At 67.3% G+C, this 56890-nt stretch carries 51 protein-coding genes (2 of these 51 only partly in view); 31 read left to right on the forward strand and 20 right to left on the reverse strand.

The genetic code is table 11. The annotated features are described in order from the left end of the window. Positions 1 to 114 carry the 3' end of a DUF192 domain-containing protein gene (locus tag ABNK63_RS15085; RefSeq protein ID WP_350016094.1) on the forward strand. It extends 339 nt beyond the left edge of the window, so the window shows 114 of its 453 coding nt (coding positions 340-453); the start codon falls outside the window, past its left edge; the stop codon is at positions 112 to 114. A gap of 217 nt (positions 115 to 331) precedes the next feature. Here the strand turns inward: ABNK63_RS15085 and ABNK63_RS15090 are convergent, their stop codons facing one another. Beyond that, complete coding sequence (locus ABNK63_RS15090) at positions 332 to 526, reverse strand: rubredoxin (RefSeq protein WP_040672978.1); 195 nt, start codon at positions 524 to 526, stop codon at positions 332 to 334. Positions 527 to 651: 125 nt separating this feature from the next. Between ABNK63_RS15090 and thiE the strand changes: the two genes are divergently transcribed. Together thiE and hemL are read left to right on the forward strand one after the other, a co-directional pair. Beyond that, on the forward strand, positions 652 to 1278 hold the full coding sequence (gene thiE / locus ABNK63_RS15095) for a thiamine phosphate synthase (RefSeq protein ID WP_350016095.1): 627 nt from the start codon (positions 652 to 654) through the stop codon (positions 1276 to 1278). Continuing rightward, positions 1275 to 2558 carry a glutamate-1-semialdehyde 2,1-aminomutase gene (gene hemL / locus ABNK63_RS15100; RefSeq protein ID WP_350016096.1) on the forward strand — a complete coding sequence of 428 codons (1284 nt, stop codon included), beginning with the start codon at positions 1275 to 1277 and terminating at the stop codon, positions 2556 to 2558. The genes thiE and hemL overlap by 4 nt, the downstream gene beginning before the upstream one ends. A gap of 1 nt (position 2559) precedes the next feature. Here the strand turns inward: hemL and ABNK63_RS15105 are convergent, their stop codons facing one another. From ABNK63_RS15105 to ABNK63_RS15130, 6 genes are all read right to left on the reverse strand, one after another. Beyond that, the gene (locus ABNK63_RS15105; protein ID WP_007806537.1) at positions 2560 to 2979 is read right to left on the reverse strand and encodes a lactoylglutathione lyase; all 420 of its coding nucleotides are present in this window, start codon (positions 2977 to 2979) and stop codon (positions 2560 to 2562) included. A 25-nt stretch (positions 2980 to 3004) separates the two neighbouring features. Beyond that, entirely contained in the window at positions 3005 to 4231 is a 1227-nt protein-coding gene (locus ABNK63_RS15110; RefSeq protein ID WP_350016097.1) for an acetylornithine/succinylornithine family transaminase, read from the reverse strand. 106 nt (positions 4232 to 4337) lie between these two features. Further along, a complete protein-coding gene (locus ABNK63_RS15115) occupies positions 4338 to 5156 on the reverse strand; it encodes an NAD(P)-dependent oxidoreductase (protein ID WP_007806540.1) in 819 nt (272 codons plus the stop codon). Positions 5157 to 5211: 55 nt separating this feature from the next. Continuing rightward, on the reverse strand, positions 5212 to 5820 hold the full coding sequence (locus ABNK63_RS15120; RefSeq protein WP_350016098.1) for an LON peptidase substrate-binding domain-containing protein: 609 nt from the start codon (positions 5818 to 5820) through the stop codon (positions 5212 to 5214). 45 nt (positions 5821 to 5865) lie between these two features. Further along, positions 5866 to 7311 (reverse strand): UDP-N-acetylmuramate:L-alanyl-gamma-D-glutamyl-meso-diaminopimelate ligase, encoded by a 1446-nt coding sequence (gene mpl / locus ABNK63_RS15125; RefSeq protein ID WP_350016099.1) that lies wholly within the window; start codon positions 7309 to 7311, stop codon positions 5866 to 5868. 38 nt (positions 7312 to 7349) lie between these two features. Further along, positions 7350 to 7934: an adenylate kinase gene (locus tag ABNK63_RS15130; RefSeq protein ID WP_040672980.1), complete on the reverse strand. Its 585-nt coding sequence runs from the start codon at positions 7932 to 7934 to the stop codon at positions 7350 to 7352. 192 nt (positions 7935 to 8126) lie between these two features. Between ABNK63_RS15130 and ABNK63_RS15135 the strand changes: the two genes are divergently transcribed. The 9 genes from ABNK63_RS15135 (at position 8127) to ppa (ending at position 22310) form a co-directional block, all read left to right on the forward strand. Beyond that, entirely contained in the window at positions 8127 to 9404 is a 1278-nt protein-coding gene (locus ABNK63_RS15135) for a 6-phosphofructokinase (RefSeq protein ID WP_350016100.1), read from the forward strand. Between the two features lie 154 nt (positions 9405 to 9558). Next, positions 9559 to 9969 carry an RcnB family protein gene (locus ABNK63_RS15140; RefSeq protein ID WP_007806549.1) on the forward strand — a complete coding sequence of 137 codons (411 nt, stop codon included), beginning with the start codon at positions 9559 to 9561 and terminating at the stop codon, positions 9967 to 9969. Positions 9970 to 10131: 162 nt separating this feature from the next. Continuing rightward, positions 10132 to 12183, forward strand: coding sequence for a sodium-translocating pyrophosphatase (locus tag ABNK63_RS15145; protein WP_007806551.1), 2052 nt, complete (start codon positions 10132 to 10134; stop codon positions 12181 to 12183). Between the two features lie 231 nt (positions 12184 to 12414). Next, the gene (locus ABNK63_RS15150) at positions 12415 to 14553 is read left to right on the forward strand and encodes a prolyl oligopeptidase family serine peptidase (protein ID WP_040672982.1); all 2139 of its coding nucleotides are present in this window, start codon (positions 12415 to 12417) and stop codon (positions 14551 to 14553) included. A 414-nt stretch (positions 14554 to 14967) separates the two neighbouring features. Continuing rightward, positions 14968 to 15678: a YdaS family helix-turn-helix protein gene (locus ABNK63_RS15155; protein ID WP_162098639.1), complete on the forward strand. Its 711-nt coding sequence runs from the start codon at positions 14968 to 14970 to the stop codon at positions 15676 to 15678. A 91-nt stretch (positions 15679 to 15769) separates the two neighbouring features. Beyond that, positions 15770 to 18916, forward strand: coding sequence for a TonB-dependent receptor (locus ABNK63_RS15160; protein WP_350016101.1), 3147 nt, complete (start codon positions 15770 to 15772; stop codon positions 18914 to 18916). Positions 18917 to 19245: 329 nt separating this feature from the next. Then, positions 19246 to 20718 carry a PLP-dependent aminotransferase family protein gene (locus ABNK63_RS15165; RefSeq protein WP_350016102.1) on the forward strand — a complete coding sequence of 491 codons (1473 nt, stop codon included), beginning with the start codon at positions 19246 to 19248 and terminating at the stop codon, positions 20716 to 20718. A 103-nt stretch (positions 20719 to 20821) separates the two neighbouring features. Continuing rightward, positions 20822 to 21676 (forward strand): 2OG-Fe(II) oxygenase, encoded by an 855-nt coding sequence (locus ABNK63_RS15170; RefSeq protein WP_007806560.1) that lies wholly within the window; start codon positions 20822 to 20824, stop codon positions 21674 to 21676. 97 nt (positions 21677 to 21773) lie between these two features. Beyond that, positions 21774 to 22310 carry an inorganic diphosphatase gene (gene ppa, locus ABNK63_RS15175; protein WP_007806561.1) on the forward strand — a complete coding sequence of 179 codons (537 nt, stop codon included), beginning with the start codon at positions 21774 to 21776 and terminating at the stop codon, positions 22308 to 22310. Between the two features lie 69 nt (positions 22311 to 22379). On the opposite strand, the gene ABNK63_RS15180 is transcribed toward ppa, so the two are convergent. Together ABNK63_RS15180 and ABNK63_RS15185 are read right to left on the reverse strand one after the other, a co-directional pair. Then, a complete protein-coding gene (locus ABNK63_RS15180; protein ID WP_007806563.1) occupies positions 22380 to 23402 on the reverse strand; it encodes a DUF2333 family protein in 1023 nt (340 codons plus the stop codon). 38 nt (positions 23403 to 23440) lie between these two features. Then, on the reverse strand, positions 23441 to 24349 hold the full coding sequence (locus tag ABNK63_RS15185; RefSeq protein WP_007806565.1) for a LysR family transcriptional regulator: 909 nt from the start codon (positions 24347 to 24349) through the stop codon (positions 23441 to 23443). Positions 24350 to 24448: 99 nt separating this feature from the next. Here ABNK63_RS15185 and ABNK63_RS15190 point away from each other — a divergent pair, with 99 nt between their 5' ends. Together ABNK63_RS15190 and ABNK63_RS15195 are read left to right on the forward strand one after the other, a co-directional pair. Beyond that, on the forward strand, positions 24449 to 25672 hold the full coding sequence (locus tag ABNK63_RS15190; RefSeq protein ID WP_350016103.1) for an MFS transporter: 1224 nt from the start codon (positions 24449 to 24451) through the stop codon (positions 25670 to 25672). Positions 25673 to 25731: 59 nt separating this feature from the next. Beyond that, positions 25732 to 26748 (forward strand): zinc-binding alcohol dehydrogenase family protein, encoded by a 1017-nt coding sequence (locus ABNK63_RS15195; protein WP_007806569.1) that lies wholly within the window; start codon positions 25732 to 25734, stop codon positions 26746 to 26748. An 85-nt stretch (positions 26749 to 26833) separates the two neighbouring features. Here ABNK63_RS15195 and ABNK63_RS15200 read toward each other — a convergent pair whose 3' ends face one another. Then, positions 26834 to 27418, reverse strand: a complete 585-nt coding sequence (locus ABNK63_RS15200) for a ferritin-like domain-containing protein (protein WP_007806572.1) — start codon at positions 27416 to 27418, stop codon at positions 26834 to 26836. An 88-nt stretch (positions 27419 to 27506) separates the two neighbouring features. Further along, a complete protein-coding gene (locus tag ABNK63_RS15205) occupies positions 27507 to 28172 on the reverse strand; it encodes a TetR/AcrR family transcriptional regulator (protein ID WP_007806573.1) in 666 nt (221 codons plus the stop codon). 261 nt (positions 28173 to 28433) lie between these two features. Here ABNK63_RS15205 and ABNK63_RS15210 point away from each other — a divergent pair, with 261 nt between their 5' ends. Then, complete coding sequence (locus ABNK63_RS15210) at positions 28434 to 29093, forward strand: protein-L-isoaspartate O-methyltransferase (protein ID WP_007806575.1); 660 nt, start codon at positions 28434 to 28436, stop codon at positions 29091 to 29093. 34 nt (positions 29094 to 29127) lie between these two features. Further along, positions 29128 to 30429, forward strand: a complete 1302-nt coding sequence (locus ABNK63_RS15215) for a TolC family outer membrane protein (protein WP_007806576.1) — start codon at positions 29128 to 29130, stop codon at positions 30427 to 30429. Between the two features lie 69 nt (positions 30430 to 30498). Here ABNK63_RS15215 and waaA read toward each other — a convergent pair whose 3' ends face one another. Further along, positions 30499 to 31764 (reverse strand): lipid IV(A) 3-deoxy-D-manno-octulosonic acid transferase, encoded by a 1266-nt coding sequence (gene waaA / locus ABNK63_RS15220; protein ID WP_007806578.1) that lies wholly within the window; start codon positions 31762 to 31764, stop codon positions 30499 to 30501. 100 nt (positions 31765 to 31864) lie between these two features. On the opposite strand from waaA, the gene lpxL reads away from it, so the two are divergent. Beyond that, the gene (gene lpxL / locus ABNK63_RS15225; RefSeq protein ID WP_083845947.1) at positions 31865 to 32782 is read left to right on the forward strand and encodes an LpxL/LpxP family Kdo(2)-lipid IV(A) lauroyl/palmitoleoyl acyltransferase; all 918 of its coding nucleotides are present in this window, start codon (positions 31865 to 31867) and stop codon (positions 32780 to 32782) included. Here the strand turns inward: lpxL and ABNK63_RS15230 are convergent. From ABNK63_RS15230 to ABNK63_RS15245, 4 genes are all read right to left on the reverse strand, one after another. Beyond that, positions 32776 to 33552: a glycosyltransferase family 2 protein gene (locus ABNK63_RS15230; protein WP_350016104.1), complete on the reverse strand. Its 777-nt coding sequence runs from the start codon at positions 33550 to 33552 to the stop codon at positions 32776 to 32778. The genes lpxL and ABNK63_RS15230 overlap by 7 nt on opposite strands. Then, positions 33542 to 34873: an O-antigen ligase family protein gene (locus ABNK63_RS15235; RefSeq protein ID WP_350016105.1), complete on the reverse strand. Its 1332-nt coding sequence runs from the start codon at positions 34871 to 34873 to the stop codon at positions 33542 to 33544. The genes ABNK63_RS15230 and ABNK63_RS15235 overlap by 11 nt, the downstream gene beginning before the upstream one ends. Positions 34874 to 34948: 75 nt before the next feature. After that, positions 34949 to 36076, reverse strand: a complete 1128-nt coding sequence (locus ABNK63_RS15240; protein WP_007806585.1) for a glycosyltransferase — start codon at positions 36074 to 36076, stop codon at positions 34949 to 34951. Between the two features lie 78 nt (positions 36077 to 36154). Further along, positions 36155 to 36364: a zinc-finger domain-containing protein gene (locus tag ABNK63_RS15245; RefSeq protein WP_040672985.1), complete on the reverse strand. Its 210-nt coding sequence runs from the start codon at positions 36362 to 36364 to the stop codon at positions 36155 to 36157. A 195-nt stretch (positions 36365 to 36559) separates the two neighbouring features. Between ABNK63_RS15245 and ABNK63_RS15250 the strand changes: the two genes are divergently transcribed. Continuing rightward, positions 36560 to 37825, forward strand: a complete 1266-nt coding sequence (locus tag ABNK63_RS15250) for a Yip1 family protein (RefSeq protein WP_350016106.1) — start codon at positions 36560 to 36562, stop codon at positions 37823 to 37825. A gap of 59 nt (positions 37826 to 37884) precedes the next feature. Here ABNK63_RS15250 and ABNK63_RS15255 read toward each other — a convergent pair whose 3' ends face one another. Next, complete coding sequence (locus ABNK63_RS15255; protein ID WP_007806591.1) at positions 37885 to 38469, reverse strand: YceI family protein; 585 nt, start codon at positions 38467 to 38469, stop codon at positions 37885 to 37887. A 253-nt stretch (positions 38470 to 38722) separates the two neighbouring features. On the opposite strand from ABNK63_RS15255, the gene ABNK63_RS15260 reads away from it, so the two are divergent. Continuing rightward, the gene (locus ABNK63_RS15260) at positions 38723 to 39697 is read left to right on the forward strand and encodes a mitochondrial fission ELM1 family protein (protein ID WP_350016107.1); all 975 of its coding nucleotides are present in this window, start codon (positions 38723 to 38725) and stop codon (positions 39695 to 39697) included. Positions 39698 to 39711: 14 nt separating this feature from the next. Here ABNK63_RS15260 and glnE read toward each other — a convergent pair whose 3' ends face one another. After that, positions 39712 to 42555: a bifunctional [glutamate--ammonia ligase]-adenylyl-L-tyrosine phosphorylase/[glutamate--ammonia-ligase] adenylyltransferase gene (glnE, locus tag ABNK63_RS15265; protein ID WP_350016108.1), complete on the reverse strand. Its 2844-nt coding sequence runs from the start codon at positions 42553 to 42555 to the stop codon at positions 39712 to 39714. A 158-nt stretch (positions 42556 to 42713) separates the two neighbouring features. Here glnE and ABNK63_RS15270 point away from each other — a divergent pair, with 158 nt between their 5' ends. Together ABNK63_RS15270 and ABNK63_RS15275 are read left to right on the forward strand one after the other, a co-directional pair. Continuing rightward, complete coding sequence (locus ABNK63_RS15270; RefSeq protein ID WP_350016109.1) at positions 42714 to 44600, forward strand: LTA synthase family protein; 1887 nt, start codon at positions 42714 to 42716, stop codon at positions 44598 to 44600. 171 nt (positions 44601 to 44771) lie between these two features. Beyond that, a complete protein-coding gene (locus ABNK63_RS15275) occupies positions 44772 to 45317 on the forward strand; it encodes a hypothetical protein (protein WP_350016110.1) in 546 nt (181 codons plus the stop codon). Positions 45318 to 45417: 100 nt separating this feature from the next. Here the strand turns inward: ABNK63_RS15275 and groL are convergent, their stop codons facing one another. Then, a complete protein-coding gene (groL, locus tag ABNK63_RS15280; protein WP_007806601.1) occupies positions 45418 to 47067 on the reverse strand; it encodes a chaperonin GroEL in 1650 nt (549 codons plus the stop codon). A gap of 120 nt (positions 47068 to 47187) precedes the next feature. Further along, on the reverse strand, positions 47188 to 47481 hold the full coding sequence (locus ABNK63_RS15285; RefSeq protein ID WP_007806603.1) for a co-chaperone GroES: 294 nt from the start codon (positions 47479 to 47481) through the stop codon (positions 47188 to 47190). Positions 47482 to 47702: 221 nt separating this feature from the next. Here ABNK63_RS15285 and cutA point away from each other — a divergent pair, with 221 nt between their 5' ends. The 10 genes from cutA to purH form a co-directional block, all read left to right on the forward strand. Next, the gene (gene cutA, locus ABNK63_RS15290) at positions 47703 to 48038 is read left to right on the forward strand and encodes a divalent-cation tolerance protein CutA (protein WP_350016113.1); all 336 of its coding nucleotides are present in this window, start codon (positions 47703 to 47705) and stop codon (positions 48036 to 48038) included. A 70-nt stretch (positions 48039 to 48108) separates the two neighbouring features. Further along, on the forward strand, positions 48109 to 50427 hold the full coding sequence (locus tag ABNK63_RS15295) for a protein-disulfide reductase DsbD (protein ID WP_350016114.1): 2319 nt from the start codon (positions 48109 to 48111) through the stop codon (positions 50425 to 50427). Then, complete coding sequence (locus tag ABNK63_RS15300) at positions 50427 to 50966, forward strand: TlpA disulfide reductase family protein (protein WP_350016115.1); 540 nt, start codon at positions 50427 to 50429, stop codon at positions 50964 to 50966. Before ABNK63_RS15295 ends, ABNK63_RS15300 begins: the two co-directional genes overlap by 1 nt. A gap of 159 nt (positions 50967 to 51125) precedes the next feature. Next, positions 51126 to 51578 carry a type II 3-dehydroquinate dehydratase gene (gene aroQ / locus ABNK63_RS15305; RefSeq protein WP_007806610.1) on the forward strand — a complete coding sequence of 151 codons (453 nt, stop codon included), beginning with the start codon at positions 51126 to 51128 and terminating at the stop codon, positions 51576 to 51578. A gap of 68 nt (positions 51579 to 51646) precedes the next feature. Continuing rightward, positions 51647 to 52111: an acetyl-CoA carboxylase biotin carboxyl carrier protein gene (gene accB, locus ABNK63_RS15310; protein WP_007806611.1), complete on the forward strand. Its 465-nt coding sequence runs from the start codon at positions 51647 to 51649 to the stop codon at positions 52109 to 52111. Between the two features lie 121 nt (positions 52112 to 52232). After that, positions 52233 to 53600: an acetyl-CoA carboxylase biotin carboxylase subunit gene (gene accC, locus ABNK63_RS15315; protein WP_007806616.1), complete on the forward strand. Its 1368-nt coding sequence runs from the start codon at positions 52233 to 52235 to the stop codon at positions 53598 to 53600. Between the two features lie 190 nt (positions 53601 to 53790). After that, the gene (prmA, locus tag ABNK63_RS15320; protein WP_007806617.1) at positions 53791 to 54690 is read left to right on the forward strand and encodes a 50S ribosomal protein L11 methyltransferase; all 900 of its coding nucleotides are present in this window, start codon (positions 53791 to 53793) and stop codon (positions 54688 to 54690) included. 70 nt (positions 54691 to 54760) lie between these two features. Then, positions 54761 to 55621 (forward strand): zinc-ribbon and DUF3426 domain-containing protein, encoded by an 861-nt coding sequence (locus ABNK63_RS15325; RefSeq protein ID WP_350016116.1) that lies wholly within the window; start codon positions 54761 to 54763, stop codon positions 55619 to 55621. 158 nt (positions 55622 to 55779) lie between these two features. Then, positions 55780 to 56103: a helix-turn-helix domain-containing protein gene (locus ABNK63_RS15330; RefSeq protein WP_050981427.1), complete on the forward strand. Its 324-nt coding sequence runs from the start codon at positions 55780 to 55782 to the stop codon at positions 56101 to 56103. A gap of 72 nt (positions 56104 to 56175) precedes the next feature. Beyond that, a protein-coding gene (purH, locus tag ABNK63_RS15335; RefSeq protein ID WP_007806620.1) for a bifunctional phosphoribosylaminoimidazolecarboxamide formyltransferase/IMP cyclohydrolase crosses the window boundary here: on the forward strand, positions 56176 to 56890 show its start. 896 nt of this gene lie beyond the right edge of the window; the window shows 715 of its 1611 coding nt (coding positions 1-715); it begins with the start codon at positions 56176 to 56178; its stop codon lies off the right edge, out of view.

Below are 56890 nucleotides of genomic sequence, written 5' to 3' on the forward strand. Positions count from 1 at the left end.
AGCGCCGCGCCGGCAATCTACGTGCTGGAGCTGCCGGCAGGCACCGCGCAACGGATGGGTTTCAGGGCGGGCGACGTGCTGAAGATCGACAGCGAGCTCGGTGCGGTGCGCTGAACCGCGGCGCGTGGCGTGTCGAGCATGCCGACGCGATAGGGAATGAGATCTTCGGGGCGCAGATTCTCCAATGCGTCCCAGTCGTCTTCAAAGGGAATGAACTGCTGCATGAGATGCTCCCGCATGGCGCGCCGCGGACCGGGCGCAGGAACATCAGAGCAGGCGGCCCGGTCAGTGCGCTGACGGAATCGGGCCGTTTGCTGGCGGGAATCGGCGCTCAGTCGAGCTCGATCATCTCGAAGTCGTCCTTGGTGGTGCCGCAATCCGGGCACGTCCAGGTATCGGGCACGTCTTCCCAACGGGTGCCGGCAGGAATGCCCTCATCGGGTACGCCGATGGCTTCGTCGTAAATGTAACCACACACAACGCACATCCACTTGCGGACGGCGGTCTCGCTGGAACTCTGGCTCATGATCGGATTTCTTCGAATCGCAGGATAATTGCCCATTCTCGCAACTCGACCGCGAATACGAAAGCGCGGGTCGGACGCACCCACCAGACTTGCCGACATGAGGTCGCCACTTGAATACACGCGGAATGCCGAACCGGCGCGGACTGTATGCCATCACGAACGGGCCACGGGCAGACTTGCTCGAAGCCACCGCGCTGGCGCTGGAAGGTGGCGCCCGGATGCTGCAATACCGGGATCTCGGCCGCGATGAGCAACGTCGCCATGCCGAGGCCAGCGCGCTTGCGGCGCTTTGTCGGGCGCACCATGTTCCGCTGATCATCGACCACGACATCGCCCTGGCCATGGAAGTCGGTGCAGACGGCGTGCACCTCGGTCGCGACGACGACGATCCGGCAGCGGTACGCGAGGCCCTGGGGCCGCAGGCGATCATCGGCGTCTCCTGCTACGACTCGCTGTCGCGGGCGCAAGCAGCGGCCCGCGCCGGTGCAAGCTACGTCTCGTTTGGTGCGTTCTTTTCGTCGTCGACCAAGCCGTTGGCGTCCCTGGCGCCGATCGACCTGCTGAGGCAAAGCGCCGCGCTGGGCATAGCGCGGGTGGCGATCGGCGGCATCACGCCGGACAATGGGCGGCCACTGGTTGAGGCGGGTGCGGACTACCTGGCCGCCGTGGCGTCGGTGCTTGCCGCCACCGACGTTCGCGCCGCCGCACGACGCTTCGACGACCTGTACTCCTCCGATCGGAATTCCGCATGACGACCAACCACGAACTCTTCCAGCGCGCCCGGCAATTGACGCCCGGCGGCGTGAACTCGCCCGTGCGCGCATTCAAATCCGTGGGCGGCGAGCCGTTCTTCACGGAACGTGCGGATGGCGCGTACCTGTGGGACGTCGAAGGCCATCGCTACATCGACTACGTGGGTTCCTGGGGCCCGATGATCGTCGGCCACAACCATCCGGCGGTGCGCGAGTCGGTTGAACGCGCGATCCGGCACGGCCTGTCGTTCGGCACGCCATGCCCGGCCGAAGTCGTGATGGCCGAAACGATCACGCGCCTGATCCCTTCCATCGACATGGTGCGCATGGTCAACTCCGGCACCGAGGCGACCATGTCGGCGATCCGCCTCGCCCGCGGCGCCACCGGCCGCAGCAAGATCGTGAAGTTCGAAGGCTGCTACCACGGCCATGGCGACAGTTTCCTGGTCAAGGCCGGTTCCGGTGCGCTGACCTTCGGCGTGCCGACCTCGCCGGGCGTGCCCAAGGCCAATGCCGATCTCACACTGACCCTCCCCTACAACGATCTGGATGCGGCCAGGGCGCTGTTCGCCGAGCAGGGACACGAGATCGCGGGCCTGATCATCGAGCCCGTCGCGGGCAACATGAACTGCATCGCCCCGCTCGACGGCTACCTGCAGGGTCTGCGCGAGCTGTGCACGCAATCCGGTGCGCTGCTGATCTTCGACGAGGTGATGACCGGTTTCCGCGTGGCGCTCGGCGGCGCGCAGGCGCATTACGGCGTGACGCCCGACCTGACCACCTTCGGCAAGATCATCGGCGGCGGCATGCCGGTGGGCGCCTATGGCGGCAAGCGCGAACTGATGGAGCAGATCGCACCGGCCGGGCCGATCTACCAGGCTGGAACGCTGAGCGGAAATCCCGTGGCGATGGCTGCGGGCCTGGCCATGCTGGAGCTGGTCCAGGTGCCTGGCTTCCATGACCGGTTGGCCGCACGCACGCGGCTGCTGACCGACGGCTTCCAGTCGGTCGCCGATGGCGAAGGCGTGGCCTTCAGCACCAATCGCGTAGGCGGCATGTTCGGCCTGTTCTTCACCGCAGAGAAAGTGACGACCTACGCGCAAGCCACCGCAGCGGACAGCGCGCTGTTCAACCGCTTCTTCCACGGCATGCTGAAGCGTGGCGTGTACCTGGCCCCTTCCGCGTTCGAAGCCGGCTTCATGTCCAGCGCGCACAGCGACCAGGACATCGCCGACACGCTGGAAGCCGCCCGCGGCGCCCTGCGCGAGGCGAAGGGCTGATTCACCAGCTGCCGGTGTTCGGCATCGACGCCCACGGCTCACGCGGCGGCAACTGGCCTTCCTGCAGCAGCTCGACCGAGATCAGGTCGGGCGAACGCACGAAGGCCATGTGGCCGTCGCGCGGCGGGCGATGGATGGTGTAACCCATGTCCTGCAGGCGCTGGCAGGTGGCGTAGATGTCATCCACGCGAAACGCAAGATGGCCGAAGTTGCGCGCCGAACCGTAGTCTTCCTGCGAACCCCAGTTGTGGGTCAGCTCGATCTCGGCCTCCGGGCTCTCCGCCGCGGACAGGAACACCAGGGTGAACTTGCCCTCGGGCACTTCCTTGCGGCGCACCTCGCGCAGCCCCAGCCCCTCGCAGTAAAAGCGCAGCGACGCATCGAGGTCGCGCACGCGCACCATGCTGTGCAGATATTTCATTGCCGGCTCCGGATGTCCAGGTTTTTCAGCTTGCCGCGAAATCGCTCAAGGCCGCGTGCAGACGGGCCAGGCCATCGGCCAGTTCCTCGTCGGCAATCGTCAGTGGCGGCACGAAGCGCAGCACGTTGGGCCCGGCCTGCAACAGCAGCAGGCCATGCGCCGCGGCATGATCGAGGATCGCCGCCGCCTTGCCCCGATGCCCCTCGGCCAGCACCGCACCGATCATCAACCCGCGTCCGCGCACTTCGTCGAACAGGTTCAACTCGTGATTGATCCGGGCGAGGCCGGCGCGCAGGTCGTTCGCCTGCCGCTCCACGTTGGCCAGCACCGCGGGCGAACCCAGCTTGGCCAGCGCGACGCGGGCGACCGCCGCCGCCATCGGGTTGCCGCCGAAGGTGGTGCCGTGCGCACCGTACTGCATCACCTCGGCCACCCTGGGGCCGGCCAGCATCGCGCCGATCGGAAATCCGCTGCCCAGCGCCTTGGCCAGGGTCACGATGTCCGGCGTGACGCCGTCATGGGCATGGGCGAAGAGTGAGCCGGTGCGGCCCATGCCGCACTGGATCTCGTCCAGCACCAGCAAGGCGTCGTGCGCATCGCACAGCTCGCGGACGCGCTGCAGGAAGCCCGGCGCCGCAGGCAGCACGCCACCTTCGCCCTGGATCGGCTCCAGCATCACCGCCGCGAGGTCGTGGTTGGCGAAGGCCGCCTCCAGCGCATCGACGTCGTTGAACGCGGCGTGCACGAAGCCCGCCGGCAGGGGCTCGTAGCCCTTCTGGTATTTCGGTTGCGCGGTGGCGGTGACGGTAGCCAGCGTGCGTCCGTGGAACGAGCCGAAGAACGTGAGGATGTTCCGCCGTTCCGGCGGACGCCCGTTCGCTGCCGCCCATTTGCGCACCAGCTTGATCGCCGCCTCGTTCGCTTCCGCACCCGAATTGCACAGGAACACCCGCTCGGCGAAGCCGGACGCTTCCACCAGTTCCGCGGCCAGGCGCAGCGGCGGTTCGGTGTAGAACACGTTGCTGCTGTGCCACAACTTGTGCGCCTGCGCGGTCAGCGCGGCCAGCAGGTCCGGGTCCTGATGGCCGAGCGCATTCACCGCGATGCCGGCGCCGAAGTCCACGTAGTCGCGGCCCTCCGTATCCCACACCCGCGCCCCCTTGCCATGATCGAGCACCAGTTCACGCGGCTTGTAGACCGGCAACCAGTAACGCTTGCCCAGTTCGATCAGGTCGGAGGCTTGTTCGTGCATGTCGTTCTCGAAAAGTTGATGTCGGTGCGAACCGGACGGAATGCCACGCGTGCCACCTTGACGCCTGGTCGCGCTTGGCGCCGCGGTCCGGCAGGGGTTCCGAAGATCAGTCCAGGAACAGGTCCGGCAACAGGGGCGCCCCGGGCTGCACGGCGTAGCCGGACAGATCGCTGATCCCGGCCTCGCGCAGGACGTCCTCGTCGATCGCGAAATGGCCGGTGTATTCCGTCGAGCGCCGGGTCAGCATGGCGTGGGCGGCATCGGCCACGATCTCGGGCTTGCGGCAATGCTCGACCTTCACGCCATCAATCATGCCGATCGCCGCGGTGGCGATCACCGTGCGCGGCCACAGCGCGTTCACTGCGATACCCATCGGTGCGAACTCCGGGCTCATGCCCAGCACGCACAGGCTCATGCCGTACTTGGCGATGGTGTAGGCGGTATGCGGCGCGAACCATTTCGGATCGAGGTTCGGCGGCGGCGACAGCATCAGCACGTGCGGATTGGCCGCCTGTTTCAGATACGGCAGGCAACTGCGGGTCACCAGGAAGGTGCCACGGGTATTCACCTGCTGCATCAGGTCGAAGCGCTTCATCGGCGTCTCGGCGGTGCCGGCCAGCCAGATCGCGCTGGCGTTGTTCACCACGATGTCGATGCCGCCAAAATGTTCGGCGGCCCGTGCGGCGGCCGCGACCACCTGCTCTTCCTCGCGGATGTCCACCTGCAAGGCCAGCGCCTTGCCACCGGCCGCCTCGATCTCCGCGGCCGCGGTGTGGATGGTGCCCGGCAGCTTCGGGTTGGCCACGTTGCTCTTCGCCGCGATCACGATGTTGGCGCCGTCGCGCGCAGCGCGCAGCGCGATCGCCAGACCGATGCCCCGCGACGCGCCGCTGATGAACAAGGTCTTGCCGGCCAGCGTATCCATGATGTGTCGAATCCTCGAAAGGGAAAGTGCAGACAGGCAGTCTAGCGGGTGACGACTATGCCTTCTGGAAACGCGGCAGGATGTCGCGCAATTCGGCCAGGCGCAGCAGGGGGTCGGTCAGTTCCAGCATGCCTTGCTGCTCGGCGACATCCAGCGGCAGCAGTTCGGCCAGGCGCAGGCCGAGCCAGCTGGCATCCTCGTAGGCGGCGCGTGGCGCATCGCGCCAGTGAGGCGCCATGGTTTCGATCAGGCGCTCCAGGATGCTCTGCAGCAGCGCGAACTCCACCGGCACTTCCACGGTCGGTTCGTCCGGCCAGATTTCCACTTCGCCGCGCAGCAGGCCGTCCGATCTTGCCCGACTTCGTGCCACCCGAAAGCGCCGTCCGCCGGTGGCCATGATGCCGAGGAGGCCACCTTCATCGGTATTGAAGTCATGGATGTGCGCCATCGTGCCGATCGCGGCGGGCACCGCCGGCGCACCGGTTTCCTGTCCCTGCAGGATCAGGCAGACACCAAAGCCGGTGCCGTAACGCGTGCACTCGCGCACCAGATCGATATAGCGCGGCTCGAAGATGCGCAATTGCAACTTGCCGGCCGGAAACAGCACGGCAGGCAGCGGGAACAGCGGCACCTCGATCAGCGGCGGATGGGAACGGACAACCATGTCCGGAGTGTAACGACAGCGATGGGCACGGTCACCGCCGGCCGCTCAGGCCTGGCGCAGGCTTTCCACGAAGCGACGCGGGGCCGCCTCGAAGCCGCCGTTGGACATGAACACCACCTGGTCGCCCGGTCGCACCTGCTCGCGCAGGTGGTCGATCAGTGCATCGACCGTCGCGGCCGTGGCGCCGCGGCCGTCCAGCGCGTCGGTCACCCGGTGCGCATCCCAGGGCAATTCCGGGCGCTGCAGAAAGACCACGGCATCGGCGTCGGCAAGCGACGGCGCCAGCGCCTCGGCATGCGCGCCCTGGCGCATCGAATTGGAGCGCGGCTCCAGCGCGACCAGGATGCGCGCCGTTCCCACGCTGGCGCGCAGGCCGGCCAGGGTGGTGGCGATCGCGGTGGGATGATGGGCGAAGTCGTCGTAGACGCGGATGCCGTCCACCTCGCCGACCAGTTCCATCCGGCGCTTGGCGCTCTCGAAGCTGGCGAAGGCGGACAACAGCGCTCGCGGATCGGCACCGGCGGCAGCCGCCGCGGCCAGCGCCGCCAGCGCGTTCATCACGCTGTGGTGGCCGAGCAGGGTCCAGCGTATTTCGCCCAGCCGTTCGCCACGGTGATACACGGCAAAGGCCGAGCCGTCCGCCTCGATCAGGCTGGCCTGCCAGTCGCCGCGGCCGATGCCGAAGGTTTCCACCGGCGTCCAGCAACCCATCGCCAGCACTTCGGCCAGGCGCTCGTCGTGCGCGTTGACGATCAGCCGGCCGTTGCCGGGCACCGTGCGCACCAGATGATGGAACTGGCGCTGGATCGCCGCGACATCGGGAAAGATGTCCGCATGGTCGTATTCGAGGTTGTTGAGGATGGCGATGCGCGGACGGTAGTGCACGAACTTCGAGCGCTTGTCGAAGAACGCGGTGTCGTATTCGTCCGCCTCAATCACGAAAGGCGCCGCCGCAGGCGGCACAACACTCCCTTCTCCCCTCGGGAGAAGGTGGCGCGCAGCGCCGGATGAGGGTTCGGGGCCCGCGTATGCCTGCTTGCCCCCTAGCCGTGCCGACACCCCGAAATTCCCCGGCACTCCGCCGATCAGGAAGCCCGGTGCCAGCCCCGCGCTCTCGAGCAGATGCGCCAGCAGGCTGGTCGTGGTGGTCTTGCCGTGGGTGCCGGCCACCGCCAGCACGTCGCGCCCGGCCAGCACGGTCTCGCCCAGCCACTGCGGCCCGGAGATGTAGTTCAACCGCGCATCGAGCATGTACTCGACGGCGGGGTTGCCGCGCACCATCGCATTGCCGACCACCACCCGATCCGGCGCCGGCTGCAGGTGCTGCGCGGTGTAGCCACTCATCAGGCCGATGCCCAGCGCTTCCAGCTGGGTGCTCATCGGCGGATACACGTTGGCGTCGGAACCTTCGACCGTGTGGCCGAGTTCTCGCGCAAGCGCGGCGACGCCACCCATGAAGGTGCCGCAGATACCGAGGATGTGCAGGCGCATGCCGAACGACTCCGTGAAGTCCGCCGGAGCGGAAGTGCTCAGCCGTTCGCGGCAGCGGGCTCGCGGCGCAGGGCCTGTTCGACCCGCGCGGTGACCTCGTCGAGCTCGCCGACGCCATCGACCACCTGCAGCTTGCCGCGGCTGGCGTAGAAATCGGCGACCGGCGCGGTCTGTTCGGCATACACGCCCAGGCGCTTGCGCACGGTGTCGGGATTGTCGTCGGCGCGGGCTTCGGCCTTGAAGCGGATCTCGCAGCGACCGATGATCGCGTCGTTCGGCACGTCCAGCTTGATCACCGCATCCAGTGGCTGGCCGAGCCTGGCCAACAGGTGGTCGAGCGCGTCGGCCTGGGCCAGGTTGCGCGGATAGCCATCGAGGATGAAGCCGGCTTTCGCGTCAGGCTGGGCCAGGCGCTCTTCCAGCATGCCGAGCAGGATGTCGTCGGAAACCAGCTGGCCGGCATCCATCACCGCCCTGGCCTTGAGTCCCATCGCGGTACCCGCGGCCACCGCGGCGCGCAGCATGTCGCCGGTCGAGATATGCGGTACGCCCAGCGCCGTCTTCAATCGGGCTGCCTGCGTACCTTTGCCCGAGCCGGGCGCACCAAGTAGGACGAGTCGCATAATGCTCCACAAGTTCGACGTACTGCCGCACACTGCAACAGTCCGTCCGATATCCCGGATATTGTGCGCCAAATTAGCCGCTGCACCCCAAGTCGTCAAACGGCGGCAACCCCCAGGCACGCGCAAGTATCTGTCGCCAAAACCTTTGTTGCCGACCATGCGCAACACTTCATCGCCCGTATCGAGGAACCCATGAGCTCGAGTCGCCGTTCACCCGTCCCTGCCGGAAACATCCTGTATGCCCAGTCCGGCGGCGTCACCGCCGTCATCAACGCCACCGCGGCGGGGGTGATCGAAGCGGCCCGCGGCAGGAGCGTGAAGGTGTATGCCGCCCGCAACGGCATCCTGGGCGCGCTGCGCGAAGAGCTGATCGACACCTCGAAGGAGTCGGCCAGCGCGATTGCCATGCTGCGCCACACGCCCGGCGGCGCGTTCGGTTCGTGCCGCTACAAGCTGAAATCGCTGGACGACAACCGCGCCGAGTACGAGCGGCTGATCGAGGTTTTCCGGGCGCACGACATCCGCTGGTTCCTCTACAACGGCGGCAACGACTCGGCCGACACCGCGCTGAAGATCTCGCAGTTGGGCAAGGCGATGAACTACGACATCCGCTGCATCGGCGTGCCGAAGACGGTGGACAACGACCTGGCCGTCACCGACTGCTGCCCCGGCTTCGGCTCGGTGGCGAAGTACACGGCGATCTCCACCCTGGAAGCCAGCCTCGACGTGGCCTCGATGGCCGAGACCTCGACCAAGGTGTTCATCCTCGAAGTGATGGGCCGCCACGCCGGCTGGATCGCCGCCGCCGCTGGCCTGGCCGGCGAGGGCGCCGATGCGCCGCCGCACATCATCCTGTTCCCCGAGAACGCCTTCGACGAGGCGGCCTTCCTGGCCAAGGTGAAGGCCACCGTCGAGCGCGTCGGCTGGTGCACCGTGGTCGCCTCCGAAGGCGTGCGCAACGCGGCGGGCCAGTTCCTCGCCGAAGCAGGCACGCGCGACGCCTTCGGCCATGCGCAACTGGGCGGTGTGGCGCCGGTGCTGGCGGCGCTGGTGAAGGAAAAGCTCGGGTACAAATACCACTGGGCGCTGCCCGACTACCTGCAACGCTCGGCGCGCCATGCCGCGTCGAAGGTCGACGCCGAGCAGGCGCATGCCGTGGGGCGGGCCGCCGTGGAATACGCGCTGGCCGGGATGAACGCGGTGATGCCGGTGATCGTGCGCACCTTCGATGCACCGTATCGCTGGAAGATCGAACCGGCGCCGCTGGCGAAGATCGCCAACCGCGAGAAGAAGATGCCGAAGGGCTTCATCAGCCGCGACGGTTTCGGCATCACCGCCGCCGCGCGCCGCTATCTGGCGCCGTTGATCCGGGGCGAGGCGGCCCTGCCCTACGGCAAGGATGGCCTGCCACGTTACGTGAGCCTGAAAAACGTCGCGGTGCCACGCAAGCTGGCCCCGTTCCAGCGCTGAACCGGCGCAGTCTGTGACCGTGTTCGCGATGCTGAGCGCCACCTGAAACCGCCCTGCCGGAATCGGCTGGCGTTCAGCCGCAGCTTCCTACGATCCAACCTGCCCCGGTCGAACGCCGCATTGTCGCGGCCATTGCCGGGGGAGGAGACCCGAGATGAAACTCATCGCCCGCCTGCTCGTTGCGATCACCCTGCTCGGTGCCGGCAGCTTCGCGCTGGCCGCACCCGGCCCCGGGGATCATGGCCGCCATGGCCACGACCGCGGCAGTGATCGTCACCACGACAACCGCCGCGAGGATCACCGCCGCTACGAGGTCCGCCGCGACTACCGCCACCACGACGACCGGCGCTATGTGAGCCACGGCTATTACGGCCCGCGCCACTACGGTCACCCGCATCGCTGGGAACGCGGCCATCGCTACTACGGTCCGACTTATGTGGTGCGCGACTACGGCTACTACCGGCTGCGCCATCCGCCGCGCGGCTATCACTGGGTGCGCGCCGACAATGACTACCTGCTGGTCGCCATCGCCACCGGCATCATCCTGGATGTGGCGCTGCGCTAGAGCCGCGACAGGCTGAGGCATCGAGGGCCGCGTATTCGTACGCGGCCCTTTTCATTTCCTCGGTGGCGCTGCGCCGCACAACAGCCCGCGCCGCAACGTCTGCCTATACTCCCCGAGACCGCCCGTTCCGGACGGCCGCATACAACCCATGGGGAGGCTCCGATGCTGCAGCAGTATGGCTGGTGGATCGTTGTTGCATGTGCGTTAGTGGCGGTTTTGTATGGCGCGTTCTCCGCGCGCTGGATCCTGGCGCAATCGCCGGGCAACGAACGGATGCAGGAGATCGCCGCAGCGATCCAGGAAGGCGCCCGCGCCTACCTCAACCGCCAGTACACCACCATCGGCCTGGTCGGCGTGGTGCTGCTGCTGTTGATCGGTTTCTTTCTGAGCTGGCCGACCGCGATCGGCTTCCTGCTGGGCGCGCTGCTGTCGGGCGCGGCCGGCTATATCGGCATGAACGTGTCGGTACGCGCCAACGTACGCACCGCCGAGGCGGCTCGCGGCGGCCTGGGCAAGGCAATGGATGTCGCCTTCCGGGGCGGCGCGATCACCGGCATGCTGGTGGTCGGCCTGGCCCTGCTCGGCGTGGCCGGTTACTGGCTGCTGCTGAACCGCATGGGCATCAACGGTGAACCCGCCTTGCACGCGCTGGTCGGGTTCGCCTTCGGCAGTTCGCTGATCTCGATCTTCGCGCGCCTAGGCGGCGGCATCTTCACCAAGGGTGCCGACGTGGGCGCTGACCTGGTCGGCAAGGTCGAGGCCGGCATCCCCGAGGACGACCCGCGCAACCCGGCGGTGATCGCCGACAACGTGGGCGACAACGTGGGCGATTGCGCAGGCATGGCCGCCGACCTGTTCGAAACCTATGCGGTGACCGTGATCGCCACCATGCTGCTGGGCAGCCTGATGATCAGCGAGGTGGGCGCCAACGCGGTGCTGTATCCGCTGCTGCTGGGCGGCGTGTCGATCATCGCCTCGATCATCGGCACGCTGTTCGTCAAGGTGAAACAGGGCGGCTCGATCATGGGCGCGCTGTACAAGGGCGTGGTCGTCTCGGCCGTGCTGGCCGCTGCCGCGTTCTATCCGATCACCATGCAGCTGATGCCGGACTTCAGCCACGGCGCGATGAACCTGTGGGGCTGCACCCTGATCGGGCTGGCCCTGACCGGCGGCATCGTGTGGATCACCGAGTATTACACCGGCACCCAATACAAGCCGGTGCAGCACATCGCCGCCGCTTCCACCACCGGCCACGGCACCAACATCATCGCGGGCCTGGGCGTGTCGATGAAGTCCACCGCCTGGCCGGTGCTGGCCGTATGCGCCGCGATCTGGGGTGCGTTCGCCCTGGGCGGCCTTTACGGCATCGCGGTCGCCGCCACGGCGATGCTGTCGATGGCCGGCATGATCGTGGCGCTGGATGCCTACGGCCCGATCACCGACAACGCCGGCGGCATCGCCGAGATGGCCGACCTGCCACCGGAAGTGCGCGGCGTCACCGATCCACTGGACGCGGTGGGCAACACCACCAAGGCGGTGACCAAGGGCTATGCCATCGGTTCGGCGGCACTGGCGGCGCTGGTGCTGTTCGCCGACTACACGCACAACCTCAGCCAGCACTTCAGCGGCTCCCTGGTCAGCTTCGACCTCTCGAACCATTACGTGATCATCGGCCTGCTGATCGGCGGCCTGATCCCGTACCTGTTCGGCGCGATGGCGATGGAAGCGGTCGGTCGGGCCGCCGGTGCGGTGGTGGTGGAAGTGCGCCGCCAGTTCCGTGACATCCCGGGCATCATGGCCGGCACCGCCAAGCCGGAATACTCGCGCGCGGTGGACATGCTGACCCGGTCGGCCATCCGCGAGATGATCATGCCGTCGCTGCTGCCGGTGCTGGTGCCGGTGCTGGTGATCTTCGGCTTCAAGTGGCTCGGTGGCCCCGAGGCCGGCGCGCAGGCGCTGGGCGGCGTGCTGATCGGCACCATCGTCACCGGCCTGTTCGTGGCGATCTCGATGACCACCGGCGGCGGCGCATGGGACAACGCCAAGAAGTACATCGAGGACGGTCATCACGGCGGCAAGGGCTCGGAGGCGCACAAGGCCGCCGTGACCGGCGACACCGTCGGCGATCCGTACAAGGACACCGCCGGCCCCGCAGTAAACCCCCTGATCAAGATCATCAACATCGTGGCATTGCTGATGATCCCCCTGCTGTAATCGAAGCGACTCCCGCACGGCACTTCGCCGCTCTCCCGCACACCGGGAGAGCGGCGAAGCGGGGCCGGATCGAGACGACAGAATCCCGCCCCCGTGGCGGGATTCCTGTTCCAGGACTGGCGCTCCTGACTTTGGTCGGCAGCGGCCGTATGATCGGACGGTCGCGCTTCGACTGACCGCGGGCCGCACCGGCCACGTCCATCCCGTTCTTCGCGCACCTGGGGACACATCATGAAATCACTCTGGTTGATGCTGGCGCTTGGCGTCACACTGACAGGCATGACCGATATCCACGCCCGCGACACCACGCCCCCCGGGGCAGCCCCTGCCGCAAACGGCCACGACGACCCGTTCCTGTGGCTGGAAGACATCCACGGTACCCGCGCCATGGACTGGGTGAAGCAGCAGAACGCCACGACGGCGATGCGCTTCGTCGACAACGACGAATTCACCCGCACCCGCGACAGCATCCTCGAAGTGCTCGACTCCGACGCGCGCATTCCCTATGTCAGCCGGATGGGCAACCATCTGTACAACTTCTGGCGCGACAAGTCGCACCCGCGCGGCATCTGGCGGCGGACCACGCTGGCCGAATACCGCAAGGCCGAGCCGGCCTGGGAGGTGCTGCTGGACATCGACGCGCTGAACAAGGCCGAGGACAAGCGCTGGGTGTTCAAGGGCGTGCAATGCCTGAAGCCGGCGTTCGAGCGCTGCTTGGTGTCGCTGTCGCCGGATGGCGGCGACGCCATCGCCGTGCGCGAGTTCGACATACCGCACAAGCGCTTCGTGAAGAACGGCTTCGAGCTGCCCGTGGCGAAGACCCAGGTCGGCTGGATCGACGAGGACTCGGTCTACGTCGGCACCGATTTCGGGCCCGGCACGATGACCGAGTCGAGCTACCCGCGCATCGTCAAGCAGTGGCAGCGCGGCACGCCGTTGGCAAACGCCGCCGTCGTGTACGAAGGCAAACCGACCGACCTCGCCGTCAGCGCGTACCACGATCGCACACCAGGCTACGAGCGCGACTTCGTATCGATCGCCAGGGACTTCTTCCACAGCGAGCTGTATCAGCGCATCCATGGCAGCCTGGCCCGCGTCGAGGTGCCCGACGATGCCGAGGCCGATGCCCACCAGGCATGGCTGCTGGTGCGCACGCGCTCGCCGTGGACCGTGAACGGCACAACCTATCCGGCCGGCGCACTGCTGGCCACGCAGTTCGACCGCTTCATGGCCGGCAAGCGCGAGTTCACCGTGCTGTTCAAGCCCGATGCGCATACTTCGCTGGACTCCTACGCGTGGACCCGGCACCACCTGATCCTCAACCTGATGGACGACGTGAAGAGCCGCCTCGACGTGCTGACGCCGCCGCAGATGGCCACGCCCGATGGGGACTGGAAGCGCGCGGCGATGCCGGGCGCACCGGCGATGAGCTCGATCAGCGTGATCGACACCGACCCCGACCACAGCGACGAATACTGGCTCGACGTCACCGGCTTCCTGACCCCGTCGTCGCTGCAGCGCGGCGTGCTCGACAGCACGCCGGCCGAGACGGTCAAGCAGGCGCCGGCGTTCTTCGACGCCACGAAGTTCACGGTGAGCCAGCACTTCGTGAAGTCGAAGGACGGCACCAGCGTGCCCTATTTCGAAATCGCCCCGAAGGACCTCAAGCTGGACGGCGCCAACCGCACCCTGCTGTACGGCTACGGCGGTTTCGAAGTCTCGCTGCAGCCCTACTACAGCGGCAGCGTCGGCCGGGCCTGGCTGGAACGCGGCGGCGTCTACGTGATCGCCAACATCCGCGGTGGCGGCGAGTACGGCCCGCAATGGCACCAGGCCGCACTGAAGGCCAACCGCCCGCGCGCCTACGAGGATTTCGCGGCGGTTGCCGAGGACCTGATCAAGCGCAAGGTGACCTCGCCGAAGCATCTCGGGGCCGAGGGCGGCAGCAACGGCGGCCTGCTGATGGGCAACATGCTGACGACGTATCCGCAGCTGTTCGGTGCGATCGCCTGCGAAGTGCCGCTGCTGGACATGAAGCGCTACATCCACCTGTCGGCCGGTGCGTCCTGGATGGCCGAATACGGCAACCCGGATACCGCCGACTGGAACTTCATCAAGGCATTCTCGCCCTACCAGAACGTGAAGAAGGACGGCCATTACCCGCCCGTGCTGTTCTACACCGCCACCAGCGACGATCGCGTGGGGCCGGTGCAGGCGCGCAAGATGGCCGCGGAAATGCAGGCCCAGGGCCACCCGAACGTATGGTTCTACGAGAACCTCGAGGGCGGCCACGGCGCCGGCGCGGACAACCAGCAGTCCGCCCACATGCACGCGATGGCGTACGACTTCCTGTGGGACCAGCTGAAGTAGTCCGCCAAGCCCTGACTGCGTAACCCATCGCCCGGAACGGCCTCCGTTCCGGGCGATCTTCTTTCGGGGCGCGGGCGAAGCCGGGGAAGCCGCCCCGCTCGTTCGGCCACCGGCTTCCGCCTCACCGACCGGCGGATTCGTTCAATCATTATGGACGTCCAGACGTCCATATCGTGGTACGCATCCATTTGCGCAATGGCTGCATTTCTGCAGCCCGGGGCAGCAGCTGGGCAAGCCAATTGGCTTTGGCCGGTCCGGAAGAATTGGTTATGTAACGAAAGATTCCGGCATCTACCCTACATCCCCCAACGCTTCCCTAACAAAAACCTGACGCCCGGCGGACTCCCACAACCCGCCTTGTCACCCCATGTTGCCGGCCTCCCCAAGCCGGCATTCCCCCATGGAGCCAGCATCATGTCCACCAGTGCATCCTGGTTCGCGCCCCCTCCCCCGGGGCGAACCGGCAGCAACAGTCACGTCGCTGCGGCGGCGTCGAGCAAGCCCCTGGCGCGCCTTGCCCTGCTCGATGGCATGACGGGCAGGCATGCCGCGTCGCCCGGCGAGCCGGGCGCGGCGCATGCCGACGCCGCCGACGCGGCACGGGGTTTGCCCGAGCGCATACGCCGACTGATCAAGCTCGAAGGCAGCGCCGCGGCGATCGCCGATCGTTGCGGCTTTTCCGCCGGCGCCGTGCGCAACTGGCGCGACGGCCACAGTGACATCTCGCGCGAACGCTGCATCACCATGGCGCGAACCCTCGGTGTTTCGCTGCTGTGGCTGGTCGCCGGCGAGGGCCCGATGCACGCCGCCGACGAGCCGTCGCGCCCGGTCAGGCTGGTGCCGACGGCCACCGTCGAGCGGGTGGCTAGCGCGCCGGAATCCCTGCCCAGCCCGTCGCCTGCGGCGGGCCTGGACCCCCAGCTGCTGGCGGGGTCGCTGCGCCTGCTGCAGTCCTACATCGGGCTGCTCGGCGGCTCGCTGGATCAGTCCGCACGCGCGGACCTGCTGGCCGAACTCTACGGCGTCCTCGGGCACAGCCAGGGCGCCGAGCAGATCGATCGTCTGATGACCTTCCACAACAAGCTCAACGTGAAGCTCCGGAACAACCGGGGCCTGATCGCCTGAGCTTTTCACCTGCACCGGATTTTCATTTTGAGGTGGACGCGGGTTCGTTCCACCGGATCCGATGTCAATCACCACTGAAACGGGGAGCTACATGAAGAACCACGTAAATATCCAACGCAAGCCCGGCAGCCGACCGCTGGCCCATGCCGCGCTGGGCCTGGCGGCCGCCATCACGCTGGGACTGTATGGTGCCGGCGCCCTTGTTCCGGCTCACGCGCAGGCGACGACCGGCAGCATTTTCGGCCAGGCTCCCGCCAACAGCGGAGAGACCGTGAAGGTCAGCAACAACGCGGGCATCACCCGTGAAGTGGCGGTGGACGCGTCCGGCCGCTACACCGTGGACTCGCTGCCGCTGGGCGACTACACCGTGACCTTGCAGCGCGATGGCCAGGTGATCGACACGCGCTCGCACATCACGATGCGCGTGGGCGCCGGCACCGAGGTTTCCTTTGCCGCGCCGAACGCGGCGGACGCTCAGGTCCTGAGCGCCGTCACCGTGCAGGCCAATGCGCTGCCGAGCATCGACGTGACCGGTGTCGATTCGCGCACCGTCATCACCTCCCAGCAACTGGCCCGCCTGCCGCTGGCACGCAGCGCCGAGGCGATCGCGCTGCTGGCCCCGGGCGTGGTCGAAGGCAGCGGCCTGTTCAACGGCCTGAGCACCACCGGCGGCTCGGTCGTCTCGCTGGGCGGCTCCTCGGTCGTCGAGAACGCGTACTACATCAACGGCTTCAACACGACCGATCCGCTGAGCGGCTTCGGCGGTCTGACCCTGCCCTACGGCGCGATCGACCAGCAGGAAGTGCTCAGCGGCGGCTACGGCGCCGCCTACGGCCGCTCCGACGGCGGCGTGATCAGCCAGGTCGGCAAGCGCGGCACCAACGAATGGCATTTCGGTGGCCAGGTGCAGTGGACGCCCAGCAGCCTGCAGGGCGACCCGAAGAACTTCTACTACGTCAACGGCGACGGTTCGCGCGGCAGCATCTATCGCCGCCGCAACGACAACAAGTCATGGACGACCACCGTCGACGCCTACGTCGGCGGCCCGCTGATCAAGGACAAGCTGTTCTTCTTCGCCGCCGTCGAGGCCGAGCGCGAGCAGGGCCTGGGCGACTCCAACAGCGCAGTCGACCGCGGCGTGGGCCCGGTGACGGCGCCGTTCATCACGCATACGCGCGAAGACCGCCCGAAGTGGTACGGCAAGCTCGACTGGAACATCAACGACAGCAACGTGCTTGAGTTGACCGGTGCGTCCAGCAAGGACTCGTACGAGGGCTCGACCTACAACTACGACTACGACAGCGACAAGCAGACCGATTACGTCGGTGGCGCGACCTCGACCAAGAACGGCGCCGACCTCTACTCGGCCAAGTTCACCAGCTACATCACCGACGACCTCACGGTGAGCGCGTTGTACGGCAAGATGAAGGGCACGTACTACAGCGACACGCCCGGATTCGATCCGACCAACCCGTACCTCTTCCATCCGGAAAACCAGAACCCGGACGTCACCGGCGGCGACATCATCACCAACAACCAGACGGTGTCGACGATCAACCTGCCCGGGCATCGCTCGACCAACACCAACCTGCGCCTCGATGTCAGCTACAAGCTGGGCGATCACACGCTGACCGCGGGTATCGACAACCAGAACTCGTCGAACGTCGACGCGGGCACGTATTTCCCGCCCAACGGCCTCGGCTATGCCTGGTACTACGACCGGATCACCGACGGCGACGGCAACCCGCTGCCGAACCAGTACATCCTGGGCGGCCCGGGAACCGCGGCCGCGGGTGCCGACTGGCGCAACTCGCCGTGGGTTGCCGCCGCTGGCCCGGGCAGCAACGGCTACTACGTCTACCAGTACCGCTACCACGACAACGGCTCGTTCCGCGTCGCGCAGCGGGCGCAGTACATCGAGGACAGCTGGCAGGTCAACGATCGCTGGCTGGTCAAGCTCGGCCTGCGCAACGACCAGTTCACCAACTACGGTGGCGACGGTCAGCCGTACCTGCGCCTGACCTCGCCGCAGTGGGCGCCGCGCGTGGGCTTCAGCTGGGACGTCAATGGCGACTCCAGCATGAAGGTCTACGGCAATGCGGGTCGTTACTACCTCGCACTGCCCAGCAGCGTGGCGCAGCGTTCGGCTGGCACCTCGCTGTTCACCAGCACCTACTACACCTACACCGGCATCGACGCCAACGGCGCGCCCACCGGGCTGACCCCGATCGACACCAGCGTCGGCGCCGGGCAGCCGCTGTCGAACAACGGCGAGTACGGCCAGGGCCGTGACCCGCGCACGGCAGCGTCGACCAACCTGAAGTCGGAATACCAGGACGAGTACATCCTCGGCTTCGACAAGAAGCTGGGTGACTCGTGGGTGTACGGTGCCAAGGCCACCTATCGCAACCTGCGCAACGCCATCGACGACATCGCCGACAACGTGTCGATCATCGCCAAGATGAACGCGATGGGCATCGACCCGAACAGCTACGACGCCACCCAGGTGCCGGGCAGCATCCTGATCAACCCGGGCGCCACCTCGGTCTTCAACATCCCGAAGCTGGCCGGCGGCTACTACACCGTGCAGATGGACTGGAAGAACGATTTCCACTTCAACACCACGATGAAGCGCAAGTACTACGGCCTGGACCTGTACCTGGAGCATCCGTTCGACGGCAAGTGGCAGGGCAAGGTCGACTACCTGTTCTCGCGCAGCTACGGCAACAGCGAAGGCCAGGTGAAGACCGACGTCGGCCAGACCGACGTGTCGGCCACCTCCGACTGGGATTACGCGCAGATCATGGACTACGCCAATGGCGAACTGGCCAACAGCCGGCGTCACCAGATCAAGGCGTACGGTTCGTATCAGCTGAACCCGGCGTGGATGCTGTCGGGCAACCTGACCGTCATGTCCGGCGCGCCCAAGAGCTGCCTTGGTCTGTATGCCAACAACACCAACCCGGGCCTGGGTTACGGCACGTACTATCACTTCTGCAATGGCCAGCCGTCGTCGCCGGGCGAGTCGCACAACCCGTGGACCTACCTGCTGAGCCTGAGCGCGGAATACCGGCCGGAATGGGCACAGCGCCGGCTGGGCTTCAACGTGATGGTCTACAACGTGTTTGACAGTCAGGAGACGACGCAGACCTACGCGCGTCAGGGCGTCAACTATCTGCGTCCGTTCACGGCGCAGACCCCACGCTATGTGCGTTTTGGCGTGAACTACGACTTCTGATCCGCCAGCAACACCGTGAAACGGGGCACCGCCGAGCTTTTCGGCGGTGCCTTTTTGTTTCACCGGCGGACACGGACGCCGCGGCAGGCGGCGGATTCCGGCTTGCCATCCGCGAGCCTTCACGACTGCAGCCGTGGACCGGTGCGCGTCCCGGCGAATCCACGCCGCGCGAACGCAGCCGAACGAGTCCTCCATCGAAGCTTCATCGTGACTTCTGCCGCACGACGCGCAGTCACGCTGGCCTCTAATCTTCCCCATCGGCCATCGCGTTGTCCCCACATCGCCGTGGCTCCAGTCCATGCATTTCTGAAACCCCTCGGAGATCTGGCGTGTTCCTCATCCTAGACGGCACCGGGCCCCAGTACGCCCAACTTTCGCGAGCCATGAAGGCAGCGATCCTCGACGGTCGCATCGGCATCGGCTCGCGCCTCGCTCCCACCCGCGAGCTGGCCCAGGAACTCGGGCTCTCGCGGACCACCGTGCTGGCTGCCTACGAGCAGTTGCGCGCGGAAGGTTTCATCGACGCCAGGGTCGGATCGGGCAGCTACGTGGCGCACCTGCAGACCACGCGCACGGCGCGTCCGCTCGAGCGCTCGATCACTCCGCCATCGCGTTATGCGCATCGCGCGCGACGGGTGCAGGACAGGACCATTGCGCAGTTGCACAGCGGCCTGCGCTACAACCTGCAGTACGGCAACCCGCTGGTGAATCCCGCGCTCAGCGAGACCTGGGGGCGCGAACTGGCACGCGCCGCGGCCTATACGCCCACCAGCGACATCCGTGCGCAGGGTTCGCCGGCCCTGCGCGAACAGGTGTGCGCCTACCTGGCACGGCACCGGGGCGTGCGGGCGCTGCCGGAGAACGTGCTGATCGTCAGCGGCGCCCAGCAGGCCTTCTCGCTCGCCGCCCGGGTGTTGTTGAACGAGGGCGATCCGGTGGCGCTGGAAGACCCCCATTATTTCGGCGCCTACCAGGCACTCGGAGCGCATGGCGCCCGCATCTGTTCCGTGCCGGTCGACCACGAAGGCCTGGTCTGCGAGGCGTTGCCCGTGCCGGCGCCGGCGCTGGTCTGCGTCACGCCTTCGCACCAGTTTCCCAGTGGCGCCGTGATGTCGCTGCGGCGACGACTGGAACTGCTGCACTACGCCGACACGCACAACAGCTGGATCCTGGAAGACGACTACGACGGCGAGTTCCGCTACGACAGCCGCCCGCTGGCTGCGCTGCGGTCGCTGGACCAGGGCGACCGGGTGATCCACGTCGGCAGCTTTTCCAAGACGCTGTTCGGCAGCCTGCGCCTTGCCTACATGGTGCTGCCCGTCGCCTTGCGGGACGATTTCATCAACGCAAAATATCTCAGCGACTTTTCCTGCCCCGGGATCGAGCAGGCGGCGCTGGCGCATTTCATGGAAAGCGGTGGTTTCGAACGGCACCTGCGGCAGGCGCGCAAGGAGCTGAAGGGGCGCCGCGAAGAACTCATCCGCGGCTTGCACCGGCACGCCGGCGACCGGGTGGACATCGTCGACTCCCCGGCTGGCATGCACGTGGTGGTGTGGCTTCGCGGCTACGACGAAGCGCAGGCACAGGAACTGATCGAACTGGCCCACTCGCAGGGCCTGGGCCTGTATCCGATGGCGCCGCACTACGCGTCCGCCCAGGCCCGCCAGGGGCTGCTGCTGGGCTACTGCGGCCTGTCCGCGCAGGAATTGCATGAAGCGATGCAACTGTTCGGCCATTGCCTGGACGAGATGGAGGAGCGGATGGCGCGGCGACCGGCGCGACGCCGCTGCCAGGGCGGCTGATCGATCCTGCCCCGTCCTGCCGGCGACGAGGCGCGCGCCCGCGATCAAGCCGGTGCGGCGCATGCAGTAAGCTTTCCGCTCCGCTGCCGACGCTGTCCCATCCATGCACCCACGCACCACGATCACCCCGCAACTGCGCGACTGGATTCTGACCACGACGCGGGACGGCCACAGCGTGACTGAAGTGTTGCGGCTGATGAAGGACAACGGTTACGACCCGCGCCAGAGCCGCAGCATCGTCGCCGAGGTGTTGAAGCTGCCCTTGGCGGCGCTGAATGCGGCGGCACCGGGCGCGTCGCCCCGCGGCTTGCGCACGAGACATCCCGAAGCGCCTGAAGTCGATGTCGACGGGCATCTCGTCGGCATTTCGCTCAGTGTGGAGAACCCCGCGCTGCGCGTGCTGGAAAACCTGCTCGCCGCGGAAGAATGCGAGGAGCTTATCGCGCTGGCGCAACCCCGGCTCAAGCGCGCGCTGACGGTGGCCAGCGACGGCAGCAACCAGGTCGACCAGCGACGCACCAGCGAGGGGATGTTCTTCACCTTGAACGAGCTGCCGCTGGTGGGCCGGATCGAGCAACGCCTGGCCACCCTGCTGGGCATGCCGGTCAGTCACGGCGAAGGACTGCAGATCCTGCACTACCTGCCCGGCCAGGAGTACGAACCGCACTTCGACTGGTTCGACCCGCAGCAGCCCGGCTACGACACCATCACCGCGGTCGGTGGCCAGCGCGTGGCCAGCGTGGTGATGTACCTGAACACGCCGGCACAGGGCGGCGGCACCGCCTTCCCGGAATTGGGCCTCACCGTCACCGCACGGCGTGGTGCCGCGGTGTACTTCGCCTACGAGGGCGGCGACCAGCAATCCCTGCATGCCGGCTTGCCGGTGCAGCGGGGGGAAAAGTGGATCGCCACCAAATGGCTGCGCGAACGTCCCTACGGACATTCGCACAAGGCCTGAACAGCCGGTCCGGCGGCCGGCCCGCGTTGCTGCGGCGCAGCAGCGATTGGCGTATCCTTGCAGACCTTCTTTCCTCAATCTTCGCCAAGGACTGTCCATGGGTCTGCATCTCGTACCCGCCGGCCGCAACGTGCCGGACGAAATCAACGTCATCATCGAAATCCCCAAGGATGCCGAGCCGGTCAAGTACGAAGTGGACAAGGATAGCGGCGCGATCTTCGTCGACCGCATCCTCTCCACGCCGATGCGTTACCCGTGCAACTACGGCTACGTGCCGGGCACCCTGGGTGGTGACGGCGACCCGCTGGATGCGCTGGTGATCCTGCCGCTGCCGCTGACCGTGGGTTCGGTGATCCGCTGCCACCCGGTCGGCATGCTGCAGATGTCGGACGAGGCGGGCAGCGACGAGAAGCTGGTGGTGATCCCGTCGCCCAAGGTGTTCCCGGGCTACGCGCACATCAACGACATGAAGGGCGTCTCGCCGCACTGGCTGGAGCGCATCGGCCACTTCTTCGAGCACTACAAGGATCTGGAGAAGGGCAAGTGGGTCAAGATCGAGGGCTGGGCCGGTGCCATCGAGGCCAAGGCCGAGATCGTCGCGGGCGTCGAGCGGTACAAGGCCAGCAAGGCCTGATCAGCTGACGGACCAACGGCGCGCCCGCTTCGCGTGGCGCGCCGTTTTCGTGTCTGCCACCCGCATGAATCAACCGCGCTTGAGCAGCTCGCGCAGGTCGATCAGGGCCGCGTTCGCCCGCGACACGTAGTTCGCCATCACCAGCGAATGGTTGGCGAAGAAGCCGAACGGCGAACCGTTCAGCACCATCGGGCTGTGCAGCGGACGCTGCGCTTCCTCCAGTTCGCGGATCACCTGCTCCAGGCTCACGTCGGCGTGCTTGGAACGCAGGATCGGGCCGAAGTCCTGCTGGAACGCCTTGAGCTGCTCCAGCAGGGTCGAGGTGTAGCCGCGCGCCTCGTAGAAGTTGTCGTCGATCTTCGTCCACGACGTCTTCACCAGCCGGCCGCCACCAGGCGTCGCCACCGTGCTGGCTGCCGCCGGCTCGTCCGCCGAAGCCACGTCGCCGATGCGGATCTGCCCCACGCTGGCCGACAGCCGCTGCGACAGCGAACCCAGCCGCGAGGAAACCAGCTGCAGGTAGTCGGCCAGGTTGTCCGCGCGCGCGTAGAAGTGCGCATTGCTGTCGTCGGCGTCGCCGAGCCGGCCCAGATAGCCGTCCAGATGTCTGATCGCCTTGCGGTACTGGCTCTCCGAACTGGGCAGCAGCCAGCGGTCGTTCGGACTGTTGAGCAGCGGATCGGCCTCGGCCAGATCCTTGTCCTCGGTCGACTGCGTCTGCGAACGGCTGAAGTCGTTGCGCAACGCGCGCACCAGGTCGCGCGAGGCGGTCAGCGAGCCGAATTCCCAGTTGGGCACGTTGTCCATCAGCACGCCGGGCGGCAGCTTGTCGTTGCTGAGGTAGCCGCCGCGCTTGTCCAGCAGCGTGTGCACCGAGGTGATCAGGGTGACCGTGGTGGTGGCGCCGACGCTGACCGGCCGCTTCAGTTCCTGCATCTGCGCCCGGGTCACCGTCACCGGATCGAACAGCGCGGGCTCGCTGTCCCACCACCACATCAGTGCGCCCACGAACAGCAGCACCAGCGCGCACAGCGCCAGGATGGCGCGGCGCATGCCGTGGCGTGGCGGGTTCGAGGTGTCCTGGGTCTGCATCGGGCAACTCCTGCGGGGAATGGGCAAAGCTTACAGGCTCATCGTTCCCACGGCGGATGCGCCCCCAGCCGCTCGGCCAGGAAGTCGACGAAGGCGCGCACCCGCGGCGGCACCAGCCGGCGCTGCGGCATCACCGCGTGGATGCCGGTGGTGGCGATCGCATGGTCTGGCAGCACGACCTGCAGTCGGCCGTCGCGCAGTTGCTGGTGCACGTGCCAGACCGAGTGCATCGCGATGCCGAGGCCGGCCACCACCGCGTCGCGCAGCAGTTCGCCCTGGTTGGTCTCGAAGCGGCCCTGCACGCGCTGCGCGATGGCGCGGCCCTTGCGGTCGCTGAAATGCCAGGTGTCCTGCCGACCCCGGCTGCCGACCAGCAGCAGGCAATCGTGTTTCGCCAGATCGGCCGGCGTGTGCGGTACGCCGCGGCGTTGCAGGTAGGTCGGCGACGCGCACAGCACGCGCCGGTTGGTCGCCAGCTGGCGCGCCACCAGACCGGAGTCGTCCAGCGCGCCGACCCGGATGCCGAGGTCGAAACCGGAACCGACCAGGTCCACGACCTGGTCGTCGAGATTCACGCTGAGCTTCACCCGCGGATGCCGGGCCAGGAATTCCGGCAGCAGCGGGGAAATGTACTGGCTGCCGAACGCGGCCGACATGGTCACCCGCAAGGTGCCGCTGACTTCGCTGGCGCCCTGGCGCAGGCCGCCGGTCAGTACCTCCAGGTCCTCCACCAGCGCGCGTCCCTGCTCGGCCAGCTGCATGCCCTCGGGCGTGGCATGCAGCCGGCGCGTGGTCCGGTGCAGCAGGCGCACGCCCAGTTCGCGCTCCAGCCGCTTCAGCCGCTGGCTGGCCACCGCCACCGACAGGTCGAGGCTGCGCGCGGCGGCGCTGATCGAACCCAGGTCGAGCACGCGCAGGAACAGGCCGAGGTCGCCGATGCGGTCCATGACTATCAACCATTCATTGATAATGATTAGCCATCTTGGTGGTTTTTGCAGAAAAGGCAAATCCTTAGGCTGGCGCATCGTTTCTTCAGGACTGTCGCCATGCGCCCCCCTTCCTCCGTCCGGCCACGCACCCCGCTGGCGCTGTACGCGCTGACCGCCGGCGCGTTCGGCATCGGCACCACCGAATTCGTGATCATGGGCCTGTTGCTGCAGGTCTCCGCCGACCTCCACGTCGGCATCGCCGCCGCCGGCCTGCTGATCTCCGGCTATGCGATGGGCGTGTTCGTGGGTGCGCCGCTGCTGACCGCGGCCACCAGCCGGCTGCCGCACAAGACCGCGCTGATCGCCCTGATGATCATCTTCACCCTGGGCAACCTGGCCAGCGCACTGGCGCCTAGCTACACCGTGCTGATGATCGCGCGGGTGCTCACCTCGCTGGCCCACGGCACCTTCTTCGGCGTCGGCGCGGTGGTGGCGACCGGGCTGGTGGCGGAGGATCGCAAAGCCTCGGCGATCTCGATCATGTTCACCGGCCTCACCGTGGCGACCCTGCTCGGCGTGCCCGCCGGCGCCTGGCTGGGCCTGCATCATGGCTGGCGCGCCACGTTCTGGGCGGTGACCGCGGTCGGCGTGCTGGCCACGATCATCATCGCCACGCTGGTACCGGCCGATCGTGGCGGACACGCACCGATGAAGTTCGCCGAGGAGCTGAAAGGCATCGCCCATCCGCAGGTGTTGCTGGGCCTGCTGATGACCGTGCTCGGCTTCGCCGGCGTGTTCGCGGTATTCACCTATATCCAGCCGATCCTGACCCGCATCACCGGCTTTGCCGACAGCGCGGTATCGCCGATCCTGCTGGTGTTCGGCGGCGGCATGGTGGTGGGCAACCTGCTTGGCGGCCGACTCGCCGACAAGCGGCTGATGGCGACCCTGCTGGGCTCGCTGATCGCGCTGGCGGTCGTGCTGGGCACGATGACCCTGGCCCTGCACAGCAAGCCGGCGATGATCGCGTTTGCCGCGGTGTTCGGCATCGCCGGGTTCGCCACCGTGGCGCCGCTGCAGCTGCGGGTGCTGCAGAAGGCCAGCGGCGGTGGCGTGCTGGCGTCGAGCTTCAACATCGCCGCGTTCAACCTCGGCAATGCGATCGGCGCGTGGCTGGGCGGCGCGGTGATCAGCCATGGACCGGGCCTGGGCGCCGTGACCTGGGTGGCCGCGACCCTGCCGCTGCTCGGCCTGATCGTGGCGCTGTACAGCATGCGGCTGGATCGCCCCCAGGCATCCCGTGTCGCACCCCGTTCCGCCGGCCTCGAAGCATCCTGCTGAAACCGCGTTCGCGCCAGCGCAAACTCTTTCCCGTCCCCTGTCCGAAGTTCGGAGATTCCATGAAAGCCGTCGCCCTCACCCGTTATCTGCCGATCGATGATCCGCAATCGCTGATCGACATCGAACTGCCCCGCCCCGTCGCGGAAGAACACGATCTGCTGGTGCGCGTCGAAGCGGTTTCGGTGAATCCGGTCGACACCAAGTTGCGCTCGCCGAAGCCCCAGGTGGAAGCGCAGCCGAAGGTGCTGGGCTATGACGCCGCCGGCACGGTCGAGGCGATCGGCGCGGCGGTGACCGGGTTCCGGCCCGGCGACCGCGTGTACTACGCCGGTGACGTCACCCGGGCCGGCAGCAATGCGCAGTACCAGCTGGTGGACGCACGGCTGGTCGGCCACGTGCCGCCTTCGGTCGAACTGGCCGACGCCGCGGCCTTGCCGCTGACCGCACTCACGGCCTGGGAGCTGCTGTTCCAGCGCATGCCGTTCGACAGCGAGCGCGGTGGCGAAGGAAAGTCCCTGTTGATCATCGGCGGCGCCGGCGGGGTGGGCTCGATCGCGATCCAGCTGGCCCGACGCGCAGGTTTCACCGTGATCGCCACCGCCTCACGCGCCGAAACCATCGACTGGTGCCGCACGATGGGAGCGCAGCACGTGATCAACCATCGCGAACCGCTGGCCGCACAGCTGCAGGCGCTGGGTTTCTCCCAGGTCGATGCGGTGCTCAACCTCGCCGACACCGACCGCTACTGGTCCGTCATCGGCGACCTGCTCGCGCCGCAAGGCCACGTGGGGCTGATCGTGGAACCGGTCGGCGCGCTGAAGATCGGCGATCCCTACAAGGCCAAGTGCATCGGCATCCACTGGGAAATGATGTTCGCGCGCGCCCGCTACAAGACGGACGACCAGGCCGAACAGGGATGCATCCTCGAACGCGTGGCAGCGATGCTCGCCAGCGGTGAACTGCGCGGCACGCGCACCGCCACCCTGACGCCCATCCATGCCGCCAACCTGCGCGAGGCGCATCGCCAGCTGGAATCCGGCAGCACGATCGGCAAACTGGTGCTGGCCGGCTGGTAAAAATGAAGCAGGGTGGCGGCGGCCACCCTGCTTCCCGACCTGCCTGCAATTCCGATCGGCAGACTTCCCGGCCTTTCGACAAGGCCTATCTGGATGAAGCGGGCTTGGCCGGCTCGCCTTTCTTGCCGAAATCCTCCATCAGGGTCTTCATGTCCTCGGCGTGCTCCTCTTCCATCGCCAGGATGCCTTCCAGCATGCGCTTGGTGGTGGTGTCCCGGTCACCCACGTAGTTGATGATTTCCCGATAGCTGTCGATGGCGATGCGTTCGGCGACGAGATTTTCCTCGATCATCGCCGCCAGTTCCTCCGGCACCACGAACTCGGCATGGCTGCGAGTGGAAAGGCCATCCGGCGAGAAATCGGGTTTGCCATCGAGCTGGGTGATGCGCTCGGCGATCAGGTCCGCGTGACCCTGCTCCTCGTTCGCGTGTTCGAGGAATTCGGCAGCCACGCTCTTGGCGTTGATGCCGGAGGCAAGATAGTGGTGGGCCTTGTAACGCAACACGCAAACGAGTTCGGTGGCCAGCGCCTCGTTGAGCAGCTTCAGCACCGTTTCCCGATCCAGCGTGTAGCTGTCGGTGACCGCGCCGCGCTGCATGTGTTCCCGCGCTCGCCGCCGGATCGTCTGGATGTCGGAAAGGAACGGCGTGGACTTCGACTGGGTGGCCATGGAATATCCCTTGCGTGGGCGGATTCAGGCCAGTCTAGTCACCCGGTGTGGCGGCAGCGTCAACGCCCCCGCCGGGTCGCCCCGCCACTCAGGCCGCGGACGAACCACGCGGCAGGTAGGCGCGCAGGAACATGTCGACACCGGCCCGGGCGGTGGCTTCGATCTCCGCGGCATAGCTTTCGGGACAGTCGGTGCAACCGAACATCTGGCGCATCATCAGGTTGCCCTTGATCAGGCTGAGGAACTGCGTGCAGGCACGTGGCACGTCGGCGATGTCCAGCTGGCCAGCGTCGACCGCCTGCTGCAACAACCGCTCCATCAGACCGTGCGTGCGCGCGGCACCCTCTTCCCAGATCAGCTTGCCGTAGCGCGGATTGCCCTGACGGCAATCGCTGAGGATGGCGCGAAACGTGCCCACGGTTTCCGCGTTGCAGTCGAGGTGGGCATGGATCAGCGCCACGCGAAGCAAGGTCTCGCGGATGTCCGCGTGCGGGTCGAAGGCATAGGTCTCTTCCGGCAGCAGATCCTCGATGCGCGAACGGATCACTTCGCGGAACAGGTTGTCCTTGTCGCCGAAGTGGCTGTACACCGTGAGCTTGGACACCCCGGCGTCGGCGGCAATCGCATCCATGCTGGTGCCGGCGAAGGCATTGCGGATGAACAGCGCCTTCGCCGCGACCAGAATGGCCGCACGCTTCTCCATGTCCTTCGGACGACCGGGACCCTGGGCTCTGATTTGCGCGCTGCTGCTCATGCCTCCACCTTCACAAACGGGGTTCATCGCTTTATTATACGCCCCGGTTCATTTATTTTCCAGAACAGGCACCGGCACCGACTCCAGTGCGAGCGCACGCGCGCATCGAGGTGACGTGCGTCAACCGCTTCCGATGACTTCCGGCACTTCGTGGCCCGCCGCGCAACCGGCAGGCTGTGACCGTCGGAGCGTGTCATTGTGGGAGCGCGCGCTAGCGCTTATCCTTTTTGACCTTTTTCGATCCGCATGGGACACGAGCAGATGGCGATGAATATCGAGCAGGCGCGACTCAACATGGTGGAAAACCAGGTGCGCCCGTGGGAAGTCCTGGACGCCCGCGTGCTGGACGTGATCGCCCGCGTGCGTCGCGAGGATTTCGTCGCCGCCGAACATCGCCAGCTTGCCTTCGCCGACCTGTGCCTGCCGCTGGGCCACAACGAAGTGATGATGAAGCCGGTGGTGGAAGGTCGCGTGCTGCAGGCACTGGAACTGCAGGGCGCCGAGCACGTGCTGGAAATCGGTACCGGCTCGGGGTTCCTCACCGCCTGCCTGGCCGGCTTGTCCGCGCATGTCACCAGCGTCGACATCCATGCGGACTTCACGGCGGCCGCCGGTCAACGCCTGCAGGCCGCCGGCGTTTCCAACGCCAAGCTGGTCACCGGCGAAGCCGTGAACGAGTGGCAGCCCGACGGCCTGTTCGACGGGCTGGTGGTGACCGGGGCGGTGCATGCGATACCGCCGCGCTGGCTGACCTGGCTCAAGCCCGGTGGTCGCGCCCTGGTGATCCGCGGTGAATCGCCGGTGCAGCATGCCACCCTGCTCATCCATGAGGGCGCCGGTCGCTACCGCGAAGAGGCCCTGTTCGAAACCGACCTTCCCTACCTGAGTCACGCCGAGCCGCCGCCGCGGTTCGTGTTCTGAGCTCATCCCCGAATCGATACCCACGAGGCAACTCATGCGTTTGAAGCTGCTCACTCTTGCACTGGCCCTGGCCGCCATCTCGCTGCCCAGCCACGGCGAGGATCTGCTGGATGCCTACCGTGAAGCCCGCAACAACGACCCGGTGCTGTCGCAGGCCGACGCCAGCAGGCTGGCGACCGGTGAGGGCGTGACCCAGGCCCGTGCGCAGCTGCTGCCGCAGATCGGCGCCAGCATGAGCCTGAACCAGACCAATGGTGGCGGACAGATCGGCCACAGCCGCTCGCGCACGATCAACGGCACCTTGAGCCAGAGCGTGCTGGACTTCAGCAAGTACGCCAACCTCAAGGCCGCCCACTCGGCGTCCGAGGCCCAGGACGAGCTGTACGCATCCGCCGGGCAGCAACTCTACGTGCGCGTGGTCGCCGCCTACTTCGGCGTGCTGACCAGCGAGGATGGCCTCACCTACGCCAAGGCCAACGAGGACGCGTTCCGCCAGCAGTACGAGCAGTCCGACCAGCGCTTCAAGGTCGGCCTTTCGGCGATCACCGACGTCTACCAGGCCAAGGCGTATTACGAAGCGGCGAAGTCGCAGACGATCGCCGCGCAGAACACCCTCAACGATTCCCGCGAGGCGCTGGCCCAGATCACCGGCAAGCCCACCGGTGACTTGAAGAAGCTGCGCGACGACCTGCCCATGCAGCCGCCGTCACCGGCCGACCAGGACGCCTGGGTCAAGCAGGCGCTGGAGACCAATCCCGACCTGCTCGCCCAGAAGAGCAACGTGGAAACCGCCCAGCACAACATCAGCGCGGCGCGGGCGGCGCATCTGCCCACGATCACCGCCGGCGTGTCCTACGGCAAGGGAGCCGGCTGGTCCGAAGGCAATGCCGCGGCCCGCTATCGCGACCCCGCCTCGACCACGATCGGACTGACCCTCAACGTGCCGATCTTCTCCGGCGGCGCCACGCAGTCACTCGTGCGCCAGTCGATCTACCAGCGCGACGGCGCCGCCGACGCCCTGGAAGCGCAGCGTCGCCAGGTCGTGCGCGACACGCTCAACTACTATCGCTCGGTGATCGCCGGCATCGCCCAGGTCGAATCGGCGAAGGCCTCGGTGGAATCGGGCCGCAAGGCGCTGGAAGCGACCCGCGCCGGGTTCGAGGTCGGCACCCAGACGATGACCAACGTGCTGCTGGCGATCCAGACCCTGACTTCGTCGGAGAGCAGCTACTCGCAGGCGCGGCACCAGTTCATCCTCAACAAGCTGCTGCTCAAGCAGACCGCCGGCACCGCCGACGTGAAGGACATCGAGCAGATCAACGCGTTGCTGCAGTAGACCGCGGCGCCACGTTTCATGGAACGGCCGGGCATGTCCCGGCCGTTCCGTTTCCGGGCGGACGATCCGTCATTCCTGCAGCATGCCGTCGATCAGCTGCATGACCCGCTGCACCGCCCCGCGCTCACGTTCGAACACGCCCTGGGCATCGCGACCCATGCGTTCGCGGCTGGCCGCATCCAGCAGCAGCCGCAGCACGTCGGGACCCAGTTGCGCGGCGCCGGTCACGCGCATCGCGCCACCCTGCTCGATCAGGCTGCGGGTGATCTCGTCGAAATTGAAAGTGTGTGGCCCGACCAGCACCGGCACCGACAGGGCTGCCGGCTCCAGCACGTTGTGGCCACCGATCGGCACCAGGCTGCCGCCGACGAAGGCCACGTCGGAGCCGGCGAAGAACGGCATCAGCTGGCCCATCGCGTCGATCACGAAGACCTGGTGCGAGGACGACGGCACCCCTTCGAGACCGCGCGTGGCCACCGTGAAACCCAGGCTGCGCACCGAGTGCTCGACCAGCCGGAACCGTTCGGGATGGCGCGGCGCCAGCAGCAACAGCGCATCGGGCAACCGCTTGAGCACCTGCAGGTGCGCCTCCAGCACCGCCTGTTCTTCACCCTCGTGCGTGCTCGCCGCCATCCACACCGGGCGACGCGGCCCCCACTGCTCGCGCATGCCGGCGGCCAGCTCCACCGCGCCATCGGGTATGGGCATGTCGAACTTCATGTTGCCGGTGACCAGCACCTGCTGCGGATCGGCACCGAGCAGGCGATAGCGCGCCGCATCGGTGCGCGACTGCGCGGCGATCAGGGTCACGCAACGCAAGGCGGATCGCAGCAGCCCGCGCAGTGGCCGGTAGCCGCGCAGCGAACGTTCGGACAATCGCGCATTGACGATCATCAGCGGAATGCCGCGGCGGCGACAGGCGAAATAGAGGTTGGGCCAGATTTCCGTCTCGACGATCAGCGCCAGCCGTGGCCGGATCTTCTTCAGGAAACGGCTCACCGCGTACGGCAGGTCATACGGCAGATAGACATGGAACACGCTGTCGCCGAACAACTGCTGCACGCGCGCCGTGCCGGTCGGGGTCACCGTGGTGACCACCAGTTGCGCCTTGGGGTAGTCGCGCTGCAGTGCCTTGATCAGGGGCTCGGCGGCATTCACCTCGCCCACCGACACCGCGTGCACCCACAGGCTGCCGTTGAAGCCCGGCGTCCTGAAGAACCCGAAGCGCTCCGGCCAGCGCTGGTGGTAAGGCCGCGAACGCACCCCGCGCGCCAGCAGCCGCAGCACCAGCAACGGCGTGACCAGGAACATCGCCAGTGTGTAGAGATAGCGCAACGGCACGACTCGTGGTGTTGACGCGGCAGTATACGAGAGCGGGAACGAGGCCACCCGGAACGGCCGTCCGCGATCCACTACAATGCCCACGATGCCCGGCATGTCCCGTCCCGCCTTCCACCGTTCGCTGCTCGCACCTCGTCACTGGCCGGCGTGGCTGGGCGTGGCCACGATCTGGCTGATCGCACGTTTGCCGCAATCCGTGCTGATGTGGCTGGGCCGTCGCCTCGGCGCCCTGGTACTGCGCGTTCCTTCGGCGCGAAAGCGCATCGCCGCGGCCAACCTCGCCCTGTGTTTCCCCGAACTCGACGCCGGTGCCCGGACACGCCTGGTCGACGCCAACCTGCGCGACATCGGCCTGATGCTGGTGGAGTTCGCGCTGGGCTGGATGGGCAGCGATCGGCGCATCGCGGCGATCCCCACCCGCATCGAGGGACTGGAGCATCTGGAAGCGGCGCGGGCGCAGGGCCGGGGCGTGCTGCTGGTGGGCGGCCATTTCTCGCACCTGGAGCTGTGCGCGCGACTGGTCTCGCAGCGCATCCGCATCGCCGGCATGTATCGGCGGATGGACTCGACCGTGTTCGAGTGGGCGGTACTGCGCGCGCGGCTGGATTACGCCGACGCGATGTTCGACAAGGACGACATCCGCGGCACGGTGAAATACCTGCGCAACGGCGGCACCCTCTGGTACGCGCCGGACCAGGACATGCGCAGCAAGGACACCGTGTTCGCCCCGTTCTTCGGCGTGCCGGCGGCCACCATCACCGCCACCCATCACCTGGCACGGATGTCCGGCGCGAAGGTGATTCCGTTCTTCCATCGCCGCCTGCCCGGCAACCAGGGTTACGTCCTGCGGCTGGGCGCGCCGCTCGAAGACTTCCCGGGGCCCGCCGCGGAAGCCGACACCGCACGGGTCAATGCCTGCATCGAACAGATGGTGCGCGAAGCGCCCGAGCAGTACCTGTGGGTGCACAAGCGCTTCAAGACCCGGCCGCCGGGCGCGCCCGCGATCTACTGATCGTCGCCGGTTTCCCGCTTCGAACGCCGCTGCTTGAGCTCGTACAGCTTCGCGTACTTCAGGAACGCGTAGAACGCGTGGATGCGGGCGGCAATGAAGCCGGCCCAGCCGGAACGCCAATGGCCGCGCAACAGGTAGTAGCGCAGGAAGGCCACCGTCGGATACGCCACCATGCGAAGTCGCAATCCGCCGACCCGGCGCCTGGCCAGGTCGGGCAGCTGCAGGCTGGAATAGCGATCCGCCTTGCCCACGCGCCCGCTGATGTCGGGCTCGCCGTGGTGATCGATGACGACATCGAGCACCCCGATCGCGCCATCCACCTGCACCTCCTCGTGCACCGCATGGCTGCTCATGCGGGCATGTTGTCTATCGAACAGGCGCACGTAGTGGTTGAGCCGCGCCCGTCGCGATTGCCAGCGCCAGAACTGCCACTCGCGCCGCCACAACTGGTATCCCGCGCAGGTCGGCGCCAGCAGCGCCTGCTGCAGCGGCGCGATCGAGGCTTCGTCCAGCGACTCGTCCGAATCGAGCAGCAGTACCCAGAGATGGCTGGCCAGATCGATCGCCGCCTGCTTTTGCGCGCTGTATCCGGCAAACGGCTGGACGTGGATGCGCGCGCCGTAGCGGGCCGCGATCGCCATGCCGGCGTCGGTGGAACCGGAGTCCAGCACCACGATCTCGTCGGCCCAGCTCACGCCGCGCAGGCAGGCGTCCAGCGTGGCGGCGCTGTTGAACGTGGTCACCACCACCGACAACGGTTCACGCCCCATCGCGCGTCCCCTGAGGGCGTGCTTCTTCGAGGAGTCCGGCAGGGACGCCGGGCTCTGCCGTGCCGGCAGGGACGCCGGCAACGAACAAACTGGCACACCACAGACCGAGCAACCAGGCGAACAGCAGCCCCCACCAGGCCGAATAGAAAGCCAGATGGGTATTCAGCGGAAACAGCATCACGCCCAGTGCCAGGCTCACCGGGAACGCACGCTCCCGTGCTGCCGCACCCACGCTGCGCCACGCCCGCCATGCCAGCACCACACCGGCCAGCCACAGCAGCAGGCCGATCGCACCGGTCTCGGTGAGTATCTCGAGCACCAGCTGGTGGGCATGACAGGCACCCTCGCCGACGCCGCAGGCTTCGGTCGATACCACGAAATGATCATTCGCCGGGGCGTACTGCGGATACGCATAGCGATAGCCACGCACACCCACGCCGTTGAGCGGATGCGCGGCGAACATCCCGACGCTGGCGTGCCAGATGTCGAGGCGGCCGCTGAGTGCGGCGTCCAGCGACTGGTCGGTGCCGTGCAGGGCCAGCAGGGTGCGATCGATGCGGTCATGGAAGCGCGTCGAAGTCTTCCAGGCCAGTCCCCCGGCCAGCGCCAGCAGCAGGGCCGCCACCACGCAGAAGCCGGCAAAACGCAGCGGCGATTTCGTCTCGCGCCAGGCAAAACCCAGCGCCACCAGCACGTAGCACAGCCACGCGGCGCGTGCACCGGCCAGCAGGATCGGGCCCAGGATCAGGGCAAAGGCGAGCAGCAGTCCCGGCAGGCCCCAGCGTCGTCGCGCAGTCCACAGCGCAAATGGCGACAGCACGGCCAGGGTCGGTCCCAATTTGAGGTTGTCCGCTCCGAAGATGCCGGAGACGCGCTCGGCCTCCGCCTGGCCGCCGATACTCCAGCCGGTCAGCGCCTGCACCCAGGCGTCCAGACACCACAGCGCCAATACCCAGGCCACCGCCACATACAGGGCCTGCAGCTTGCTTTCGCGGCGGATCGCAAAACACGCGTACAAACCCAGTGGCGCGTAGCGCAACAGGGCGGCCACCGTGCTCCAGCTCTTGCCCGGCCGGACCGCATCGAGCGCGGAGCACAGCGCCGCCCCGACATAGGCGGCCAGCAGCCAGAGCAGCAGGCGTGCCCCGGCATGCTGCTGCAGGGCCTGCGGATCGCGGGCGAACAGCATGATCACGCCGAGCAGGCACAACACGGTGCCCAGCTCGGAACTGCGCCCGAACGGCAGCAGCGCGACCACCAGCCAGAACGGCAGCAGTGGCGAGCGCAACGCGCCCTTGAGTGAGGTGCCGAACGAATTCATGCGTGAACCGGATGACTGCGATCCCGCATTGTAGGCGAGCCGCCGCAGCCAATCCGCACGCCCGCGGCGGCCGGATCAGGACGCCGCGATTTCGTCGTACAGGGCCAGCGTGGCCTGCTGCATGTCGCCCAGGCGATAGCTCTGCAGCGGAGAGATCGGCGGCGCCACCCGCAGCAATTCGGCGGCGCGCTCCACCAGCCGCTCGCGGTCACCGGGAGGCACCCGACCGGCGGGGTACAACTCGGCCAGCAATTCGCCGACGCCGCCATGGGCGTAGCCCAGCACCGGGCGGCACAGCGACAGCGCCTCGACCACGGTGCGGCCGAACGATTCGGGCCGGTTCGACAGCTGCAGCACCAGCGCGGAAATCGCGTAGATGTCGCGCACGTCGTCGCGCGGCGGGCTCAGCACCACCTGCGAGGTCACCCCGCGCAAGCGGATCAGCTCCTGCAGCTCGGCCACGTAGGCCTCGCGGCCGGGTTCGATCACCCCCAGCAGCAACAGGCGCGCCTCGATCCCCCGCCGCTTCAGGTCAGCCAGCAGCTCGATCGCGTCATGGTGCCCCTTCAGGCGCGTACCACGGCCCGGCAAGGTCAGCAGGGGCGCGCCGGTCAGCGCGGGAAACTCGGCAAGAAACGCCTTCTGCCAGGCGTCATCGGGCCGGTGGCCGTAGGGAAACGCCTGCGGATCGATGCCCCGGGGAATCACCTTGACCCGGCCCGGCTCCAGCCAGCGGTAGTGGCTCAGCACGTAATCGCGCAAGGTCTGCGACACCGCCACCACGCGCTCGCCGCGCAGCAGGATCGCGCTGTAACGTCCCGGCGAATTGAGCCCGTGCACGGTGGTGATGAAATGCGGCCGCGGCGCCATGCCCTTCAGTGCCCACCAGCCCATCCAGGCCGGCAGCCGCGACCGGGCGTGCACGATGTCCGGCTTGAGCTCGCGCAGCACGCGGCGCAAGGTCCTCAGATGACCCAGCGTGGACAGCGACTTGCGGCCGATGTCCAGCGTGACGTGCTCGCTGCCTTCGGCCTTCAATTGCTCGACCAGCCGGCCGCCCGCCGAGATCACCACCGAACGGTGGCCCGCCTGCACCAGCGCGCGGGCAATCTCCAGCGCCGACCGCTCGGCGCCACCGGAGTGCAGCGCAGGGATCAACTGGACCACGGTCAGCAGCTTGGCGGGCACGGCAATGCTGGACATGAGCTCGGGGCTGGCGGCTTTCATTCCATGAGGGCAAGCAAGAACAATGCCGCCAAGGGGTACGACTGGCCCGAAAGCTCAGTCCTGAAGCACGTAACGGGCGCCACAGTAGGCACAGGTTGACTCGCCGCCATCATCGACGATCGGCAGGTAGACCTTCGGGTGCGAGTTCCACAGCTCCATGCCGGGCATGGGACAGGACAGCGGCAGGTCCGCGCGCGTCACTTCGTAACGATTTTCGGCATTTGCCGGCACCATCGGCGCCGCCGCAGAGCGGGGGGATGACATCAGTGAACTCCAGACTGGACATCAGGCCGCAAATGGTAGCAGGCTGCAGCCTTCTGTCGGGGGACAGCAGGGGTACCCAAGGAAGTCGGACGCGGCTCCCGGCCGTGAGGCTGCGGTGGCGGTCGTCATCATGTGAGCACTCATCCACGACCCGGCGTTTCGCGCCGGGCCACTGCAACGAGCTCGGAGCTGACCATGGATTCAGGAAAAATCATTGCACGCGTCAAGGCCATACTGACCACGCCGAAGACCGAGTGGCCCGTGGCCGCTGCCGAACCGGCGACGGTGAACGGCCTGTTCACCGGCTACATCCTCATCCTCGCCGCCCTGCCCGCGGTGGCCGCGTTCATCAAGGGCAGCCTGATCGGCACCAGCGCATTCGGCATCACCGTGCGCGACTCGATCGGTGGCGGCATCACCCGCATGGTGCTGGGCTACCTGCTGTCACTGGTCGTGGTCTACCTGATGGCGCTGATCATCAACGCGCTGGCCCCCACCTTCGGCGGCCAGAAGGACATGGTGCAGGCCCTCAAGACCGTGGCCTACGCGTGGACCGCCAGCTGGATTGCAGGCATCGCGCTGATCGTCCCGTGGCTGGGCGGACTGGTTGCGCTCGCCGGGTTGGTCTATGGCGTGTACCTGCTCTACCTCGGCCTGCCGCAGACGATGAAATGTCCGGCCGAAAAATCGGCCGGCTACACCGCGGTCAGCGCGATCATCGCCTTCGTGCTGAGCTGGATCGTGGGCGCCATCGTGATCGGCGTGGTCGGCACCGCCGTGTTCACCGGCGCGGCGATGGGCGGCATGCATGTCACCGGCAGCAACGGCGACAGCGTCACCATCGACGGCAACAGCGCGATGGGGCAGCTGGCCGCGATGGGCAAGCGCGCCGAACAGGCCAGCAAGGACATGGAAGCCGCGCAGAAGTCCGGCGACAGCGCCGCGCAATCCGCCGCGATGGGCAAGATGATGGGTGCGATGGCCGGCACCGACGGCAACGTCGAGGCGCTGGCACCGGACCAGATCAAGGCCTTCCTGCCCGACAACCTGGGCAACCTCAAGCGCAGCAGCCTGTCGGCCCAGCGCAACAAGGCGATGGGCATGCAGATCTCCGAGGCCAGCGCCGACTACTCCGCCGACAACGGCCAGCACGTCACGCTGGAAGTGTCCGATACCGGCGGCGCCAAGGGGCTGATGTCGCTGGCCAGCGCAATGGCGCCTGAAGAAGAGAAGCAGACCGAACACGGCTACGAGAAGACCTACAGCGCCGGCGGCAACCTGGTTCACGAGGCCTGGGATACACAGTCGAAATACGGCGAGTACAGCGTGGTGGTCGGCAAGCGCTTCACCGTGAAGGCCACCGGCAACGTCGACAGCATCGACCAGCTGAAGCAGGCAGTCGGCAACGTCGACCTGTCCCGCCTGGAATCGCTGAAGGACGCCGGGGTCAAGCCGAACTGACCCACTCGTCCCGGCACAGCCGCGCCGTCACCGGCGCGGCTTTTTCGTGTCGCGCAGACTTACTTTTTCTTCGGCACCGAGCCTTCGGTGGTGATGCGGATGCTGAGCTCGTCGCTGACGTTCGGCACATAGGCGCCCACGCCGAAATCCGAGCGCTTGATGCTGGCGGTGGCGTCGAAACCGATCGACTGCGCCTTGCTCATCGGATGCGGGCCGATCTTGTTCAGCGTCGCGTCCAGCACCACCGGCTTGGTCACGCCATGCACGGTGAGATTGCCGGTCACCTTGAACCTGTTGCCACCCAGCGGCTGCACCGCCGTGCTCTTGAAGGTCACCACCGGGTACTTGTCGGCATCGAGGAAATCCGGCTTCTTCAGGTGCTCGTCCAGCGCCGCCACATGGGTGTCGAGCTGGGCCAGCGGCAGGGTCACTTCCACGCTGGAATGGGCCGGGTGCTGCTCGTCGAATACCACGGTGCCCTCGCCCAGGCCGAGGTCGGCGGTGGGGTTGGAGTAGCCGAAGTGGTTCCAGCTGAACAGGACCATGGTGTGGCTCGGGTCGAGCTGGTAGGTGACCGGGGCGGCCTGGACCGACACGGCGGCGCCAAGCAGGCCGGCGAAAGCGAGGCATTTCAGTGCGCGCATGAGTAAGCTCCTGTGAATGGTGGAAAGGATGGTTCGGGCGAACGTGCAGACTTCATCGAACGCCAGGCGGTGACGACGCCCGAACAGGCTGCGGCTGGCCTCGGAAAGCCACCCACGCATCGCTATCCTGTGCTCGGGGCGCGCCCGAAGTGACGCTATCCTGCCAGTGTATAGGCGGCTGCATGCGAACGGTCCACCCATGGGAAGAACGTAGAGTGGTCATTCGGGAAACAGTGACGGAGCCTGCAGCCTCATGCTGAACCTGCATGGCGAATGCTGGGTGGTCACCGACACGGCCGCCGGCAACCAGCGCCAGGCACTGGCACTGGCGGAGTATCTGGGCATGCCCATGCGGCACCTGGTGCTGCAGCCACGCGCACCGTGGTCATGGTTGGCGCCGAAACTGGAACTCGGCGGGCGGCTGGCCCTGCCCGCCCGCCAGCGCCGCCTGTTCGCGCCGCCCTGGCCGACCGTGGCGATCGGCTGCGGCCGCGCGTCCGCCCTGTTCACCCGCATGCTGCGCCACCTGACCGACCGGCAGTGCTACACCGTGCAGATCCTGGACCCGCGCATCGATCCCGCCCACTGGGACACCGTCATCGCGCCCCGTCATGACCGGCTCGACGGGCCCAACGTACTGCAGCCGCTGGGCTCGCTGAATCCGGTGGACGACGAATGGCTGGCCGATGGCCGCGATGCCTGCCCCGGCTTTGGCGAGCTGCCGCAACCGCGCGTCGGCGTCCTGCTCGGCGGCTCACGCCAGGGCATCGCGCTGAATGCCGACTACGCACGCCAGCTGTCGACGCGACTGCTCGAACGCCAGCGCCGCGAAGGCGGCAGCTTGCTGGTGATCGGTTCACGGCGCACCACGCCAACGCTGGTCGAAGTGTTCCGCCGCAGCCTGCGCGACGTGCCCGGCCTGGTCTGGGCCGGGCCCGACGACGGCCGCAACCCCTATCCGGGCGTGCTTGGCTGGGCCGACCGGCTGGTGGTCACCCCCGATTCGGTGAACATGCTTTCCGAAGCCTGTGCCGTGGGCTGCCCGGTCGAGACCTTCGTTGTCGTGCCGTTGCCGGCGAAGATCGAGCGTTTCCATCACGCCCTGCGCGAGGCCGGACGGCTGCACGACCTGGACCGCTCGACCGCTCGTCCACCGCCGCCACTGCGCGAGACCGCAGCGATCGCCACCGACTTGCGCGTGCTGATCGCGCAGCGGCAATCGGGCTGATCACCCGCGCCCGTTCAGTCGAAGGCGAACCCCAGCGCGTCGGTGACGCCGCGCACACTGCCGCACAGCTGCGCCAGTTCGGCATCGCGCGGGGCGATGCGCGAGCGCAGGTCGAGGGTGCAGGCCAGGGCGCGCTGCAGCAGGTCGGCGTGGGCCACGGCGAGGATCGCAGCCTGGTTGTTGTCGAGCAGGCCGGCGCCGCGACAAGCCTCGATCAGGCCCGCGTTGGCGGTGACCCCCAGCAGCGATGGCTGCTGCGCCGCATGCGCCAGCACCAGTCCCTGCAGGGCGAACTCGATGTCGAGCAGGCCGCCGTGGCCCTGCTTCAGGTCGAACTGGCGCTCGTCGGAGCGGTCGCGTTCGGCACGCCAGCGCTGGCGCATGCTGCCAACCTCGGCCAGCACGGTGGCGCGTTCGCGCGGCACCGCCAGGATGCTGCGTCGTACTTCGGCCAGCTGCCCGTTGAGCGCCGCGTCGCCGGCCATCGGCCGCGCGCGCAGCAGCGCCTGGTGCTCCCAGGTCCACGCACGACTCTGCTGATAGGCCACGAACGCATCCAGGCTGCTCACCAGCAGCCCCTTGGAACCGTCCGGCCGCAGCCGCGTGTCGACTTCGTACAAACGCCCGCCACGGGTCAGCACGGTGAGCCAGTTCATCGCCCGCTGGGCCAGCCGCTGGTACCAGCGCGAACCTTCGATCGGCCGCGCGCCGTCGCTCATCGCCTGGGCGCGTCGGCCGTCGTAGACGAACACCAGGTCCAGGTCCGAGGCGAAACCGAGCTCCTCGCCGCCGAGACTGCCGTAGCCCAGCACCGAGAAGCCCGAACCTTCGCCAGGCAGCCGGCCGTGCTGCGCCACCAGCTCGCGCTCGGCCAGGGCCAGCACCGCGCCCACCACCGACTCGGCCAGCGCGGCGAGCCGGCGCGCGGTGGCCACCGCGTCGGCGCGGCCGTCGTTGAACGCCAGGCCCAGCCGGAAGGCGGTCGACGCCTTGAACTCGTTGACCCGATCCAGTTCCGCCTCGGCCTCGCGTTCCTCCAGCGTGCCCAGCACGCGGACGATCTCGGCGGCGATGTCGGCACGCTTGAACGGCAGTTGATCGATGCGCGGATCGAGCACGTCGTCCAGCAGCAGCGGTTGCGCAATCACCCGTTCGGCCAGGAAGGCACTGTCGGCGAACAGCCGCACCAGCCGGCGCCGCGCGGCTGGCTGTTCCTCCAGCAGGGCCAGGTAGGACGAGCGCCGCGCCACCGCCTGCATCAGGCGGACCAGCCGCAGCAGACTGGCCACCGGCGCCTTGCTGGCGCGGGCGGCCTCGAACAGCTGCGGCATCAGGTGATCGAGCCGTTCGCGCGAACGGGGCGACATCGCGCGCACCGAAGCCGCCTGCGGCAGCTTCAGCAAGGCGTCGGCCAGTTCGCCACCGGGCGCGAAGCCGGAACTTTCGAGCACGCCGGCGTCCAGCGACTCGTCGCAGGCGTGTTGCCAAAGTTGCAGGTCGGCGGCCGGCACGCTGGCGGCACGGCCGCCCTGCGGCATCAGGACCGCGGCGAACTCCTCGCTGACGATGGCCCGCTGCGCCGCCAGCGCCGCCTGCAGGCTGTCCCAGTCCGGATGGTCCAGGCTCAGCGCCAGGCGCTCGCGACTGAGCGCGTCGGGCGGGATGTCATGGGTCTGCGCATCGCGCAGCATCTGCACCCGGTTCTCGACGCGCCGCAGCAGCACGTAGGCCTGGCGCAGCGCACGCGCCCGCGCGGCGGGAATGTGGCCGCGCGCCTCGCACGCGGTCAGCGCCGGCAGCAGGCCGCGCACGCGCAGGCTCGGCTCGCGGCCGCCACGGATGAGCTGGGTCAGCTGCACGATGAACTCGATCTCGCGGATGCCGCCGGGGCCCAGTTTCAGATTGTCGGCCAGGTCCTTGCGCGCCACTTCCGCATCGATCAGCGACTTCATCTCGCGCAGGCCGGCGAACGCGGTGTAGTCGAGGTACTTGCGGTAGACGAACGGTCGCAGCAGTTCCTGCAGCTGCCGACCCGCCACCCGATCGCCGGCGACCGGGCGCGCCTTGATCCACGCGTAGCGTTCCCAGTCGCGGCCTTCGCTCTGGTAATACTGTTCCATCGCGGCGAACGACAAGGCCAGCCGGCCCGCGTTGCCGAACGGCCGCAGGCGCAGGTCGACCCGGGCGCAGATGCCGTCCATGGTCGGCTCGTTGAGCAGGCGCACCAGCTGCCGACCCAGCCGCACGAAGTATTCGCTGTTGTCGAGCGGCCGCGCGCCGTCGGTGTGGCCGCCGTGCGGGTAGGCGAACACGAGGTCGATGTCCGAGGAAAAGTTCAGCTCCGACCCGCCCAGCTTGCCGAAGCCGATCACCAGCAGGCGTTGCAACGCGCCCTCGGGGTTGCGGCTGTGGCCGTAGCGCCCGGTCAGCATCCGCTCGGACCAGCCCAGTGCCAGCTCCAGCAGCACCTCGTACAGCACGCTGGTCGCCGACAGGGTTTCCGGCAGCTCGTCCAGCCCGTTGGCATCGCGGAACACCAGCCGCAATGCCTCGGCGTGGCGGAAGCGGCGCAGCGCGACCATGCACCCGGCCTCGTCCTCCGGCAGCTTCAGCGCCTCGACGCGCGCGCTGGCATCGCTGCCCGAGCGCAGGCGCTCCAGCCCGGCCGGCGCCAGCAGGTGCGGCTGGCGACACCAGGTGTCGAAGGCGAAGTCGCTGGCCAGCAGGGTGCGCCGGATGCGCTCGGCCACGCCGGCGTCGTCGTGCAGCGGCACGCCGGCCGCACGGCAGCGACTGGCGAGTTCGCCATAGCGGTCATCGATCAGTGCACGCAGTGCGGGGCTTGCCGGATGGGTCATCCGGGCATTGTGCCGCATGGCGGGCAGCTGCCGGCAGCTGAGCACCGCTTGAACAAGCCCTCGACAAGCCGGACACTCGCCGGCCACGCCTACTCCTTGTTCATCTGGCCGCCATTACATTGGCGCGTCCAGACCATGACAGCAAACGCAGGACTGCCATGCCGCCACTTGCTTCCCCGCCCGTTTCCCGTCGGCGAGCGATCGCTTCCCGGGTCGCGCTGCTGTTGCTGCTGGCCCTGGCCTTCGTGCTGCTGACCGGGTGGGTGGACGGTGGCGTCGGCGTGACCCCTCTGCGCCTCTTCGACCAGGCACGTTACCCGCTGGCCAACGCCTTGCCGGGCCTGCTGCTGGCGGCGCTGCTGCTGGCGATCAGCCGGCGCGCATGGCTTTCGTTCGCGCTGGCGTTCCTGTTGCAGGGCTTGCTGTACGCGGTGAACGTGCTCAAGGTGGCCAACCTCGGCACGCCGCTGTTGCCGGACGACTTCCGCATCGTCGGGCAGTTGCACAAGGGTGGCATGCACCTGCTGTCGGGCTATCTGCCGCACAGCGCGTGGCCGTACCTCGGCCTGCTCGCCGCGGTGATCGCGATCGTGGTGGCGTGGCGGCTGGAACCGCCGTTGTTCGAACGCCGCCCGCGGCGGCTGCGCGCGCTCGGTGGCGGCGTGGCGGCACTGGCACTGCTCACGATGCTGGTCGGCCTGCAGACGTGGACGAAGGTCTACAACGCGAAGACCTTGTGGCTGGAGCCGTGGTCGGCCATTTCCACCACCACCCATTCCGGCCTGGTCAGCTCGCTGATGCTGTTCCACCTGCAATACGGCAAGGGTGCGCACAAGCCGGACCCGGTCACGGCCAGCCGCCTGATCAACCAGTCCGCGCCGGCGCTGCTGCAGTCCATGCAGGCGCCGACCCCGGCGGTCGCCGACCTGCCGGACGTGGTGGTGGTGCAAAGCGAGTCGTTCTTCGACCCGACCATCATGCGCGGCTACGAGCACAGCAATTTCGCGCCCAACCTGCGCCGGCTGGCTGCGCACGGCATCAGCGGCAAGCTGCACGTGCCCACTTTTGGTGGCGGCACCATCCGCACCGAGTTCGAATTCCTCACCGGCCTGTCGCTGCGCTACTTCGACAACCTGCAGTTCCCCTACCTGCAGATGAGTCATCAGGCATTGCCGGGACTGGTCCGCACGCTGAGCCGGCACGGCTATTCGACGCTGGCGCTGCACGGCAACGACCCGGCGTTCTGGAACCGCACCACCGCGTTCAAGGCGATCGGCTTCGATCGCTTCGTGTCGCAGTCGTCGTTCCCGCCCGGCGCGCCCAACGACGGCAAGTACATGGCCGACAGCGCGATGACCGACGAGATCATGACCCAACTGAAGGATCAGGGCCCGCCGCAGTTCATCTTCGCCATCAGCATCGAGGCGCACGGCCCGTACGACGTCGAGCCCACCCATGTCGCCGAGCGCGACGCGATCCCGGTGCCCGCCGGCATCACCGGCCGCGACAAGCTGGAGCTGCAGAACTACCTGTATCACCTCAAGCATGCCGATGCCGAGTTGGGACGCCTGGTGAAGCTGCTGGCGGCGCGCGAGCGTCCCAGCGTGGTGGTGTTCTACGGCGATCACCTGCCCGCCCTGAGCAACAGCTACCAGACCGCCGGCTTCGTCGACGGCGGCGACATGCTGAGCCAGGCCGGCGTGTGGCTGCTGGTCGATCCGAAACGGCCGTCCAAACCCGTGCAGGCGGATACTGCTTCCTGGTTGCTGCCGGGCAAGCTGCTCGCCCACCTCGGCATCCACGATGATCCGTACTTCGCGCTGACCGAACTGGTCGGCCCGCAGCTGGCTTCGCTCACCGAGGCACCCGGCGCACCGCCATTGCCCGAGGGCGACGACCTGCAACAACTCGACAAGGCCATGGCCAGCGTCGAGCAGCTGCGCATGAGCAACCAGCTGGACAGCCTGCTGCCGCAGCCCGCGCCCGGCGAGATCGTCCACAACGCCGCATTACCTGCACCACGGCCGGCATCCGCCGCGCAGTGACGCGAACGGTGGCACCCTTGCCCCGGGCTCGCCGTTCAGCGAGCTGTCCCATCACTGAAGAGCGCGACACGGTATTCACGCGGTAGTCGGGCGAGGCCGCCTAGCGTCGGCGTGGCCGTGGGCGCGTGCCATGCGCCTTGCGGCGGCATTCCCCACCTGGAGGTCAACCTCATGCGCAAGACCATGCTTTCCGCCCTCATCATCGGCGCCAGCGTCTTCACCGCTTCCGCCTTCGCCCAGGCCAGCCTCGGCGGTGCCGCCCACATTGGTGCCGGCGCCCACCTCGGCGCAGCCGCACCGGGCGCCATGCACGCCGTCGGCCAGACCACCGCGCAGACGGAGCAGACCCTGCATCGCACCGGTTCCCACGCCGAGCACCGGACCCGCAGGGCCGTCGAGCGGGCCCGCTCGACCGTCAATGACCAAGCCGATGCGAACGCCAACGCCAACGCGAATGCCACGATCGGCGCGGGCGCCGGCGACTCGCATGCAGGTGCCAACGCCAACGTCGATACTGGTGCCGGTCTCGATACGGCTGCCACCGCAGGCAGGGCTGGTGAGATGGGCCAGGGCGTGGGCGGCGACGTGCGCGATACCGCGCATTCGGCGATCCATTCCACCGACCGCGCGGCCGGCTCGGTCGGCGACGCGGTGCAGGGCGTCAACGCCAGCGGCAACGCCGCCGCCAGCGGCAGTGTCCACGCCCACGGGCACTGAGTTCACTGCCACCGATACGGCAGGTATCGCCGAATCCGGCGCCACAAAAAGAAAACCCCGCCGAAGCGGGGTTTTCCTTTGTCGTACCTTGAGCGGGAACTCAGAAGTCCATGCCGCCCATGCCGCCCATGCCGCCACCCATGCCACCGCCGTGGCTGTGGCCTTCGTCCTTCTTCGGCAGTTCGGCAACGATCGCCTCGGTGGTGATCGCCAGGCCAGCCACCGACGCCGCGTGCTGCAGGGCCGAACGGGTGACCTTGGTCGGGTCCAGGATGCCCATGGCAACCATGTCGCCGTACTCGCCGCTGGCGGCGTTGTAGCCGAAGTTGCCGCTGCCTTCCTTGACCTTGTTCAACACCACCGACGGCTCTTCGCCGGCGTTGGCGACGATCGCGCGCAGCGGCGCTTCCAGCGCGCGGCGGGTGATCGCAATGCCCAGGTCCTGGTCGGTGTTGTCGCCCTTCAGGCCTTCGACGGCCTTCAGCGCGCGGATCAGCGCCACGCCACCACCGGGGACCACGCCTTCCTCGACCGCTGCACGGGTGGCGTGCAGGGCGTCTTCGACGCGTGCCTTCTTTTCCTTCATCTCGACTTCGGTGGCCGCGCCGACCTTGATGACCGCCACGCCGCCGGCCAGCTTGGCCACGCGTTCCTGCAGCTTCTCGCGGTCGTAGTCGGAGGAGGTTTCCTCGATCTGCGCCTTGATTTGGCCGATGCGCGACTGGATCTTCTCGGCCTCGCCCGCGCCGTCGATGATCGTGGTGTTTTCCTTGGTGATGACGATGCGCTTGGCGCGACCCAGATCGTTGATCGTGGTCTTCTCCAGCGACAGGCCCACTTCCTCGGACACCACCTGGCCGTTGGTCAGCACCGCGATGTCTTCCAGGATCGCCTTGCGACGGTCACCGAAGCCCGGCGCCTTGACGGCGGCGACCTTGACGATGCCGCGGATGGTGTTGACCACCAGGGTGGCCAGCGCCTCGCCCTCGACTTCCTCGGCCACGATCAGCAGCGGCTTGCCGGCCTTGGCGACGGCTTCCAGCACGGGCAGCAGCTCGCGCACGTTGGAAACCTTCTTGTCGTGGATCAGGATGAACGGGTCATCCATTTCGACCTGCTGGCTCTGCTGGTTGTTGATGAAGTACGGCGACAGGTAGCCGCGGTCGAACTGCATGCCCTCGACCACGTCGAGTTCGTTGTCCAGGCCCGAGCCTTCCTCGACCGTGATCACGCCTTCCTTGCCGACTTTCTTCATCGCGGTGGCGATGATGTCGCCGATGTTGGTGTCGGAGTTGGCGGAGATGGTGCCGACCTGGGCGATTTCCTTGTCGTTCGCGGTCGGGTTGGAGAGCTTCTTCAGCTCGCCCACGGCGGCCACGACGGCCTTGTCGATGCCGCGCTTCAGGTCCATCGGGTTGATGCCCGCGGCGACGGCCTTGAGGCCTTCCTGGATGAACGCCTGCGCCAGCACGGTGGCGGTGGTGGTGCCGTCACCGGCCACGTCGGAGGTCTTGGAAGCGGCTTCCTTGACGATCTGCGCGCCGAGGTTCTCGTACTTGTCGGCCAGCTCGATCTCCTTGGCGACGGACACGCCGTCCTTGGTGATCGTGGGGGCGCCGAAGCTCTTCTCGAGCACGACGTTGCGGCCCTTCGGGCCCAGCGTGACCTTGACAGCATTGGCGAGCGTGTTCACGCCCTTGAGGATGCGCGAGCGGGCGTCTTCGCCGAAACGTACTTCTTTAGCGGCCATAAAATTTTTCCTTGAAAAATTTTGAATAAGTAATGGGAAACGTCACGAGAGAGCTGCGGGAAGGAGCCAAAGGCGACCGGGAGCGCGGCTTTCGCGCTACACCACCAGGCTCCAGTTCAATCAGCCCTCGATAACAGCCACGATGTCGTCTTCCTTCAGGAACACGAGCTCTTCGCCGTCGATCTTGATTTCCTGGCCGGCGTACTTGCCGAACAGCACCACGTCGCCGGCCTTGAGCGACATCGGACGGACCTTGCCGTCGGCCATGATCAGGCCGGTACCGGCGGCGACGACCTTGCCGCGGGTCGGCTTTTCGGTGGCGCTGTCGGGGATCACGATGCCGCCGGCGGAGACGCGCTCTTCTTCGAGGCGCTTGACGATGACGCGGTCATGCAGGGGACGCAGTGTGCTCATGGAGGACTCCAGCTGGTTCAAACAGTTGATGGACAAGGTCTTGCAGAGCCCGGACGGCGGCTCTGTTAGCACTCGATGGTAATGAGTGCCAATTCTACGCAGATAGCATCCCGCAGCAAGAGTGTTCGTACGCGGGGATGCACAGCAGATTGGGCGAACCCGGCAGCGTTTCAAGGGCGCGCCGGTGAATCACCTCGCGCAAGCTCGGCTACGCTGCCGGCATGACCACGACCGATCCCGCCACCGTCCTGCTCTGCCACTGCAGCTGCCCCGACCAGGCCTGCGCCCGCCAACTCGCCGAAACGCTGGTGGGCGAACGGCTGGCCGCCTGCGTCAACCAGCTGCCCGGCGTGCAATCGACCTATCGCTGGCAAGGTGCCGTCACCACCGACAGCGAGGTGTTGCTGCTGATCAAGACCACCGCCGGTCGTTTCGAGGCGCTGCAGGCGCGACTGCTGCAGTTGCACCCTTACGAACTGCCGGAACTGGTCGCGGTGCCCGTGACTCACGGTCACGACGCCTATCTGGACTGGGTGCGTGCCAACGTCGCAGGGTGATTCGCGGCGACTGGGCCATAATGGGCATCCACCCGCGCGGCGCGCGGGCCGCACTGTTCCCGGAGTCGTGATGCGATCAATGCTTGCCGGCCGGATGGCCGTTCGCCTGCTGATCGGGCTGAGTCTGCTGTTTGCCATGTTGCCCGCGTTCGCCCAGGACACGGCCGAACTGCTGCCGGTGACCGAGGCCTACAAGCTCAGCGCCGATGCCGGTACGCCCGGCGTGTTGAAGCTGCACTGGACGATCGCGCCGGACTATTACCTCTACCGCGGCCGCATGAAGTTCAAGGGTGGCGATGGTGTCAGCCTGGGCGCAGCGCAGTTGCCCGACGGCGAGAAGCACCACGACGAATACCTCGGTGACGTGGAGACCTATCACCACGGCGTCGACGCCAGCATTCCGTACACCGTGGCCGCCGGCACCGATCGCCTGCGGATCAGCGTGCAATACCAGGGCTGCCACGAAGTCGATCCGAAGATCTGCTACCCGCCGCATACCGAGAAGCTCGACTTGCCGCTGCCCGCCGATGGCGCCGCCGCGGCGGCCCCCGTCGCCGGCTCGCTGGGCGCCGCGCTCGGCCAGCTCGGCAGCAACAGGATCGAGGCCGTGGCGGGCACGGTCGGCGCGCCGCTGCCCGCCGAACAGGCCTTCCGTTTCGAGGCACTGGTGCAGAACCCGCACCAGCTACTGCTGCGCTGGACGATGCCCAGGGGTTACTACCTGTATCGCGACCAGACCACGCTGAAACTCGAAAACGCCGGCGGCCTCGCCCTGAAGCCCGCCTGGCCGGCCGGTACCGCCCACCACGACGAGCACCACGGCGACGTCACCGTGTATTTCGACCAGGTCGAGCTGCCGGTGACGATCGAGGGCGATCTCGGCGAGGCCAGAGCGCTGACCCTGCTGGCCAGTTTCCAGGGTTGCCAGGACGGGGGCCTGTGCTATCCGCTGATGACCCGCCGCGTGAACCTCGATCTCGGCAGTGGCGCCACCGTCACCGGCCAGACCGGCGCAACCGCGCCGGAGCTGCCACCGGGCAATGCCGACTCGGTTCCGGCCGACTCGGTTCCGGCCGACTCGGTTCCGGCCGACTCGGTTCCGGCCGACTCGGTTCCGGCCGACTCGGTTCCGGCCGACTCGGCTCCGGCTGACTCGGTTCCGGCCGGCCCGGCGCCGCTGCAAGTGAGCCTGATCGCCGCCCTGTTGCTGGCGCTGGGCGGCGGCCTGGTGCTGAACCTGATGCCCTGCGTGCTGCCGGTGTTGTCGATCAAGGCCGTCAGCGTGCTGGAAAGCGCGGAAAGCCACGCCGCGGCGCGCCGCCACGCACTGTTCTATACCGCTGGCGTGCTGTGCAGTTTCGCGGCACTCGGCCTGGGCATCCTGGCGCTGCGCACCGCCGGACATGCGCTGGGCTGGGGCTCGCAACTGCAACAACCCGTGGTGGTCGGCGTACTCGCCTGCCTGATGCTGGCGGTCGGCCTGTCGATGTCCGGCGTGGTGCAGTTCGGCGCCTCGCTGGGCAATACCGGCGCCAGCCTCGCCGCGCGCTCCGGTCCGGCCGGCGACTTCTTCACCGGCGTGCTGGCCGTGGTGGTGGCCAGCCCGTGCACCGCGCCGTTCATGGGCAGTGCGCTGGCTTATGCCTTCGCCGCGCCGATGGCCTCGGCCCTGCTGGTGTTCCTGATGCTGGGCATCGGACTGGCGCTGCCGTTCCTGGCGGTGGGCTTCGTTCCGGCGCTGGGCCGGCTGCTGCCGCGGCCGGGACGCTGGATGGAAACGCTGAAGCAGGTGCTCGCCTTCCCGATGTACCTCACCGCCGCGTGGCTGGTCTGGGTGCTGGCCAACCAGCGCGGCGCCGACGCGGTCGGCCTGGTGCTGGTGGCGATGGTGCTGCTGGCGATGACCCTGTGGTGGTTCGAGCGCAGCCGCTCGCGCGGCGCGATCAGCAAGCTCGCGGTGGTGGTGCTGGCCATCGCCACCGTGGTGCCGATGGCCCTGCTCGCCCAGGTGCCGCCGCGGTCGGCCAGCGCGGCGACCGAGGAAGGCGTGGTCGCCTACAGTCCGGAAAAACTGGCCAGCCTGCGCACCGCCGGCACGCCGGTATTCGTCGACATGACCGCCGACTGGTGTGTCACCTGCAAGGCGAACGAGCACACCGTGCTGGACACCACTGCCTTCCACGACCTGCTCAGGCGCACCGGCACGGTCTACATGAAAGGCGACTGGACCGACGTCAACCCGACCATCAGCGCCTTCCTGCAGCAATACCATTCGCCCGGCGTGCCGCTGTACGTGGTCTTCCCGAAGAATGGCGGTCCCGGAAAACAGCTGTCCACCGTGCTGACCCGCTCGATGGTCGAGCAGGCACTGACGGAAGCGGCACGCTGATGTTCAGTCGAAGCAACTGGACCATTCTCGGCCTGGCCGTGCTGGCCGCCGCGATCGGTGGCTACACGCAACACCATCTGCAGAAGGCTCCGGCCGCACCGGTGACCACCGCGGCTTCGACCCTCATCGGCCAGCCGTTGCCGACGCTGAGCCTGCCCGACCTGGATGGCAGGCTGCATGATCTGGGCGAGTATCGCGGACGTCGCGTATTGATCAATCTGTGGGCCAGCTGGTGCCTGCCCTGCCTGCAGGAAATGCCGGCGCTGGTCAAAGTCCAGAGGAAGTTCGGTGATCGTGGGGCGATCGTGATCGGAATTGCGCTTGACCAACCGGCTCACGTTCAAGCCTTTTTGGCCGCACATCCGGTGAATTACCCGATCTTGATCGGCCCACCGGAATCACCGGACGCTTCGGTGAAACTGGGAAATACCCGAAATAATCTCCCTTACAGCGTGCTTGTCGCCGACGATGGACGCATTTTGGCCACACATGAAGGGGCGATGACGCCCGATCAGATGGAGCAGTGGCTGGCGCGCTGATCCGCGCGTCACCCGAAGGCGGCTGACATACGGTTACGCACGGGAACCCTGTGCTTCTCCGCCAAACATCGCCGATCTGCGGCGAACTGGACAAGACTGCTGGCGGCGCGCACACTGCGCCCGTTCCGGGGCGTCCGGACGCGGTCTTGGACAATGACGTTGGCGAAGATCCTGGTCCTGCACGGACCCAACCTCAATCTGCTGGGCGCCCGCGAACCTGAGATCTACGGTCGCGAGACGCTGACCGACATCAACCAGCAACTGGCCGGGCGCGCACAAGCCGCGGGGCACGAACTGGTCTGGTTCCAGTCCAACGCCGAGCATGAACTGATCGGGCGGGTGCACCAGGCCCGCGACGATGGCACGGCGATGATCCTGTGCAACGCCGGCGCATTCACGCACACCAGCATCGCGCTGCGCGATGCGTTCGCCGCCACGGCCATTCCGTTCATCGAGGTGCACCTGTCCAACGTCTTTGCCCGCGAGCCGTTCCGCCACCACTCCCATCTTTCCGACATCGCGGTCGGCGTGATCTGCGGGTTCGGTGGCAACAGCTACCGGCTGGCGCTGGACGCGACGCTGCAAAGACTGCAAACCGCCGCCACGGCCTGAGCGCCGGCGACAACTCAACGTATTTTTCCAGCCACCTGCGCGTGGCATGACTGACAAAGGCTGATCCGATGGATTTGCGCAAAATCAAGAAGCTGATCGACTTGCTCGAGGAATCCAACCTCGCCGAACTGGAGATCAAGGAGGGCGAGGAAGTCGTCCGCCTGTCGCGCGTGCCGAAGAACGCCGCGCCGGTCGCCACCGCCCCGGCGGTTGCCGTCGCCCCGGTCGCCGTCGCGGCTCCCCCGCCGGTGGCGGCCGCCGCGGCAGAGCCGGCGCCGTCCTCGCCGGCATTGCCCGCCGGCACCGTGATCAAGGCGCCGATGGTCGGCACCTTCTACGCCTCGGCCACCCCGGGCACGCCCGCCTTCGTCAAGATCGGCCAGCAGGTCAAGGCCGGCGAGACGCTGGGCATCATCGAGGCGATGAAGATGTTCAACCAGATCGAAGCCGAAGTCGCCGGCACCGTCCAGGCGATCCTGGTCGAGAACGGCCAGCCGGTGGAATTCGACGAACCGATGTTCGTGATTGCCTGATGATCGAGCGGGAACGGGGAACCGGGAACGGGGAACGGAAAGATCAATGGCGCGCACTCGCAGCTGCTGACTTTTCGGTTCCCCGTTCCCCGTTCCCGGTTCCCCGCTCTTTGGAGCTCCCATGCTAGAAAAAGTCGTCATCGCCAATCGTGGCGAAATCGCGTTGCGCGTGCTGCGCGCCTGCCACAGTCTGGGCATCAAGACCGTGGCGGTGCATTCCACGGTGGATCGCAACCTCAAGCACGTCGGCCTGGCCGACGAGTCGATCTGCATCGGCCCGGGGCCGTCGGTCGACAGCTATCTCAACATCCCGCGGATCATCGCGGCGGCGGAGATCACCGACGCCCAGGCGATCCACCCGGGTTACGGATTCCTGTCCGAGCGCGCGGATTTCGCCGAGCAGGTCGAGCAGTCCGGCTTCATCTTCATCGGCCCCACCGCCGACGTGATCCGCCTGATGGGCGACAAGGTCGAGGCGATCAAGGCGATGAAGGCGGCCGGCGTGCCGTGCGTGCCCGGCTCCGGCGGCCCGCTGGGCGAGGACGTCGACACCAACATCAAGATCGCCCGCGAAATCGGCTATCCGGTGATCATCAAGGCCGCCGGCGGCGGCGGTGGCCGCGGCATGCGCGTGGTGCGCACCGAGGCGCACCTGGGCAATTCCATCGTGATGACCAAGCAGGAGGCCAAGGCGGCTTTCGGCAACGACGTGGTCTACATGGAGAAATTCCTGGAGAACCCGCGCCACGTGGAAATCCAGGTGCTGGCCGACGGCCAGGGCAACGCGATCCACCTGGGCGAACGCGACTGCTCGATGCAGCGCCGCCACCAGAAAGTGGTCGAGGAAGCGCCCGCGCCCGGCATCACGCCCGAACTGCGCGCCGAGATCGGCAAGGTCTGCGTGGATGCCTGCATCCGCATCGGCTATCGCGGCGCCGGCACGTTCGAGTTCCTGTTCGAGAACGGCCGCTTCTACTTCATCGAGATGAACACCCGCATCCAGGTCGAGCACCCGGTGACCGAGTGGATCACCGGCGTCGACCTGGTCCGCGAGCAGCTGCTGATCGCCGGCGGCGAGAAGCTGTCGATCAGGCAGGAAGACATCGTGATCCGCGGCCACTCGATCGAGTGCCGCATCAACGCCGAGGACCCGGACACCTTCATGCCGAGCCCGGGCACGGTGAAACGCTTTGAGGCGCCGGGCGGCCCGGGTGTGCGCGTCGACACGCACCTGTACGACGGCTACCGCATTCCGCCGAACTACGACTCGATGATCGGCAAGCTGATCGTGCACGGCCCCGACCGCGCCACCGCGATCGCCCGCATGCAGCTGGCGCTGGCGGAAACCGTGATCGAAGGGGTGAAGTGCAACATCCCGCTGCAGCAGAAGATCATGGCCGACGTCGGCTTCCAGCATGGCGGGCAGAACATCCATTACCTCGAAAAGCGCATGGCCGAGCAGAAAGAGAAGGCCGGCCCGTCTCAATAAAGCAACGCGCTTCTTGCGTTTGCCTCCTCTCCCCCCGGGGAGAGGATTGTGACCGGAGGAAATCCCCTTGCGGGAAGGTGAGGGGTCGGACTTGCAGCATGCCCGATCAAACCCGCTCATACACACATCACCGCTAGCCCCGCCCCTCACACCAGCCCTCTCCCACAAGGGAAGAGGGGGACATCACCCCATGCCTTTTCTCGAACTCTCCCTGGTCGTCCGCCTTGAACAGCAACCCGGCGCGGAAGAAGCGCTGGAGGATCTCGGCGCGCTGTCGATCACCTTGCGCGACGCCGATGCCGAAACGCCGGACGAACAGGCGATCTTCGAACCCGGCGTGGGCGAGTTGCCGCTGTGGTCGACGATCACGCTGAATGCGCTGTTCGATGAAGACGCCGACCGCCGCGGCCTGGCCGCGGCGCTGGGTGAACTGTTGCCATGGCTGGAACCGGAGCAGCTGAGTTTCAGCGAGGTCGCCGACCAGAACTGGGAACGCGTCTGGATGGACCAGTTCAAGCCGATGCCGTTCGGCCGGCGCCTGTGGATCTATCCGTGGAACATCGAACCGCCGGTTGACGACGACCTCGTCGTGGTCCGGCTCGACCCCGGCCTCGCCTTCGGCAGCGGCACCCATCCCACCACGGCCCTGTGCCTGGAATGGCTGGACGGCCTCGACCTCGACGGCAAGACCATCACCGACTACGGCTGCGGCTCGGGCATCCTGGCGATCGCCGCGCTGAAACTCGGCGCGGCCAGTGCGGTCGGCGTCGACAACGATCCGCAGGCACTGGTCGCCTCGGCCGACAACGCCGGGCGCAACGGCGTGGACAACCAGCTCGCGCTGTTCCTGCCGCAGGACGTGGACGCCCCGCCAGCAGACGTGTTCATCGCCAACATCCTGGCCGGTCCGCTGGGCGAGCTCGCGCCCACCTTCGCCGCCGCCGCCAAGCCGGGCGCGCCGTTCGCGATCTCCGGCATCCTCGCCGGCCAGCAGGACGAACTGCTGCAGCGCTACGCCGAGTGGTTCGAGGATCTGCGGGTGGACACGCGCGAAGACTGGGTGCGCATCAGCGGACGCCGCCGCGGCTGAAACTTGGATGCAGGCTTGGCGGCGCGATCAGCCTGCTAAGCTTGGCCGATACCGATTCAAAACGGCCTGCATGTATACCCAATGCCCCGAATGCCTGTCCGTGTTCTCGCTGGATGCGCCGACACTCGCCAAGGCGCACGGCCATGTCGTGTGCGGCCATTGCCATGCCGGTTTCGACAGCCTGGCCACGCTCGCCGAACAGCTGCCGCCTGAACCGTTCGTCGAGTTGCCGCTGAACGAACCCGCATTCGAACCACCGCTGCTCGACCTGGTGATCTATCGCCCGCGACCGGAGCCGACGCCTGTCGTCGTGCTCGGCGAGGCGCCAGTCGCGGCGGCGGCGGCCACTCCCGTGGAGGACTTCTCGCAACTGGTGTTTGCGCCGCGCTTTGCACGCGAGCCGAAGGCCCGGGCGCCGAAGCGAACGGAACGAAGGGAACGGCGGCACCTGTCGTCATCGGACGAACGGCGCTGGCCATGGGTACTGGCCTGCAGCCTGCTGACATTGTCGCTCGGCGTCCAGCTGGCCTGGGCCAAGCGCAACGACCTGATCCGCGATCCGCTCACCGGCGGCTGGCTGCGCAGCGCCTGCGCGACTATGGGCTGCGAGCTGCCGCTGGTCGCCGCACCGGAACGGCTGCGGTTGCTGGCCAGCAACGTGCAGGCGCACCCGAGTGTCGCCCACGCGCTGATGATCAGCGCCAGCGTGCGCAACGATGCCGCCTTTGCCCAGCCGTACCCGGTGCTGACGATCACCTTGTCGAACGCGCAGGGCCAGCGCATCGCGATGCGCCGGCTGCAGCCGGAGGAGTACCTGGACGACACCTCGATCCTGCGCAGCGGGCTGGCGCCCGGGGGCACGGCGGTGCTGCTGCTGGAGGTGGAGGACCCGGGCGACAGCGCGGTGGCGTTCGAGATCGGTTTCGAATGAAGGCATCCCTGGTACTTAAAATTATCCGCCCGCGCGGGTAGACTCGACTCTTCGCGTCTGCATGCCTCGACCGCATGCAACAGGCGCCACGAAGCACCAGCATCATCCATAACCATTCGCGACGGCCCATGCAGTCGTCGTTTCGTACGTGAGGGAAAATGTCCGTGAATGCCGTAAGACTGCCTGCTGCCGAGCCCGCCAGAGCGGCCTCGTCGCAGAACGCAGGTTCGCCTGGCGCCAGCCACCATGGCCAGAGCGCCCTGAGCGAATGTGTCACCCGCACGGTGCGCCGCTATCTCGCCGATATCGGTGACACCGAGTGTGCCGAAGGCCTGCACGCGCTGGTGCTGCGGGAAGTCGAGGTGCCGCTGTTGCGCGAGGTGCTGGCCTTCCACGACGGCAATCAGAGCCGCGCCGCCAGCGCGCTCGGCATCAACCGCGCCACCCTGCGCAAGAAGCTGGCCGCGCACGGCCTGCTGTAATTCCCACCCGCAAAAGCCGGCCTGCGTTTGGCCGGCTATAATGACCGGCTTTCCCTCTACGGAAACCCGCTCATGCCCGCTCCCCAGCTCGTCCCGGTTCGTCGCGCCCTGCTCAGCGTCTCCGACAAGACCGGCCTGATCGACCTGGGACGACGCCTCGCCGCGAAAGGCATCGAACTGCTCTCCACCGGTGGCAGCGCGAAGGCGCTGCGCGAAGCGGGCATCGCGGTCACCGACGTCAGCGACGTCACCGGTTTCCCTGAAATCATGGACGGCCGGGTCAAGACCCTGCACCCGAACGTGCACGGCGGCCTGCTCGGTCGCCGCGGCACCGACGACGCGGTGATGGCCGAACTCGGCATCGCGCCGATCGATCTGCTGGTGCTGAACCTTTATCCGTTCGAGGCCACGGTGGCGAGGCCGGACTGCACCCTGGAGCAGGCGATCGAGAACATCGACATCGGTGGCCCGGCGATGCTGCGTTCGGCGGCGAAGAACTGGAACGACGTGGGCGTGCTGACCTCGCCCGGGCAGTACGACGCGGCGCTGGCCGAGATCGAACAGCACGGCGGCCTGACCCGCGCCACCCGCTTCAGTCTGGCGGTAACTGCATTCAACAACGTGTCGAACTATGACGGCGCGATCAGCGATTACCTGTCGGGCCTGCAACTGGACGAGACGCAGCAGACGATCGCCGGCCACGCCACCTTCCCCGCGCAGATCAACGGCCGCTTCACCAAGCTGATGGACCTGCGCTACGGCGAAAACCCGCACCAGCAGGCAGCGT

The organism is Rhodanobacter sp. IGA1.0 (assembly GCF_040208325.1).
In the GTDB taxonomy this organism is placed as follows: domain Bacteria; phylum Pseudomonadota; class Gammaproteobacteria; order Xanthomonadales; family Rhodanobacteraceae; genus Rhodanobacter; species Rhodanobacter spathiphylli.

Excerpts from the sequence above, each read along its gene's own strand:
- ABNK63_RS15090 (WP_040672978.1), bottom strand. The coding sequence starts at position 526 with ATGAGCCAGAGTTCCAGCGAGACCGCCGTCCGCAAGTGGATGTGCGTT.
- ABNK63_RS15135 (WP_350016100.1), top strand. The coding sequence starts at position 8,127 with ATGAGCTCGAGTCGCCGTTCACCCGTCCCTGCCGGAAACATCCTGTAT.
- ABNK63_RS15160 (WP_350016101.1), top strand. The coding sequence starts at position 15,770 with ATGAAGAACCACGTAAATATCCAACGCAAGCCCGGCAGCCGACCGCTG.
- accB (WP_007806611.1), top strand. The coding sequence starts at position 51,647 with ATGGATTTGCGCAAAATCAAGAAGCTGATCGACTTGCTCGAGGAATCC.
- cutA (WP_350016113.1), top strand. The coding sequence starts at position 47,703 with ATGACCACGACCGATCCCGCCACCGTCCTGCTCTGCCACTGCAGCTGC.
- ABNK63_RS15145 (WP_007806551.1), top strand. The coding sequence starts at position 10,132 with ATGCTGCAGCAGTATGGCTGGTGGATCGTTGTTGCATGTGCGTTAGTG.
- ABNK63_RS15260 (WP_350016107.1), top strand. The coding sequence starts at position 38,723 with ATGCTGAACCTGCATGGCGAATGCTGGGTGGTCACCGACACGGCCGCC.
- ABNK63_RS15245 (WP_040672985.1), bottom strand. The coding sequence starts at position 36,364 with ATGTCATCCCCCCGCTCTGCGGCGGCGCCGATGGTGCCGGCAAATGCC.
- ABNK63_RS15250 (WP_350016106.1), top strand. The coding sequence starts at position 36,560 with ATGGATTCAGGAAAAATCATTGCACGCGTCAAGGCCATACTGACCACG.
- ABNK63_RS15275 (WP_350016110.1), top strand. The coding sequence starts at position 44,772 with ATGCGCAAGACCATGCTTTCCGCCCTCATCATCGGCGCCAGCGTCTTC.
- ABNK63_RS15185 (WP_007806565.1), bottom strand. The coding sequence starts at position 24,349 with ATGGACCGCATCGGCGACCTCGGCCTGTTCCTGCGCGTGCTCGACCTG.
- prmA (WP_007806617.1), top strand. The coding sequence starts at position 53,791 with ATGCCTTTTCTCGAACTCTCCCTGGTCGTCCGCCTTGAACAGCAACCC.
- groL (WP_007806601.1), bottom strand. The coding sequence starts at position 47,067 with ATGGCCGCTAAAGAAGTACGTTTCGGCGAAGACGCCCGCTCGCGCATC.
- ABNK63_RS15285 (WP_007806603.1), bottom strand. The coding sequence starts at position 47,481 with ATGAGCACACTGCGTCCCCTGCATGACCGCGTCATCGTCAAGCGCCTC.
- lpxL (WP_083845947.1), top strand. The coding sequence starts at position 31,865 with ATGTCCCGTCCCGCCTTCCACCGTTCGCTGCTCGCACCTCGTCACTGG.
- ABNK63_RS15150 (WP_040672982.1), top strand. The coding sequence starts at position 12,415 with ATGAAATCACTCTGGTTGATGCTGGCGCTTGGCGTCACACTGACAGGC.
- glnE (WP_350016108.1), bottom strand. The coding sequence starts at position 42,555 with ATGACCCATCCGGCAAGCCCCGCACTGCGTGCACTGATCGATGACCGC.
- ABNK63_RS15110 (WP_350016097.1), bottom strand. The coding sequence starts at position 4,231 with ATGCACGAACAAGCCTCCGACCTGATCGAACTGGGCAAGCGTTACTGG.
- ABNK63_RS15180 (WP_007806563.1), bottom strand. The coding sequence starts at position 23,402 with ATGCAGACCCAGGACACCTCGAACCCGCCACGCCACGGCATGCGCCGC.
- ABNK63_RS15195 (WP_007806569.1), top strand. The coding sequence starts at position 25,732 with ATGAAAGCCGTCGCCCTCACCCGTTATCTGCCGATCGATGATCCGCAA.
- ABNK63_RS15235 (WP_350016105.1), bottom strand. The coding sequence starts at position 34,873 with ATGAATTCGTTCGGCACCTCACTCAAGGGCGCGTTGCGCTCGCCACTG.
- ABNK63_RS15130 (WP_040672980.1), bottom strand. The coding sequence starts at position 7,934 with ATGCGACTCGTCCTACTTGGTGCGCCCGGCTCGGGCAAAGGTACGCAG.
- ABNK63_RS15210 (WP_007806575.1), top strand. The coding sequence starts at position 28,434 with ATGGCGATGAATATCGAGCAGGCGCGACTCAACATGGTGGAAAACCAG.
- ABNK63_RS15255 (WP_007806591.1), bottom strand. The coding sequence starts at position 38,469 with ATGCGCGCACTGAAATGCCTCGCTTTCGCCGGCCTGCTTGGCGCCGCC.
- ABNK63_RS15200 (WP_007806572.1), bottom strand. The coding sequence starts at position 27,418 with ATGGCCACCCAGTCGAAGTCCACGCCGTTCCTTTCCGACATCCAGACG.
- ABNK63_RS15230 (WP_350016104.1), bottom strand. The coding sequence starts at position 33,552 with ATGGGGCGTGAACCGTTGTCGGTGGTGGTGACCACGTTCAACAGCGCC.
- thiE (WP_350016095.1), top strand. The coding sequence starts at position 652 with ATGCCGAACCGGCGCGGACTGTATGCCATCACGAACGGGCCACGGGCA.
- ABNK63_RS15330 (WP_050981427.1), top strand. The coding sequence starts at position 55,780 with ATGTCCGTGAATGCCGTAAGACTGCCTGCTGCCGAGCCCGCCAGAGCG.
- ABNK63_RS15190 (WP_350016103.1), top strand. The coding sequence starts at position 24,449 with ATGCGCCCCCCTTCCTCCGTCCGGCCACGCACCCCGCTGGCGCTGTAC.
- ABNK63_RS15115 (WP_007806540.1), bottom strand. The coding sequence starts at position 5,156 with ATGGATACGCTGGCCGGCAAGACCTTGTTCATCAGCGGCGCGTCGCGG.
- ABNK63_RS15325 (WP_350016116.1), top strand. The coding sequence starts at position 54,761 with ATGTATACCCAATGCCCCGAATGCCTGTCCGTGTTCTCGCTGGATGCG.
- ABNK63_RS15105 (WP_007806537.1), bottom strand. The coding sequence starts at position 2,979 with ATGAAATATCTGCACAGCATGGTGCGCGTGCGCGACCTCGATGCGTCG.
- hemL (WP_350016096.1), top strand. The coding sequence starts at position 1,275 with ATGACGACCAACCACGAACTCTTCCAGCGCGCCCGGCAATTGACGCCC.
- ABNK63_RS15155 (WP_162098639.1), top strand. The coding sequence starts at position 14,968 with ATGTCCACCAGTGCATCCTGGTTCGCGCCCCCTCCCCCGGGGCGAACC.
- accC (WP_007806616.1), top strand. The coding sequence starts at position 52,233 with ATGCTAGAAAAAGTCGTCATCGCCAATCGTGGCGAAATCGCGTTGCGC.
- ABNK63_RS15205 (WP_007806573.1), bottom strand. The coding sequence starts at position 28,172 with ATGAGCAGCAGCGCGCAAATCAGAGCCCAGGGTCCCGGTCGTCCGAAG.
- ABNK63_RS15295 (WP_350016114.1), top strand. The coding sequence starts at position 48,109 with ATGCGATCAATGCTTGCCGGCCGGATGGCCGTTCGCCTGCTGATCGGG.
- ABNK63_RS15300 (WP_350016115.1), top strand. The coding sequence starts at position 50,427 with ATGTTCAGTCGAAGCAACTGGACCATTCTCGGCCTGGCCGTGCTGGCC.
- ABNK63_RS15170 (WP_007806560.1), top strand. The coding sequence starts at position 20,822 with ATGCACCCACGCACCACGATCACCCCGCAACTGCGCGACTGGATTCTG.
- ABNK63_RS15240 (WP_007806585.1), bottom strand. The coding sequence starts at position 36,076 with ATGTCCAGCATTGCCGTGCCCGCCAAGCTGCTGACCGTGGTCCAGTTG.
- ABNK63_RS15215 (WP_007806576.1), top strand. The coding sequence starts at position 29,128 with ATGCGTTTGAAGCTGCTCACTCTTGCACTGGCCCTGGCCGCCATCTCG.
- ABNK63_RS15140 (WP_007806549.1), top strand. The coding sequence starts at position 9,559 with ATGAAACTCATCGCCCGCCTGCTCGTTGCGATCACCCTGCTCGGTGCC.
- ABNK63_RS15120 (WP_350016098.1), bottom strand. The coding sequence starts at position 5,820 with ATGGTTGTCCGTTCCCATCCGCCGCTGATCGAGGTGCCGCTGTTCCCG.
- mpl (WP_350016099.1), bottom strand. The coding sequence starts at position 7,311 with ATGCGCCTGCACATCCTCGGTATCTGCGGCACCTTCATGGGTGGCGTC.
- ABNK63_RS15270 (WP_350016109.1), top strand. The coding sequence starts at position 42,714 with ATGCCGCCACTTGCTTCCCCGCCCGTTTCCCGTCGGCGAGCGATCGCT.
- ppa (WP_007806561.1), top strand. The coding sequence starts at position 21,774 with ATGGGTCTGCATCTCGTACCCGCCGGCCGCAACGTGCCGGACGAAATC.